The organism is Flavobacterium sp. YO12 (genome assembly GCF_004119495.1).
Classification (GTDB): domain Bacteria; phylum Bacteroidota; class Bacteroidia; order Flavobacteriales; family Flavobacteriaceae; genus Flavobacterium.
In genome coordinates, this window is sequence record NZ_NRQU01000038.1 from 1 (window position 1) to 47,281 (window position 47,281).

Annotated in this window: 40 protein-coding genes and 1 pseudogene; 10 read left to right on the forward strand and 31 right to left on the reverse strand. The window is 33.1% G+C overall.

Going from position 1 to position 47,281, the window contains the following annotated elements; all coding sequences use genetic code 11:
* Nucleotides 1-76: 76 nt before the first annotated feature.
* Nucleotides 77-2,468: pseudogene (locus BOW55_RS13150) on the reverse strand (penicillin acylase family protein).
* Between the two features lie 118 nt (nt 2,469-2,586).
* Between BOW55_RS13150 and BOW55_RS13155 the strand changes: the two are divergent.
* Together BOW55_RS13155 and BOW55_RS13160 are read left to right on the forward strand one after the other, a co-directional pair.
* On the forward strand, nt 2,587-4,143 hold the full coding sequence (locus BOW55_RS13155) for a hypothetical protein (RefSeq protein ID WP_129024487.1): 1,557 nt from the start codon (nt 2,587-2,589) through the stop codon (nt 4,141-4,143).
* Between the two features lie 244 nt (nt 4,144-4,387).
* A complete protein-coding gene (locus tag BOW55_RS13160) occupies nt 4,388-6,199 on the forward strand; it encodes a hypothetical protein (protein WP_129024488.1) in 1,812 nt (603 codons plus the stop codon).
* A 58-nt stretch (nt 6,200-6,257) separates the two neighbouring features.
* On the opposite strand, the gene BOW55_RS13165 is transcribed toward BOW55_RS13160, so the two are convergent.
* The 11 genes from BOW55_RS13165 to BOW55_RS13210 form a co-directional block, all read right to left on the reverse strand.
* Nucleotides 6,258-6,701: a YMGG-like glycine zipper-containing protein gene (locus tag BOW55_RS13165; RefSeq protein ID WP_129024489.1), complete on the reverse strand. Its 444-nt coding sequence runs from the start codon at nt 6,699-6,701 to the stop codon at nt 6,258-6,260.
* A gap of 415 nt (nt 6,702-7,116) precedes the next feature.
* Entirely contained in the window at nt 7,117-8,394 is a 1,278-nt protein-coding gene (kynU, locus tag BOW55_RS13170; RefSeq protein ID WP_129024490.1) for a kynureninase, read from the reverse strand.
* A 283-nt stretch (nt 8,395-8,677) separates the two neighbouring features.
* Nucleotides 8,678-9,727 carry a tRNA preQ1(34) S-adenosylmethionine ribosyltransferase-isomerase QueA gene (queA, locus tag BOW55_RS13175; protein WP_089054258.1) on the reverse strand — a complete coding sequence of 350 codons (1,050 nt, stop codon included), beginning with the start codon at nt 9,725-9,727 and terminating at the stop codon, nt 8,678-8,680.
* A 408-nt stretch (nt 9,728-10,135) separates the two neighbouring features.
* Nucleotides 10,136-11,365 (reverse strand): 3-phosphoshikimate 1-carboxyvinyltransferase, encoded by a 1,230-nt coding sequence (locus BOW55_RS13180; protein WP_129024491.1) that lies wholly within the window; start codon nt 11,363-11,365, stop codon nt 10,136-10,138.
* Nucleotides 11,366-11,463: 98 nt separating this feature from the next.
* Complete coding sequence (locus BOW55_RS13185; protein ID WP_012022600.1) at nt 11,464-11,790, reverse strand: nucleotide pyrophosphohydrolase; 327 nt, start codon at nt 11,788-11,790, stop codon at nt 11,464-11,466.
* Between the two features lie 43 nt (nt 11,791-11,833).
* Nucleotides 11,834-13,855: a DUF3857 domain-containing protein gene (locus tag BOW55_RS13190; protein WP_129024492.1), complete on the reverse strand. Its 2,022-nt coding sequence runs from the start codon at nt 13,853-13,855 to the stop codon at nt 11,834-11,836.
* 21 nt (nt 13,856-13,876) lie between these two features.
* The gene (locus BOW55_RS21375; protein WP_241686558.1) at nt 13,877-15,106 is read right to left on the reverse strand and encodes a DUF3858 domain-containing protein; all 1,230 of its coding nucleotides are present in this window, start codon (nt 15,104-15,106) and stop codon (nt 13,877-13,879) included.
* A 92-nt stretch (nt 15,107-15,198) separates the two neighbouring features.
* The gene (locus BOW55_RS21380) at nt 15,199-15,783 is read right to left on the reverse strand and encodes a DUF3857 domain-containing protein (protein ID WP_241686559.1); all 585 of its coding nucleotides are present in this window, start codon (nt 15,781-15,783) and stop codon (nt 15,199-15,201) included.
* A gap of 64 nt (nt 15,784-15,847) precedes the next feature.
* On the reverse strand, nt 15,848-16,300 hold the full coding sequence (gene dtd, locus BOW55_RS13200; protein WP_129024493.1) for a D-aminoacyl-tRNA deacylase: 453 nt from the start codon (nt 16,298-16,300) through the stop codon (nt 15,848-15,850).
* Nucleotides 16,301-16,490: 190 nt separating this feature from the next.
* Entirely contained in the window at nt 16,491-17,468 is a 978-nt protein-coding gene (rsgA, locus tag BOW55_RS13205) for a ribosome small subunit-dependent GTPase A (protein WP_129024494.1), read from the reverse strand.
* 137 nt (nt 17,469-17,605) lie between these two features.
* Nucleotides 17,606-21,007 carry a VIT domain-containing protein gene (locus tag BOW55_RS13210; protein WP_129024495.1) on the reverse strand — a complete coding sequence of 1,134 codons (3,402 nt, stop codon included), beginning with the start codon at nt 21,005-21,007 and terminating at the stop codon, nt 17,606-17,608.
* Nucleotides 21,008-21,238: 231 nt separating this feature from the next.
* Here BOW55_RS13210 and BOW55_RS13215 point away from each other — a divergent pair, with 231 nt between their 5' ends.
* The gene (locus BOW55_RS13215; RefSeq protein WP_129024496.1) at nt 21,239-22,288 is read left to right on the forward strand and encodes an exo-alpha-sialidase; all 1,050 of its coding nucleotides are present in this window, start codon (nt 21,239-21,241) and stop codon (nt 22,286-22,288) included.
* A 202-nt stretch (nt 22,289-22,490) separates the two neighbouring features.
* Here the strand turns inward: BOW55_RS13215 and BOW55_RS13220 are convergent, their stop codons facing one another.
* The 11 genes from BOW55_RS13220 to BOW55_RS13270 all read right to left on the reverse strand — a co-directional run bounded on the left by BOW55_RS13220 (nt 22,491) and on the right by BOW55_RS13270 (nt 36,457).
* The gene (locus BOW55_RS13220; RefSeq protein WP_129024497.1) at nt 22,491-23,573 is read right to left on the reverse strand and encodes a bifunctional 3-deoxy-7-phosphoheptulonate synthase/chorismate mutase type II; all 1,083 of its coding nucleotides are present in this window, start codon (nt 23,571-23,573) and stop codon (nt 22,491-22,493) included.
* Between the two features lie 13 nt (nt 23,574-23,586).
* Nucleotides 23,587-24,447, reverse strand: a complete 861-nt coding sequence (locus BOW55_RS13225; protein ID WP_129024498.1) for a prephenate dehydrogenase — start codon at nt 24,445-24,447, stop codon at nt 23,587-23,589.
* 44 nt (nt 24,448-24,491) lie between these two features.
* The gene (locus tag BOW55_RS13230) at nt 24,492-25,637 is read right to left on the reverse strand and encodes a pyridoxal phosphate-dependent aminotransferase (RefSeq protein ID WP_129024499.1); all 1,146 of its coding nucleotides are present in this window, start codon (nt 25,635-25,637) and stop codon (nt 24,492-24,494) included.
* An 88-nt stretch (nt 25,638-25,725) separates the two neighbouring features.
* On the reverse strand, nt 25,726-26,565 hold the full coding sequence (locus BOW55_RS13235; protein ID WP_129024500.1) for a prephenate dehydratase: 840 nt from the start codon (nt 26,563-26,565) through the stop codon (nt 25,726-25,728).
* 546 nt (nt 26,566-27,111) lie between these two features.
* Nucleotides 27,112-28,281 (reverse strand): DUF1501 domain-containing protein, encoded by a 1,170-nt coding sequence (locus BOW55_RS13240; protein WP_129024501.1) that lies wholly within the window; start codon nt 28,279-28,281, stop codon nt 27,112-27,114.
* 12 nt (nt 28,282-28,293) lie between these two features.
* Entirely contained in the window at nt 28,294-29,691 is a 1,398-nt protein-coding gene (locus BOW55_RS13245) for a DUF1800 domain-containing protein (RefSeq protein WP_129024502.1), read from the reverse strand.
* A gap of 372 nt (nt 29,692-30,063) precedes the next feature.
* On the reverse strand, nt 30,064-30,906 hold the full coding sequence (gene dinD, locus BOW55_RS13250) for a DNA damage-inducible protein D (protein ID WP_129024503.1): 843 nt from the start codon (nt 30,904-30,906) through the stop codon (nt 30,064-30,066).
* Between the two features lie 117 nt (nt 30,907-31,023).
* A complete protein-coding gene (locus BOW55_RS13255; protein ID WP_129024504.1) occupies nt 31,024-33,417 on the reverse strand; it encodes a ribonucleoside-diphosphate reductase subunit alpha in 2,394 nt (797 codons plus the stop codon).
* Nucleotides 33,418-33,682: 265 nt separating this feature from the next.
* Nucleotides 33,683-34,660, reverse strand: coding sequence for a ribonucleotide-diphosphate reductase subunit beta (locus tag BOW55_RS13260; protein WP_089054274.1), 978 nt, complete (start codon nt 34,658-34,660; stop codon nt 33,683-33,685).
* A 336-nt stretch (nt 34,661-34,996) separates the two neighbouring features.
* Nucleotides 34,997-35,566, reverse strand: coding sequence for a DUF3109 family protein (locus BOW55_RS13265; RefSeq protein ID WP_089054275.1), 570 nt, complete (start codon nt 35,564-35,566; stop codon nt 34,997-34,999).
* 90 nt (nt 35,567-35,656) lie between these two features.
* Nucleotides 35,657-36,457 (reverse strand): DUF4412 domain-containing protein, encoded by an 801-nt coding sequence (locus tag BOW55_RS13270; RefSeq protein ID WP_129024505.1) that lies wholly within the window; start codon nt 36,455-36,457, stop codon nt 35,657-35,659.
* Nucleotides 36,458-36,749: 292 nt separating this feature from the next.
* On the opposite strand from BOW55_RS13270, the gene BOW55_RS13275 reads away from it, so the two are divergent.
* The 3 genes from BOW55_RS13275 to BOW55_RS13285 all read left to right on the forward strand — a co-directional run bounded on the left by BOW55_RS13275 (nt 36,750) and on the right by BOW55_RS13285 (nt 38,243).
* Nucleotides 36,750-37,328 (forward strand): MarC family protein, encoded by a 579-nt coding sequence (locus tag BOW55_RS13275; RefSeq protein WP_129024506.1) that lies wholly within the window; start codon nt 36,750-36,752, stop codon nt 37,326-37,328.
* Between the two features lie 105 nt (nt 37,329-37,433).
* A complete protein-coding gene (locus BOW55_RS13280) occupies nt 37,434-37,634 on the forward strand; it encodes a hypothetical protein (RefSeq protein WP_026728410.1) in 201 nt (66 codons plus the stop codon).
* A 3-nt stretch (nt 37,635-37,637) separates the two neighbouring features.
* Nucleotides 37,638-38,243 (forward strand): FAD-dependent oxidoreductase, encoded by a 606-nt coding sequence (locus tag BOW55_RS13285; RefSeq protein WP_129024507.1) that lies wholly within the window; start codon nt 37,638-37,640, stop codon nt 38,241-38,243.
* 48 nt (nt 38,244-38,291) lie between these two features.
* Here the strand turns inward: BOW55_RS13285 and BOW55_RS13290 are convergent, their stop codons facing one another.
* The 5 genes from BOW55_RS13290 to BOW55_RS13310 all read right to left on the reverse strand — a co-directional run bounded on the left by BOW55_RS13290 (nt 38,292) and on the right by BOW55_RS13310 (nt 41,664).
* Nucleotides 38,292-38,603: a hypothetical protein gene (locus tag BOW55_RS13290; protein WP_129024508.1), complete on the reverse strand. Its 312-nt coding sequence runs from the start codon at nt 38,601-38,603 to the stop codon at nt 38,292-38,294.
* 70 nt (nt 38,604-38,673) lie between these two features.
* Entirely contained in the window at nt 38,674-39,039 is a 366-nt protein-coding gene (locus BOW55_RS13295) for a nuclear transport factor 2 family protein (RefSeq protein ID WP_129024509.1), read from the reverse strand.
* Nucleotides 39,040-39,056: 17 nt separating this feature from the next.
* Complete coding sequence (locus tag BOW55_RS13300; RefSeq protein ID WP_129024510.1) at nt 39,057-40,634, reverse strand: S41 family peptidase; 1,578 nt, start codon at nt 40,632-40,634, stop codon at nt 39,057-39,059.
* A complete protein-coding gene (locus BOW55_RS13305) occupies nt 40,634-41,065 on the reverse strand; it encodes a dCMP deaminase family protein (protein WP_089054282.1) in 432 nt (143 codons plus the stop codon). The genes BOW55_RS13300 and BOW55_RS13305 overlap by 1 nt, the downstream gene beginning before the upstream one ends.
* 5 nt (nt 41,066-41,070) lie before the next feature.
* A complete protein-coding gene (locus tag BOW55_RS13310) occupies nt 41,071-41,664 on the reverse strand; it encodes a HupE/UreJ family protein (protein WP_129024511.1) in 594 nt (197 codons plus the stop codon).
* A gap of 171 nt (nt 41,665-41,835) precedes the next feature.
* Here BOW55_RS13310 and BOW55_RS13315 point away from each other — a divergent pair, with 171 nt between their 5' ends.
* Complete coding sequence (locus BOW55_RS13315) at nt 41,836-42,267, forward strand: TerB family tellurite resistance protein (RefSeq protein WP_089054284.1); 432 nt, start codon at nt 41,836-41,838, stop codon at nt 42,265-42,267.
* Nucleotides 42,268-42,460: 193 nt separating this feature from the next.
* Here BOW55_RS13315 and BOW55_RS13320 read toward each other — a convergent pair whose 3' ends face one another.
* Both BOW55_RS13320 and fbp read right to left on the reverse strand, forming a co-directional pair.
* Nucleotides 42,461-42,838 (reverse strand): hypothetical protein, encoded by a 378-nt coding sequence (locus BOW55_RS13320; protein ID WP_129024512.1) that lies wholly within the window; start codon nt 42,836-42,838, stop codon nt 42,461-42,463.
* A 60-nt stretch (nt 42,839-42,898) separates the two neighbouring features.
* Nucleotides 42,899-43,906 carry a class 1 fructose-bisphosphatase gene (gene fbp, locus BOW55_RS13325; RefSeq protein ID WP_129024513.1) on the reverse strand — a complete coding sequence of 336 codons (1,008 nt, stop codon included), beginning with the start codon at nt 43,904-43,906 and terminating at the stop codon, nt 42,899-42,901.
* 239 nt (nt 43,907-44,145) lie between these two features.
* Here fbp and BOW55_RS13330 point away from each other — a divergent pair, with 239 nt between their 5' ends.
* On the forward strand, nt 44,146-44,634 hold the full coding sequence (locus tag BOW55_RS13330) for a GNAT family N-acetyltransferase (protein WP_129024514.1): 489 nt from the start codon (nt 44,146-44,148) through the stop codon (nt 44,632-44,634).
* Nucleotides 44,635-44,818: 184 nt separating this feature from the next.
* Nucleotides 44,819-46,078, forward strand: a complete 1,260-nt coding sequence (locus BOW55_RS13335; protein WP_129024515.1) for an aspartate kinase — start codon at nt 44,819-44,821, stop codon at nt 46,076-46,078.
* 70 nt (nt 46,079-46,148) lie between these two features.
* Here the strand turns inward: BOW55_RS13335 and BOW55_RS13340 are convergent, their stop codons facing one another.
* The gene (locus BOW55_RS13340) at nt 46,149-46,502 is read right to left on the reverse strand and encodes a helix-turn-helix domain-containing protein (protein ID WP_129024516.1); all 354 of its coding nucleotides are present in this window, start codon (nt 46,500-46,502) and stop codon (nt 46,149-46,151) included.
* Between the two features lie 154 nt (nt 46,503-46,656).
* Between BOW55_RS13340 and BOW55_RS13345 the strand changes: the two genes are divergently transcribed.
* On the forward strand, nt 46,657-46,923 hold the full coding sequence (locus BOW55_RS13345) for a hypothetical protein (protein WP_164975034.1): 267 nt from the start codon (nt 46,657-46,659) through the stop codon (nt 46,921-46,923).
* The last annotated feature ends 358 nt before the right edge of the window (nt 46,924-47,281 follow it).

Below are 47,281 nucleotides of genomic sequence, written 5' to 3' on the forward strand. Positions count from 1 at the left end.
TTTTATGGGAAGATTTTTTAGGTTCAAAGAGGCATAGAGGTAAAGGAACAAAGTCTTTAGAGCTTATAACCTGAAACTATTTTTCTTTTGGTTTCAAGACTAATTTTGTTGACGTTTTTATGATTTCGTCTTTGTTCAGCTTCATTTTTCTAAACTTTCCTTCATTGTACATTTCTGCCTGATCGCTGTAATGTTTACTAAATGGATTTCCAGATTGCCCTGTTGGCAAAATACTCCAGCTATTTTCAATATCCGAAAAATCAACAATTCGTCTGGTTGATGGACCGCCTTTTACATAATATTTCCCTTCATTGTTTAAACCAAAAAATAAATTATTAATTACTTCATTTGATCCTGGAGATCCAAAAGGCCCCACATTAAATAAACCTCGAAGTGCAGCAATTTTGCCAAGCGGATGTTCGTGTTCAACCGTATGCACTTTCTCCCATTTCCAATCGGCAACAGTATTTCCTAATTGTTTTTGAAGCGCGGCAACAGTCTCATGAAATGATTTGGCAACAATATCCTTTCTGGTTTCTTTTACATCTTTAGTTTTGACATTATCCCACCAAACTGAATTTTCATTTTTAATTTGATTGGCAATAACTTGTTTTCCTATCGAAATTCCTAAAAACAAATTAAAATTGTCCTCTCCCATTTCATCCTCAAAAGTATTCTTCAAATACAAATACACCCATTTATTATAAATCGTTGGTGCAACATCTTCAAGATTTGTTGTTCCATTCCACGACTTTAAAACATTTACAGCTTCTTTTTCTTCTGCTGAAATAGTATTAAGATCAATATTTGAAATCAGATTTTTAACCGTTTCAACCGCAACATCAGAAGTGTTGTCGTAAATCATTTTACTGATTGTTTCTTTATCCCAATCTGATTTTGCATCCATTAACCCAGAAATTCTTTTAGCACGATCTTCGGGAAGATAATATCCTGGATACAAATAACCATCAATTGCTTCGGGCTGGTTATTGGCCGAATAAACATATCCCCATTTTGGATTTTCGGCAGATGGATTCTTTGAAAAATCTAAATATTCTACAATATCCTCTTTTCCTGTTGAGCCGTCTAAAATTAAATGTGTATTCACACCTTTATTATGCTTATACAATTTTCCTGTTGCCCACCAAGCCACATTTCCTTTAGCATCGCCGTACATCACATTTAATCCCGGCGCAGCAACCAATTGAGTCGCTTTTCTAAACTCTTCTTTATTTTTTGCGTGCGAAAGTCCATAAACAGCATCAAGAATCTGAATAGGCTGATGCGTATACGTCCACAACATTGCAATTGGATTTTTCTTATCCAAATGATCCAGTAAATCATTCATAATTGGTCCATGTCGGCTTGATTTAATCGTTAGAACAACATCCGACGTATCTTTTACTTTTATAGTCTTTTTTCTAACTTCATAAGTTGCAAAACCAGTTGGCGTTTGATATTGATTTAAATCTCCCGTTTTGTTTTTTTCTTGATAAAAATCGATGTCATCATTTTCAAACATAGTTAAACCATACGCATAATCACGATTGTGTGCCAATAACGGAAACGGAGTTCCTGCCAAATAACAACCATACAATTCATGCTCAGGCGTAACTATATGCGCTTCGTACCAAGTTGCAGGCTGCGAAAACCCAATATGCGGATCATTAGCAAAAATTACTTTTCCGCTCTTCGTTTTATTTGGACCAGCAACCCAGCTGTTACTTCCTATAAATGGCGGAATTGGCGATTTGTCTAATAAAGCTGTTATCGATTTTGAAATCGCTGTATATTCTTCAATATTCTCTTTTGAACTTTTAATCTGTGTAGTATTAAATTCGCCTTCAATTCCTAAATCCTTCAAATAAGCGGCACCGTATCTATTGCGAATATCTGTTAATAATGGATCTGTTTTTTGAGCCATTGCAAAACTAAAAGACATATATCCAAAAATATTATAGACATCATTTATAGTGAATTTTTGCTTTTTAACACCAACAAGAGTAAATTCAATTGGTGTCGTTCCCTCATCCAAATATTGATTAATTCCATCTAAATAAGCCTGCGTTAATTTATAACTCACACTATTCTTGTCTAATTTTGAAATGGCTTTCGCCGAAGCTTCTTCAATACCAATTCCAGAGAAAAAGGTATCATTTTTTAAGCGCAACAGATCCAAAAATTTCTGATAATCTGCCCGGAGCAATTCTGCGAAGTAATTCCATCTGCCATAATCTTTCCTGTGCATGAACATATCCAAGAGCAGTCATAGCATCTTTTTCAGAATCAGCATAAATATGAGGAACGCCGTATTCATCAAAATAAACAGTCGTTTCTTTTTGAAGATTTTTCAATTGCAATTCCCCTTCATATTTGGGTTTTAAATGAAAAATATAGGCACATAAACCTATTCCAATTACAACAACAAGTACTAATAAAACCAGCAGAAATTTTTTAAATCTTCTCATATTTTGCAAAAAGTATAAATAAATAGGGTTTGTAAAATAATGTAACCAAAAAACCGAATAATGTAAAATACATTCTCTTTTAAAGTCTAAATTTATGTATTTAAAATCAATACTATAAATGTCTGTCTATAAAAAAATAGCTATTGGAGTAATTTCTCTTTTTATTCTTGTAATTCTGATCAACATTGGTCTGAATTACTGGATCAAAAAACAGCTTCCAATAATTATTCACGAAAAGAACAAAACGGCTTACAACATCAATTACGAAAAAATTGAAGTTTCTCTTTTTTCTCGAAATATCTATGCTCAAACATTATTAGTAAGTCCAAAAAACGAACCAAAAGACAGTAAAAATGGGCTTTTTTCTAAAATCGAATCAGTTACAATTAAACATTTTAATATTTGGGATTTGGCTTTTAGAGATATTATTCAGGCAAAAAGTATCATTATCAATAAACCTCGAGTTATTTTATACAAAAAAGGCGAAAAACTACTGAACAACAACAAAAGCATCAAAACCGAAATCATTGAACCTTTTCGAAAAATAATTGCTGTTTCAAATATCTATCTTAATGACGGAACGGTAGATGTTGTTTCTTTAGATACTGAAAAACCTATTTTCAGCATCAAAAAAATTATTCTAAAATTAGAAGGAATACTACTGACAGATGCTACTTTAAAACAAAAAATTCCACTGCAGTATAAAACCTATGCACTGGTTATTGACAGCTTATTTTATAGACCAAGCGCCTTTTATCATATCAATATTGGTAAAATAAGTACCGAGAAAAACTTTTTAAAAATCAACAACTTCTCTCACCTTCCGCAATTTAATCGACGAGAATTTATTAAACGATTAGATAAAGAAAAAGATATTTATACCTTAAAATTCGATTCGGCACAAGTGCAAAAAATGAATTGGGGTTTTAAAAACGATCGCTTTTTCTTTAAGGCAAATTCAATTGTAATCAATCATTTTGATGCCAATATCTATCGCGGAAAAATGCCAAAAGATGATCTGAGCAAGAAATATCTCTACAATCATTTATTGCGAAATATTAAATTCCCCCTTCAAATTGATACTTTACAGATTCTGAAATCAAAATTGGTTTACGAAGAAGAAATAGATTTTGCCAAAGGTCCTGGAGTTTTAAATTTCGACAAATTCAATTTACAGGCAGTCAATTTAAAAAGTGGTTTTGGATTGAAAAAAACCGATGATGTCAAAATTAAAGTGAAATGCATTTTCATGAAAAACTCTCCGCTGGATGTTGATTGGAGTTTTAATGTTTTAGATAAAAAAGATAGTTTTCATATTCAAGGTGTTATTTCAAACTTTAATGTTGGCGCCATGGGGCAATTCAGCAAACCTTATATGAACGCTTCCTTTACAGGAAATTTTAATAAATATCGCTTTGATTTCTATGGAAATGACAATATCTCAAAAGGAAATGCATCTCTAGATTATAATGACTTAAAAGTGAAATTATACAAAAAGGAAAAACCTGAAAAAGAAGCCAGACTCAAATCTGCCATTGTCAATTTATTGGTTAAAAACGACTCAAAAGATAAAGCAAAAACCGCTGATGTTGAAATTGAACGAATTCAGGAAAAATCATTTTATAATTTTCTATGGCGAAGTATTGCAGAGTCTTTGAAGAAGATTTTGATTTAATGCATTTATTTTTAACATAACCAACGGTTTCAACCGTTGGAACACAATGCATGTACGCAATCCTTTCCTCAAAATTTATCCGCCGCGAATTACACAAATTTTCACGAATTAATTATGAAACTTGGTTGAAAAAGAATTGGTGCAAATTCATGTAATTCGCGGCAAACAATCTACAAACCTGATAATTATCAGGTTTTTAAAAATTATTTTTTTTTCATTTGCTTTTATTTTAACCTGAAAACAAATGACAAAAACACCATTGCATACTTTCCATATTCCGGTAATGGGACTTGCCTATACGATAGACAGCCCAATAAGAGTGGCTCAATACGGGATTTCGTCTGTGGTTTCAATCGCTGATGACGATCTAATTGAAAAGATGCGTAATTTCTACAGCACTAAATTCAACATTCCATACGAAGAAATAAGTCAGAAATTTCACGATTATCGCGCTGAAAGAATTACTTCTTACTTAAATTTAGTTGACAAAATTGTAAAAGAAAAATTTGAAACTTTTAAAACTGAATTAGCAGAAAGCAAAACGGCTCTTGAAAATTTCATGTCGATGCTGCCTAATACTTCTGATATCAAAAAAGGTTTCCAGAATTTATTGGATGACGGTATTTCTTTTAAAGAAAACATTCAAAGTTATATTGAATCACATCTTTTTCCAGGAGAAATTGATGTTAACATTATGACAAAACTGGACAAAGATAATTTTATTAAAAACGAACAGCTTCCAATTGAATTTAATGACGCTCACGCTGCTTTAAGAGGTTTCGCAAATAGTAATTTAGAATCGTCTGTTGTACTTTCTGCGGGAATGAATCCGAGATTGTACAGCTACTTTGAAAACTTCAAAGATTTTTTCCCAAATGAAAAGAACGAACTGAAAAAGAAAATCATTCTAAAAGTGAGTGATTTTAGATCGGCTATGATTCAAGGTAATTTCCTTGCTAAAAAAGGTCTTTGGGTTTCTGAATATCGAATTGAATCTGGATTAAACTGCGGCGGTCACGCTTTTGCAACTGATGGACTGCTATTAGGGACGATTTTAGAAGAATTCAAGCAGAAAAAAGAACAATTGGTACAATCTGCTCACGACTTAATGATTAAAGCTCTACAGCTAAAAAATCAAGTTTTTCCAGAAAATCCTTTAGAACTAAAAATTACAGTTCAAGGCGGTGTTGGAACTGCTGAGGAGCATGAATTTTTATTAGACCAATATAAGGTTGATTCTGTGGGATGGGGAACTCCGTTTTTATTAGTTCCAGAAGCCACTTCTGTCGATCAGGAAACCCGAAATTTATTAATGAAAGCCAAAGAAGATGATTTGTATTTAAGTCATATTTCGCCTTTGGGAGTTCCGTTTAATACTTTGCGAGGCACTTCAAACGAAATCTTAAAACAAAAACGTATTCACGAAAATAAGGCAGGAAGTTCGTGCCCGAAGAAATTCTTAGCCTTAAGCAAAGAATATGATCCTCACGGAATTTGTACGGCTTCAAAAAAATATCAGGATATAAAACTAGCAGAACTAGAAAGCGCAAAAGATACTTTATCTGCTGATGCATTTGAAAAAAGTAAAATCAAAATCACAGAAAAATCATGTTTATGTGTTGGTCTAGCAAATGCTTCTTATCTGGAAAATGACATTAAAATAAAAGGTCAAGCACAAGGCGTTGTAATTTGTCCGGGACCAAATATGGCTTATTTTGATCATGAAGTTTCATTAAAAGAAATGTTACAGCATATTTATCAAGGCAAAACAATTTTAAGAACAAATGACCGCCCTAATTTATTTGTGAAAGAATTGAAAATGTATGTTGATTATTTTAGAAATGAAATTGAAACAATTTCTGGTGAAGTAAGCACAAATCAGCTTAAAAAATGGAATTCTTTTAAAACAAATATTTTAGATGGAATTGAATATTATCAAAATCTATTTTCATCTACTTTTTACTTTAAGGCTGAAGAAGAAGAAATCAAAAAACAATTCGATTTTTATAAATCTGAATTAAACGCAATTTCAATACCAACTTTGCAATTAGCTTAAAACAAAACCCCGATCAAGATTTCTTAATCGGGGTTATTTATTTAAACAGAAAAGGCAGTTACTCCTTTTTCTTTTTGCTGTCAATAATAGCACCTGTTCCGGCCCCAACTCCTGCGCCCGCTAATCCGCCTATAATTGCACCTTGTCCTTTTTTCTTACTGACAATTGCTCCAGTGGCTGCTCCAACTCCTGCTCCAATTACTGCTCCTTTAGCTGCAGAGCTCCAACCTTTCTTTTTAGCCGGTGCTGCTGCTGTTGTCGTTGCAGCAGTTCCATTTGCTTGTTGATGCACAACAACAACTTTTTCTTTTTCAGATTCAATTTTTTGTTCTTCTTTAATCTTAGCCATTTCAGTCTTCATTGAATCGATAACTCGCTGCTTGTTAATCTCAACTTTCATTGAATCAATACTGGCTTGTTTGGCTTTATTTATATCTTCTTTAGTTTGATTCTGACAAGAAGTTAAAAGTATTACCGCTAATAATATATATAAGCCTTTCATGATTGTAGTTTTTAATAATTATACACTACAAAATAAAGAATATCTGCTATAATGCTTATTACAGAATTTTTTGGAAAGTTTATATGATTTGAAGATTATGGGTTTTTCTATCAGATTATTTTGGATCTGAGTTGATGTTTTAATCTTGCGAAGACATGAAGTTATTTTACCACAGATTAAAAAGATTTCTAAAAATGGGGCTAAATTTCTCCCGCAGATTTTGCAGATTGAGCGGATTATTCTTTTATAAACTTTTGAAAAAAAGTATTTAATCTGCGGGAAACTAAAAATGTATCTTTTTTGTCATTTCGAGGAACGAGAAATCGCACCAGAAATTCGACAAAGATTAGTGACCTACTTTGCGGAGCAACTAGTGCGATTTCTCGTTCCTCGAAATGATAAACGATAACGAATATTACTTTCCTAAAATTCCTTTTTTCAAAATTTGTCCAAAGTCATACATATCCTCATAAGAGCAATACAAAGGAACTGGCGCCAGGCGAATTACGTTTGGTTCACGCCAATCTGTAATAACTCCATTTTTCATTAAATAATCGAATAGGCTTCTTCCTTCTCCATGCAGAAAAACAGATAACTGCGAAGCTCTTTCTTCTGGATTTACAGGTGTAATAATTTCAAAAGTACTTTCAACTTCCTTATCAATTTCGTGCAGAATAAATTCTAAATAAGATGTTATATGATCACGTTTTGCAATTAGAGCATCCATTCCAACCTCAGCAAACATTTCTACAGAAGCCAAATAAGGTGCTAAAGACAGAACTGGAAGATTACTAATCTGCCATCCTCCTGCTCCTTGAACAGGATCAAAGTTTGGCTCCATTTTAAAACGTCGTTCTTTATTGTGTCCCCACCAACCCGCAAATCGTGGTAAATCTGGATCACTGTGATGTCTTTCGTGAACAAAAAGTCCAGAAGCATTTCCAGGTCCTGAATTCATATATTTATAACTGCACCAAGCAGCAAAATCTACATTCCAATCGTGAAGTTCTAATTTGATATTTCCAGCAGCGTGCGCCAAATCCCAACCAACTTTTGCTCCGGCTTTTTGTCCAGCAGCAGTTATGGTTTTAATATCGAAAACTTGTCCCGTATAATAATTTACGCCTCCAATTAAAACCAAAGCCAATTCGTCGCCAACTTTTTCAATTTTTGCTAAAACATCTTCAAGACGAATATTATGCTCTCCTTCGCGGCGCTTGATTTCTACAATGGCATCTTCTGGTTTATATCCATGAAAATGAACTTGACTCTGAAACATATATTGATCTGATGGAAATGCTTTTTCTTCGCAGATAATTTTATAACGCTTTCCTTTTGGCTGATAAAAAGAAACCATCAATAAATGAAGATTTACGGTTAAAGTATTCATAACGGTAACTTCTGACGGAAGTGCTCCCACAATTTTACTCAATGGTTCAGCAAATCTTTCCTGATAATCCCACCAAGGTTTCTCTGCATAAAAATGACCTTCAACAGCTAATTCTGCCCAGTCATTCATTACCTCATCTATATAAGCTTTTGTTCGTTTTGGCTGTAATCCTAAAGAATTTCCTGTGAAATAAATTACTCGTTTATCATTTACTTTTGGAAAAATAAATTGGTCTTGATAGTGATTCAATGAATCTTGAGCATCTAATTGTTTCGCGAATTCGCGTGTATTTTGAAAAGTCATTGTGTTTTTGTTTTGGATGCTAAAATAACAAAAATTGTTTATTTTGTTTCAAGTTTAAGGTTTCAAGTTGATATGCTCCGTGGTATTTAACCGCAAAGTTCGCGAGGTTTTTTATTCCGTTTGTGTTTGCCAAATGCATAAGAACGCAAAGCTTTGCGAACTTTGCGGTTAAATCGCATAACGAACATCAAACTTGAAACCTGAAACTTGAAACCATTAAAAACAGAAAACCCGACAGATTCTAAAAAAACTGTCGGGTTCTTATTTTGAAAATAAATTCTAATTAAAGAATTAACATTGCATCTCCGTAAGAATAGAATTTGTACCCTTCTTTGATTGCTTCGTCGTAAGCTTTTTTCATTAAGTCATGACCACAGAAAGCAGAAATCATCATTAACAATGTTGATTTTGGTGTGTGGAAATTAGTAATCATACAGTTTGCAATACTAAAATCATGAGGAGGGAAAATAAATTTATTTGTCCATCCTTCATAAGGATTTAAAGTATTTGCAGAAGAAACAGAACTTTCGATTGCACGCATAGAAGTTGTTCCTACAGCACAAATACGTTTTTTCTTTGCTTTTGCTTCATTTACGATGTCGCAAGCTTCTTGTCTGATGATTAATTCTTCTGAATCCATTTTGTGTTTAGATAAATCTTCAACCTCAACTGGATTAAAAGTTCCTAAACCTACGTGAAGTGTAACCTCAGCGAAGTTTACTCCTTTGATTTCTAATTTTTTCAAAAGGTGTTTTGAGAAGTGTAAACCAGCAGTTGGTGCCGCTACAGCTCCTTCTTCTTTTGCATAAATTGTTTGGTATCTTTCGGCATCTTCGGCAGTAACCTCTCTGCTGATATATTTAGGAATTGGAGTTTCTCCAAGTTCTGTCAATTTGTTTCTAAACTCTTCGTAAGAACCATCATATAAAAAACGTAATGTTCTACCACGAGAAGTTGTATTATCAATTACTTCGGCAACTAATGAATCGTCATCGCCAAAATAAAGTTTATTACCGATACGGATTTTTCTAGCTGGATCAACTAAAACATCCCATAAACGCTGCTCAGAATTTAATTCTCTTAATAAGAAAACCTCAATTCTTGCACCTGTTTTTTCTTTGTTTCCGTACAAACGCGCAGGAAAAACTTTTGTATTGTTAAGAATTAAAACGTCTCCGTCATCAAAGTAATTGATAACATCTTTAAACATTTTGTGCTCTATTGTTTGTTTTTGACGGTCAATTACCATTAAACGAGATTCATCTCTATTTTCTGCCGGAAATTCAGCCAAAAGTTCTTTCGGTAAATTGAAATTGAAGTGTGATAATTTCATATTTGAAGTTAGATTTTAAAATATCAATCTTAGACTTTTTTATCTAAAATTTTAAATCGCTTGCAAATATACGATTGTGAGATAGGCGTTGTCAAGTGTTTTGACGTTTATTTTCAAAAGTCCTTGATTTAGTGGAGTTTTCAGAACCATTAAAAATGTTTTTACCTACAAAAAACATCTCCAACATATTATTGTCATTTCGACGAAGGAGAAATCTCCGTTGCAGAATCGACAAAGATTGACTTTTCTTCACGGAGCTTCTTGCTAAGATTTCTCCTTCGTCGAAATGACAAACTATGCGATTATAGCCAAACTCAAGCATAAAAAAACCTCTGGCTGCAACCAGAGGTTATATAATTTAAGCTATTTTATTTAAATGAACTTATATTTCTTACATGGTTCAAAAAACTACAATTCTGAAACTTGAAAGTTTAAAGTTTTTAAATCATTCCAAAAATCTGGATATGATTTTGAAACCACTTCGGCGTCGTCTATAATAATTGGCACTTTTATAGCAAGCGGCGCAAATGCCATTGCCATACGGTGATCATTGTAAGTAGCAATATGAACATCATGATTAATATCGCCTGAACGCTCTAAAGTCAAACTGTCATTAGTTACAGAAATATTGGCTCCTAACTTTGTAAGCTCGATTCTTAAAGCTTCAAGTCTATCTGTTTCTTTAATTTTTAAAGTATGAAGACCAGTTAAATGACATCCGATTCCTAAACCTAAACAAGTTACTACGATTGTTTGGGCAATATCTGGTGTATTATTCAATTCAAAATTCACATCTTCATATGTAAAACCTACCTGTTTTTCCAACGTCATTTGATTATTTTGGAAGGTAGTTTTTACACCCATTTTTTCATAAAGAGATACTAATTCTGAATCTCCTTGCAAGCTGTTTTCTTTATAACTGCTTAAAGTTATTTTTGCAGCATCGGCCAAAGCCACAAGGCTGAAGAAATACGACGCAGAACTCCAATCAGATTCTACAACCATTTCTTTTGATTCAACAGATTCTTTAGGATAAACTTTTATTACATTTCCTTCAAAACTAGTTTGTATATCTAAATCTTTTAACAAAGCCAAAGTCATTTTGATATACGGAATCGAAGTAATTTCACCTTCTAAAGTCAATTCTAAACCATTCTCTAATTTTGCTGCTACTAACAATAACGCCGAAATATATTGGCTGCTAACATTTGCTGCTAAAGTAACTTTTGAAGCGGTTACTTTTTTTCCTTTGATTCGAATTGGCGGATAACCAACTTCTTTTTCATATGAAATTTCAACTCCTAATTGTGCCAAAGCTTCAACTAAAATTTTAATCGGACGCTCTTGCATTCTGCTTGAACCTGTCATTACCACTTCTCTACCTTCGTTAACTGCAAAATATGCTGTTAAGAAACGCATTGCCGTTCCAGCGTGATGAATGTCAACAATTTCGTCATTTCCAGCTAGAGCTTTCTGCATTACTTCGCTGTCATCAGAGTTTGAAGTATTGGCTAATGTGATATTTGGGAATAAAGCTTTTAGTAATAATAAGCGATTTGTTTCGCTTTTAGAACCCGTGATATTTAGTTGCGAATCATCAATCGTAAATTGTGAATTCGTGCTTAATTTTAAATTCATGATTTTAGTTATGTGTTGCGAATTGTGAGTGACATAATTCGAGTGCGCAATTTACCACTCCTCGCCCGTAAATCAAAATCTGAGTTAAAATTTCACAATTATTTCAATTTATCGTTGTTTTTGTGACGATCTTTATCTCTAACCGATTTTAAGTCCATTTTTTTATCAAAAGCGGCTTGTAAATCGATTCCTGTTTGATTCGCCAAACATAAAACAACAAAAACAACATCGGCTAATTCTTCGCCTAAATCTTTATTTTTATCACTTTCTTTTTCTGATTGTTCTCCATAACGACGAGCAATAATTCTAGCCACTTCGCCTACTTCTTCGGTAAGCTGGGCCATATTGGTTAATTCGTTAAAATAACGTACTCCGTGTTCTTTTATCCAAGTATCAACATCTAGTTGTGCATTTTTCAAATCCATGATTGTATTTTTAAGCAAAAATAATCCTAATCTTTCAATACAACTAAATTCTTTTTAAAACTATTTTCTCTGTTTCTTTAGCAATCATTCCTTTATAATATTCTTTCAGCATATCGTATTGATCCGTTGAAACAATTGCTTCATTTATCTGATGCTGAATATTTAATTGCAATGTACTGCCATCTGAAGCAATATTAAATTTAAAGCTTCCTAAATTATCCTCCATATTAATAATGGCAGGTTTTGGAAGAGTCTCAACTGCAAAACCTTCCGGAATCCTAATAATAATATTATATTTATCTAAAAACGGATACCCAAAATCTACCGGATATTCTCTTACTTCTTGTTTAAATGGATTTTTTTCGTTTGTAAAAAACAACATTGGGCTAACGTATATTTTACCCCCTATAACTTCGCATAAATTATTCCCTGCAAACGAATATGATTCTGTAATTGGCATCAAGAGATCTTTTTCGTTTGTTTTTGAGTAATCAGAAACTTCTATTTTATTATTCTCATTCTCTAGTTTTTCTAAATATTCCTCTTCTTTTAAACTAAAAATATTTTCTCTAGTAATCATCGCATTATAATCTGTAAATTGTCTTCTGGTTTTTCCTGTAACTTTACCTTCTGGATCAATACTATAATTTATAAAAACAATATCATTTGAAGCCTTTTTAGGCATTAAATCTACCTCTTCAGAACTTCCGTCTTTTCTAATTAGTCTTCCTAACCAGTTTAGAGTTCTAAGAGGTAAAACATTTGGGGTTGAAAATTTATCAGATGCATCTAACAGAACATTTCCGCTTGGAGTTTCGACCGCCGCAATTACATAATCAAAAGCATTTCTATTAGGAAAAAATGAAATCCCATTAGAACGTGTGCTCACCAATACTGGATTTGCAGTTAAACCAGCATAACGCAGCATTGCGGTTAATATCAAGTTGATATCGGCAATATTTCCTGTTTTTTCTTTGTATGCTTTTCTTACTCCATTATCACAGGTATAACCCGTATAATTATTCCATTTTACATTCGATTTCACATGATTTAAAATGGCTATTATTTTTTCATCTGCATTTTTTTTATCCCCCAAAAGTGTTTTTAAATCCTCCTCAAAATAACCAGTTTTATTTAATTCAGGACCAAAATCATCATAGTTATAAATCGTTGTTACAACTGAATTCCAATCTGTAGAATATGTTTTCATTGGTGAATTTGGAAAGTTAGTCATAGATAATTCATGTTGAATACTAGAAACATAGTTATCAATATTATTCACATAAGCTTCCTCTTTTATAGCTGGAAAATCAACCGCTAAATAGGTCGTTTGAATTTCTGAATAATCTAATTTGGATGTTGAAAATGATGTACTTGCAACACCAGTACCTCCACTCAAGCTTCTCTCCTTATTTCTAAAAACAATTGATTTTGAATTTTTAATAGACGTAATTTTAGGAAAAACATATCCCTTTTGCCTAGAATTAAAAACATAATATTGTGGAATATAAGTTATAAACTCAGAATAATTAATTGGAATAGTAGCTTGAAAATCCCATTCTCGAATCGTATTATCTCTAGGACTTCTAATAGTATATCTAAACTCAACAACTGACCCTTCTTTAACATTAGGCATTGTTATCTTTTTTCTCCCTCTGAATTTATCTACAACTTCATCAAAAATCCCTTCACTTTTCAGTTTTACTTTTTCGACCTTGCCATCTATCAAATTATAGGTATAGGCATCTGTAAAAGAAACCTTCTCTGGCAAATTACTAGTATTATAGTACCAAACCCCTTTATTCGCCCAATTATATCCTTCCTTTTTATAAATTTTAATTCTGGTCTCAACATCAGTTAAATTTATAAAACCATCATTTTCATCATATTCAATTCTCGTTTTTCCTCTTGTATACAATACAGCTGCCGCTGCCGATGAGTCTTTAGGATGAACTTTTTGTTCCAGTTCTGCAATTGAAACTTTTCCTAATTTAAATTCCTGCGCGTTTATTTTTGAAACAAACAACAACAGAATCGATAAACATAATGGTTTACTAAATTTCATTTTGGTTATGGTTTATTTGGGTTAGTTTTTGGTTAATATAATTTTAGCGTTATCGTTTCGCGAAACTTGCTCCATAAATAGTCTATACTCATCATATTCTTTACTAGAGTACTTTCCGTTGTTTAGGAGCATAGATCTTTTATAGATTAGCTTGTTATTATCTTTTTTAATTATCTCTGTTTTATATTCTCCGAATTTTCCTTTAAGCTCATAGTTTTGAGGAAGAAATTCGATACTAAAACCTGCAGGAAGATTTATTTCAATTTCATCTGTATCTAAATAGCCGCGTTGAATTTGAAATGGATTTTTACGATTTCTAATTCTGTTTACATTTCCTGTATATTGGTTAAAGGCATCTAAAACAAAAATTATTTTGTTCCCTGAAATCTGACCATAATTTGACGCACTTATTTGAACATCTTCTATAAAACGAATATTCTCTTTATCATTAGTAAAAGTTATTTTACCCAATTTCAAATTGTTGATATTATCCCAATACTCTTTGTAGTGTTTTTCTTTTTCATTTGGCTGTAAGGTTTCGACTCTGGATTTCGCATCATATTGACTTCCTTGCGAATCTATTTTTAAAACCCCTGAGAAATCACCATTTTCATTAACAGTATACGTCCCTTTTCCTATTTGAGTATTTCCTTTATCATGATAAATTTTAGTTCTAACAATTTCTCCGCCTTCAGGTTTAACTACCAAAACATCTCTATCATCTGTGAAAGTACCTTGGTAACCAAACGGTGCATCTTGACTTGTACATTCCAGCCAAGTATAAGTATCTCCATTTGGAATTGCTAATATCATATGATTTCCCTGCATCGAAACAAAATCAGATTGGATATTTGCCTTATCAGCATCACCATATAAAATTGTATTATAAGACGACACATCAACTGCCTGCAAAAGTGCTTTGGTATAATTTGACAAAGCCTTGCAGTCGCCATAACCTAAACGATCAACGTCGCTGGCAAGCATTGGTTTCCAACCACCAATTCCAACCGCAATATTTACATATCTTGATTTCTTCTGTACGTAATCGTAAATAATTTTTGCTTTCTTGATTGGGTCTTTTTCATCACCAACAAGCACTTTCATTTTCGTTTTGGTTTCTTCTGGCAAAATGGTTGTTCCTGTTAAAACCTTCTCTCCGTACCATTTCCCAAATGCTTCCCAAGTTGTTGCTGTACCATCAACGCCTTCTAAATGAAATTTTTCAAGACCCATCATGACTCTTGGAAACAAAACTTCTGAAGATGGACTTAAATCTTCTAATTTCTGTGCTAATATATTCTGTGCTATGTAACCGAGTTTTGTAGTTGACTCTTCTGATTTTTTTATATTATATCCAGAAAACTGAAATTCCTTTTTTTGAATCCCAAATCACTTGGGTAAGAAACATTCAGCACACATTTTTCGACGCTTACATTGTAACCGCCTAAGAAATACCATCGTGGTATAAAAGCCGTATTTGAAGTTTCTGTTTCACAGCTGTACGCAATTGTAAATGGATATGAAATTGGAGTGTAACTTAAATAAACAACACGGCTGTCCGAGAAAAGCGTACTCCCACTTACAGCGCTCTGATCTTTAAAATCTTTTCGTTTGATTTTTTTAATTTCGTTTCCCGCCGCATCATAGACAATTGCCTCGATATTGCTTATTGAAGTGGTTTTATCGTAATGCTGATAAGCGTCAATATGCCTAAGTCCTTTTTCATTTAAAACCGTTACAACTCTTTGTGTTTTAATATTCATGCTTCGTTGCGAAGCAATCGTAATATCCATTTGATCTAATCGAACAACTGCATTCGCATTTTGTTTTAGACTATCTGGAATTAAGGCAACATTGTAATTAGCCTTTTGTGCAAATGAAATAAGGGTAAATAAGAAAAAAACTAACGATAATCTAGGGCTTCTCATTGGTAAGTAATTTCTTCAAATATATATTTTTTTTAGAAATTCTTAACACTTGTCTAATGATTTTTTAATCTCTGTTTTTACTGTCTATTAAAATAGTTACAGGACCATCATTTATCAGGCTTACTTTCATATCAGCACCAAAAATTCCAGTTTGAACTCTTTTATTGAACTCTTTTTCTAAAGATTTTACAAAGTTCTCATACATAGGAATCGCAAACTCAGGTTTTGCAGCTTTTATGTAAGATGGTCGGTTTCCTTTTTTTGTAGAGGCGTGAAGTGTAAATTGACTAACGACAATTATATCGCCGTCGATGTCTTGAACCGAGCAGTTCATAACATCATTTTCGTCTCCAAAAATTCTCATTTTAATTATTTTTCCAGCAAGCCAGTCAATATCTTCCTGAATATCGGCATCTTCAATTCCAACTAAAATCAATAACCCTTTTTTAATATCTGCTGTTTTTTGACCATCAACTGTGACAGATGCCTCAGAAACTCTTTGAAGTACAATTTTCATTTTTATTTTGATCTTATTGCAGCGTAGTTTATTGGCCACAGATTACACGGATTAAACAGATTTTAAATTCTGGCGTTAGATGCACTGCAGCGCATCTCTACAAATTGGATTGGAATTTTACAAAATTTGATCTCGGAATTTGAAAATTTTGTTTCTCTTCGAACTATAATTAACAATTCACAATTAATAATTATTTACGTGTTTCATCACTCGCTGCACGATCATCACCATAAATATCAGTTCGGTAATGTTCTTCATCACCTTCTAATATCTTAAGATAACTGTTGTAACGCGACCAAGCAATTTCGTCTTTTTCTAAAGCTGCTTTTATAGCGCAATGCGGTTCTTCTTTATGCAAACAGTTATTGAATTTACATTGATCTTTAAGCTTAAAAAATTCTGGGAAATAACCGCTGATTTCTGTTGGCTCCATATCAACAATTCCGAAACCTTTAATTCCTGGAGTATCAATAATTCGGGCATCAAAAGACAAATCATACATTTCAGCAAAAGTTGTTGTATGCTGTCCCTGTTTACTTTGTTCTGAAATTACGGTAGTTTTTAAATGAAGGCTTGGTTCCATCGCATTCACCAAAGTTGATTTTCCAACTCCAGAATGTCCTGAGAACATACTTACTTTACCTATCATCATTTCTTTCAATTTATCAACTCCTTTATTTTCTGTTGAAGAAATTCTTAGACATTTATATCCTATTTCGGTGTAAATATGTTGTAAATAAAGCTGATCGTCTAATGTCTGTTCATTGAGCGTATCAATTTTATTAAAAATTAGAACAGCTTCAATTCCGTATGCTTCGGCAGTAACCAAAAAACGATCGATAAAACTTGTAGTTGTTGGCGGATTATCAATTGTAACCAACAAAAACACCTGATCGATATTCGAAGCTATAATATGAATCTGCTTTGACAAGTTAACCGATTTACGAACGATGTAGTTTTTTCTTTCGTGAATATTATGAATTGTTCCCGTTAAAGCATCCGAAGTTTCTTCTAATTCATAATCGACAATATCGCCTACAGCAATAGGATTGGTACTTTTAATTCCTTTCATCCTAAACTTCCCTTTCATACGGCATTCGATAAAATCGCCTTTTTCAGATTTTACGGTATACCAACTTCCTGTAGACTTATAAACGGTTCCTGTCATTCAAATTTTAGATTTCTGATTTTAGATTTCTGATTACTCTTTAATCTAAAAAATTAAAAGGCAAAATTACGTTTTTAGAATGGAACAACGTAATTTCGCCTTTTATTTTTGAAAGACATCCTCTTAATTGGTAGACTTTACCAAATAATTTCGGCTAAAATATCATTCTCTTTAATTTTTCCTAACTGAATTGTTTTCAAAGTTCTGGACGTTTTTCCTGCTTTTGTTGTATAAATTTCAACCATAATTGTTGCAGGACCATTTTCTGTCAATGTCGTTTCTCCAAAGAAATTAGTTTTAATTTGATATTTTCCTTTTACAGCATTTCTGATTATATATTGTTCTGGACCATAACCTTCTGTAAAATCTTTAGAGAACCTTCCTCCAATTTGTGTAGAAGTGTGACTGTAATAACATTCTTCATTTGTTGGTTCAATTACATGCAAATCCAAATCAACATCCATTTGATTCCAATTCATAATGATTCTGATATCAACAGGCATTTTTGCAAGGTACTTTTTATCAAGCTTAGCCGTTTTTATACCAGAATGTGCTGTTATCATACGATTAATATCCATTAAAATAATATCTTCTACACCTTCATACTGACCACTCATTTCTCCATAATAATTTACTTCAAGGGCTTTAATTAATTCATCAAAAGCTTCTTGATATTTTCCCTCATCTTCTAGTGTTAAAGCATAATCTCTAAAACTCTGTGGTTCATGCTCTCTCCATTTTACGACTTGTTTTGCGGTAAAAACGGCATCATTATAATCTTTCCATTGACGCAAAGTATAAGTCAACGTTTTATAAAGCTGATGACTCTCTAAACCTAAATCAGCAATATTACTGATGATCAGCAGCGCTTTTTTAAGATCGCCCTGATTGTAGAAAAAATGAGCTACATCAAAATAAAAACTCGGATTTCTTTCTTGTGCTTTTCTTAAATCCAAATACAAATCATATTGTTTTTCTTTTGGAGCCGAGGTCAACGCTTTTAAATACAATCTGTCTGGATTCCAACTTTTTGTTTGCACAACTCCGCTATTTGAAGATTGCTTTTTCGTTGTTATAATAATAACTCCATTTGCCCCTTTGCTGCCATAAGCAGAAATTCTCGACGCATCTTTCAAAACATCAACTGTATCAATATCATCTGACTTTAAATCAGTCAATTCACCCTCATAAAACTGACCATCAACTATAATTAAAGGCCTTTTTGAATCTCCAGCTAAATAACCTCTACTGAAATTTAAATCTTGTGAAAGGTCTTTATTTTTTGAAGCATTTTCTGGAAGATAACCCACTAAATCTGATTTTTTTTGAGTACCGTATCCCACTACAACTGTTTCTTGTAATTTAGTAGAATTTGAATCTTCCTTAATTACTTCACTTCCAACTTTCTTATCTTTTAATTCCACAATTACTGGTATATCTTCAGTAACCTCTTGTGCTTTTGCAACTACTGGTGCAACAAATTTTACCTGATCAACTTTTGGCGGAGTAGATGTATTATACACAGCATTATCTTCCACAATAACAGTTGAAACTGATCCTGCTCCAACAGGTTCGTCTATTGTTACAGCAGCATCAGGATCTCCTTTTATAGTCTCAGTTCCAATTATAGTCTCAGTTCCAATTCTTAAATCCCCATTTCTGCTTTCAGCACTTGACGGCGGCGGTGGCCCTGGAACTTGTCTTTTGTGTTTATACTTAGATGCTATTTTTTGTCCATTATACTTAAGATTCTTTTTCCACCAAACATCTAATCCCTTAAAATAACTTTCTATATTATCCCAATTACTTTTTTGCTGAGCCAGAGTAGTATCATGTTCCTGTTTTTTAATTCTGTCAAATTCAGCACGTAATTCTGCTGGCGGAATAATATCGTACATAATATAATCTCTCACATTTTCCAGAACAATCAATGACGTATTTTTGGTTACAATGCCGAATTTCTTTCCAAGAAACTCTATTTCATCTGCGTTTTTAGCGTATTGCAATTCAAGGTTGGCAATTTTTTTCTGCGCCCAAAGTTTTTCAATATTTACATCAATAGAACTTTGAACAGATGCATCAAGCGTAATTTTCTTTTCTAAAACAGCTTCATTATTATAGCCGAATAATAAAGTGATTTCGTTTTTTGGATTTAAAGAAATTCCTGAAAAACTAAAATTTCCCGAAACAGAAGTTCCTTCCATCGGAAATAAATCAGTCACAGTCAAATTCTCTTTTATGCCAAGAAACTTCAAACTTGAATTTGTCATTTTATCCAAAGCCGTTTCTGAATTTATCTGATTTAAATTGATGAAATTCCCTCCGGTTTTTGTTGAAGAAAAATTCAGAAAAGCAAAATCTGAAGAAACTGAAGAGGTAATCGCGTAAATAGGTTTTTTAGTTTTTGGCATAAGATTTTCGCTCAAAGAAGATAATCCGTCAGAGAAAAATAAAAATTCATCCTGATTTTCAAAACTAATCTGAGAATAACGCGTTCCTCCATCGTATTTTGTGTTTTCTAAAATGGTCTTTAATTCACTCCAATTTCCATTAGAAATCACAAATTCTTTTTGCTTTTCAAAAGTGTAATTTAAAAAGTACAAAGTCACTTTAGTGTTTTTTATCTTTTGGAAATAAGCATCCAGCAAATCCAATTCTTTCTTTAAATCTCGGTTTTTACAACTCAATGAATTATCCCAAATCAAACCAATTGAAACAGGAGTTTTTTTAGCGATTTTGTTTCCCTCTATAAAAGTATTTCCATAAAAATAATATTGACCGCCAGCATCCTGCATCACAACACTTGGGATATTTTGCTGAATTGGAATTTTTAAAACTATTTTTTCTTGTGGCTGATAATTTTCTTTTTTTAGCGAAGCCTGAAAAGCCTGATTCCATTTTGAAAAAGTAATTTCGTTTCCTGAATTCTCAGTAACAATTGGTGCCATTTCAGCTCCCAAAACCGAAACATTAATTTCGAACTGATCTAATTTCTTTGGAAATCGGCTTACCAATTGATACGCTAAATTATCTTTATCAAAAGCCGAAAGTTCTTCTTCATAACCAATAACAACAGTTCGTTCGCCATTTGGCAGCAACGGATAAATTCTTGTTTTAAAATTATTCCCATCGACTTTTTCTAATAATCCTGGATCAACACGACGATGTTCGATTGCCTCAAAAACTTGTTTTCCTTTATTTTTATTCACCGGAACAGCTTCTCGCAATTTCCCGTTTATATCAATCGCATACCTTGAAACCGAAACATTTTCTGGCAGCGGAAAAATAAGTTCTGCTTCCATTTGACGAGTTCCTGAATTAAAAAAATGCATTTCGGCAGTCGTATAAGCAATATTGCCCACCACTTTTACATTGACGAAAAGCTTATTCATTCTCACTTTTTCGGCTTCTTCACCTTTAACTGTAAGTTCAGGACTTTGCGCGAAAGTTTTTGTTCCAACAAAAACAAGAAAGAAAAGAAATACATTCAAATTCATTTGAAAAATGCCCGGAGCAGACAAAAACAATTTTAATTTCATGATATAAAAATTAAGGTTCATATTGTTATAGAGAACAAAAAATAACAAAAGGTTGGGAAGATAATTATTTTATTTTTTATCTGTTTAATATGAATTCAATATAGCAATAAGTTTATCTTTAGTGACCATGTAAATCATATCAAAAATCAAATTATTTAATTATATTGAACGAGTAAATGATGGATTTAAAAATCTGCATCATTTTTCTATTACATCTCAAAAAAGAATAAAATGATATCGAAAACAAAATGTGCTGTAACAGCTTTATTAGCCATCTTTCATGTTTCTAACGGAATGAAAGCACAGGCAAAAGCAATTAATATAGAAAGCAATTATATTGCAGATCCTCCCGTGACGACAAACAGCCACGCATCAACTTTAGTGGAATACAAGCCAAATGAAATTTTAGCAGCTTGGTTTGGAGGAAAATATGAAGGATCAAAAGATGTCGGAATTTATATTTCAGCTTATAAAGATAAAAAATGGTCGGCAACAAAAGAATTGATTCAGCCTTTAATAAAAGGTGCAGACACATTGCCTTGCTGGAATCCGGTTCTTTTTAAAGCTAAAAGCCAGAGTTTGTATTTGTTTTACAAAGTAGGAAAAAATCCAAGAGAATGGTTTGGCGCTATGATTGTTTCCAAAGATAACGGAACAACTTGGGGAGAACCTAAATACCTTCCAAACGGAATTTACGGACCAATTCGTAATAAACCTATTGAAACTATTCCAGGAATAATTTTATGTGGGAGCAGTACCGAAAGTGTTACTACTGACGAATGGAGAATCCATGTTGAAGAATATACAGAAGCAACTGATTCTTGGAAAAAAATAGCGGTAGAAAACAGTCAAAATTTTAATGTCATTCAGCCGACATTTTTAATTCATAGCGCTACAGATATTCAGATGTTATCCCGAAGCAAACACAATAAAATAGTTTCAAGCTGGTCTGGAGATAACGGGAAAAGCTGGATAAGAACCAATACAATCAATGTAATCAATTCCAATTCAGGAATAGATGCTTTAACCATAAATAAAAACCTTTTTTTATTGGTAAACAATCCATTACCGCAAGGAAAAGACTGGTTTAACGGAAGAAATATTTTGGACGTAGAATATTCAAAAGATGGTCTGAACTGGAAAAAATTATTTGATCTGGAAAAACAGGAACAAGGCGAATTCAGCTACCCGGCAATCATCCAGACTACTGATAAAAAAGTACATGTTTTATATACTTATGATAGAAAGTACATCAAACATACCGCATTCGATTTGAATTAATTGGTACAATATGAGAACTCTTAAATCGTATCATCTTAATGATCCGATTTTCTCGCAAATTTATTTTCCATTTAAAGAAGCACAAAAAAATCCCCAAAGCTCGAAAGCAATGGGGATTTAATATAAAAAAACAATCTATTTTTAAAATTGTGATATAAGAAAACTTAAATTAACTTATATCACTTATATGTTTTAAAGAAAATTATGCGTTGAAAATTTTCTCTTGGTGACCAATACTTTCTTGGTGAATTGCTTTGAACATTCTTAAAACGAACTCTTCAGTAAGACCTTTTTTCTCACCTTCCAAAATCATTTTTCCTAAGATTTCGTTCCAACGGTTGTTTTGAAGAATCGCAACGTTTGCATCTTTTTTCACCTGACCAATTTCGTCAGCCACTTTCATACGTTTTCCTAACAATTCTAATAAGTTAGCATCCAAAACATCGATGTTAGCTCTTAGTTTTTTCATTTTTTGGCTGTACTCATCTGTAGTATCATCTGTTTTTCTGATCGTCAAATCTTTAATGATTTGTTTCAAAACATCTGGAGTAACTTGCTGCGCAGCATCAGACCAAGCGTTGTCTGGATCGATGTGCGTTTCGATGATCATACCGTCATAATTCAAATCTAAAGCCTCTTGAGTTACTTCAAAAATCATTTTACGATCTCCTGTAATGTGAGATGGATCGATGATTAATGGTAAATCAGGGAATTTATTTTGCAATTCGATAGCAATTTGCCATTCTGGAATGTTTCTGTATTTTGTTTTTTCGTAAGTAGAGAAACCTCTGTGAATAACTCCTAATTTCTCGATTCCAGCCATGTGTAAACGCTCAACACCACCTAACCATAAAGCTAAATCTGGGTTTACAGGGTTTTTAACCAAAACGATTTTATCAGTTCCTTTCAAAGTATCAGCAATTTCCTGAACCGCGAAAGGGTTTGCTGTTGTACGAGCACCAACCCATAAAACGTCGATATCATGTTCTAAAGCTAGTTTACAGTGAGCTGCAGTTGCAACTTCAGTTCCCATTAACAAACCAGTTTCAGCTTTAGCTTTTTGCAACCATTTTAATCCAATTTCTCCAACACCTTCAAATCCTCCTGGACGTGTTCTTGGTTTCCAGATTCCTGCTCTGAAAACACTTACTTTTGAATCTTTCAATTCGTGAGCAATTTTCAATACTTGATCTTCAGTTTCTGCACTACATGGTCCAGCTATCACAAGTGGGTGATTTAAATTGAAATCTTCTAACCACTTTCTCATTTCTTTCTTATTTTCCATCTTAATTCTAATTTTACTTTTTAGTTGTTGTTAATCCGTTTAGTATTTCTTTTATTTTATTTGTGCTTTCCATTTCTTCAAAAATGGCTTTGTAATTCTCCTCTTTCAGCAAATCCCTAAACCGACTGAGATTTGAAATATATTCTTCTAATGTTTCCAGAACGTGTTCTTTATTCTGCTTAAAAATCGGCGTCCACATTGCTGGTGAGCTTTTTGCTAAACGAACGGTGCTTTCAAATCCACTTCCCGCCATATCAAAAATATCCTGTTCGTCTTTTTCTTTATTCATTACCGTTTTCCCCAACATAAACGAACTAATGTGCGACAAATGCGAAACGTAAGCAATATGTTTGTCGTGTGAAGTCGGGTCCATATATCGAATCCTCATTCCTATTTCGCTAAAAAGCTTTAACGCCTTTTCCTGCAATTTAAAAGTGGTTTTTTCCACTTCGCAAATAATGTTCGTCTTTCCTTTAAACAATCCTTTTATTGCCGCCGAAGGTCCTGAAAACTCTGTTCCTGCTATCGGATGTGTGGCAATAAAATTTCTTCTTTTCGGATGATTGGCAACCACTTCACAAATTGGTTTTTTAGTCGACCCAACTTCAAAAACAATTGTTTTATCTCCAACCGAATCCAAAACTTTAGGCAAAACAACCAACGCCACATCTACCGGAACCGAAACGATTACAAAATCGGCTTCAGCCAAATCTTCAAAACTTCCCGCTTCGTCGATAACTCCTAAATCAATGGCTTCCTGCAAATGCTTTTCGTTGCTGTCAATCCCAAAAATCGTCGAATCAGGATGTTGATCTTTGATGTCCAGCACCATCGAACCGCCTATTAATCCTATTCCTATTACGTATACTTTCATATCTTTTTAATTCCAAGTTTTAAAAAAAGTCTTGGCTCTTGCTTCTAAAATCTATCAATCGCTTCCTGTACTTTTTCCTCTTTCACACACAATGAGAATCTGATATAACCTTCGCCGTTACTTCCAAAAATGGTTCCCGGTGTAATGAAAATATGTTTCTCATATAATATTTCGTCAATGAACTTTTCTGCTGATTCGATTCCTTCCGGCAATTTTGCCCAGACAAAAAGTCCGACTCCTTCTTTATATACTTTACAGCTTAATTTTTCTGCTAACTTTTCAGTTAATTCTCTACGGCGTCTGTAAATTTTGTTTTGGTCTTCGAACCATGATTTATCACATTTTAACGCTGCGATAGCACCTTTCTGAATTCCGTAATACATCCCGCTGTCCATGTTGCTTTTTACTTTTAGAACTGCATCGATAATTTCAGCATTTCCTAAAACCATTCCGACTCTCCAGCCCGCCATGTTGAATGTTTTACTTAAAGAATTCAATTCTAAAGTCACATCTTTCGCTCCTTCAACCTGCAATAAACTCATCGGATTATCATTCAAAACAAAACTATACGGATTGTCGTTGATCAATAATATATTGTGTTTTTTAGCAAAGGCAACCAATTTTTCAAATAACGCTAAACTTCCTCTAGCTCCAGTCGGCATGTGCGGATATCCCAGCCACATAATTTTTACTTTCGAAAGATCCAATTTTTCTAAAGCTTCAAAATCCGGTTCCCATCCATTTTCTTCTTTCAAATCATAATAAACTGGAACTGCCTGAACCAAATTGGTTACCGAAGTATACGTTGGATAACCCGGATTCGGAATCAAAACGTAATCGCCTTCATTTAAAAATGCTAACGAAATGTGCATTATTCCTTCTTTTGAACCCATCAATGGTAAAATCTCATTATTCGGATTCACTTCAACACCAAACTGATCTTTATAAAAATCTGCCATCGCCTGCCTCATTTCCGGTAATCCCTGATAGCTTTGATAACCATGCCCGTTTTCGTCTTGAATTGCCGCAGCGACTGCTTCAATTACTGCTTTTGACGGACTTAAATCAGGACTTCCAATTCCCATATTGATGATCGATTTTCCTTCAGACATCAACTGACGAACTTCTCTTAATTTTGATGAGAAGTAGTATTCTTCAACTGTGTCTAATCGTTTTGCTGTTGTAATCATTTTTGTTTTTATTAAAAAATGCTTTAGGCTTTAGGCCGTAAGCTATATGCTTTCTTTTCTTGACTTTAATACTTTGGACTTTCCAACTTTATGACTCAGTCAAAGGTTTTGTGTTTTTATATTCTCCCAACACTTTAAAATATTCTGCCATTATATTTAATAACGCTTTTGCTTTTGCAAAATCTTCGTATTTCTCGAATGTCACGTCTACGAAGAATGAATATTTCCAAGGCGTTTCAATTTTTGGAAGCGACTGGATTTTTGTCAAATTCAGTTTGCAATCGCTCATTACATTTAAAACCGCTGCAAGACTCCCTCTTTTGTGATCTAATTCAAATTTTACAGATGCTCTGTTGATTTCGCTTTCTGGCAAAAATGAATTTTGCTTTTTGATGATTACGAAACGTGTCATATTATTTTTGATCGTTTGAATCGATGATGCAATAATATCCAGATCATACATTTCAGAAGCTGTTACACTTGCAATTGCTGCAATTCCAGTTAATTGCTTTTCCTGAATTCTTCTTGCTGTTTCGGCTGTATCTTTATCCTCAACCAATTTGATATTTGGATATTGTTTCAGGAAATCCATGCATTGCAAAAGTGCCATTGGGTGCGAATGAACTTCTTTTATATCTTCAATTTTCTGACCTTTTAAAGCCATTAAATTTTGCTGAATGTTTAAATAATGCTCTCCAATAATGTGCAAATTATTCTTATCAATCAAAGCATAATTCGGAATAATTGGTCCCGCAATCGAATTTTCAATTGCCATAACTGCCTGATTCGATTTTCCTGAAAGCAAGCTGTCAATCAATTCTTCAAAAGACAAACACTCATCAATTTCCACATTTTCAGAGAAATACTCCTTTACAACCTGATGATGAAAAGAACCTTTGATACCTTGTATTGCAATTTTCGTTGTCATATATTCAAAAAAAAATCCTGATTTGCATCAGGATTGTATATTAGTTTTATTTGTCTTAAAATTTTCTCAAATAACCATAGCACAATCCTCACTTCTACTAAAGAAGAAATAAAAAGAGTTGCTAAAATAAAAACGGTTACTTGCCATTTTGTTTGTGTTTTTAAATAAATTCTCTGCGAATGTATAAATTATTTTTACTGCACCAAAAAAAAGATTGCATTTTATGAAACAAAAAGGGATTTCTTAACAAATTTATGATGTTTTGTATGATAATATAAAAATATCGGCTTAAAATGAGATATATACAATGGGGTTTTGGAAGATTCTAAGATGCTGAGATACTCAGTTTCTGAGTTATTTTCGCCACGAATTCACAAATTAGCATAAATATTTGTGGTTGTAAAATCTAATTTCACAGATTACTTAGTGTTTTTGTCATTTCGACTGAAAGGAGAAATCACACTAGTTTGTCGACAAAGATTGGCGAATTTCTATACGGAGTTCCGAGTGTGATTTCTCCTTTCAGTCGAAATGACAAGATTGCGATTACGTAAACAATCCCGAAACTGGTTTATTCGAAATCCCGATTTTAGCATAATCAAAATTCAACTTCTCTTTTAATAAAGATGCGTAGACACTTCTAAAATCGATTTGATATTTTAAATCCCCATTATCCAAGTCGGCTAAATTTGGATTATTCCCTAAAAGCGTTCCTTTATTATTACCTCCAATTATAAACATTGGTGCTGCGGTTCCGTGATCTGTTCCGTTTCCGTTGTCTTTTACTCGTCTTCCAAATTCTGAGAAAACCACGATAGTAACATTTTGTAATAATTGTGCTTGTTTTAAATCTTGATAAAAACTATACAAAGCGTCATTCAAATCGGTTAATTTTTTCTCGTGAATGGCGAGTTGATTATCATGTGTGTCAAATCCGCCAAGCGAAGTGTAATATACTTTTGAATTCAGATTTCCTTTTATCAATCGCCCAATCCATTCCAGATTTTTGGATAATTCTGTTTTTGGATAACTGATTTCTGATTTAGATTTTGCCAATGCTTTCTGAATTTCATCTGAACCTTCGGTAACGGAATTGGCGATTTTTCGAACAAAATCCAATTGCGGATTATCTGACAAGGTTACATTTTCTTCTTTATCTGATTTTACTTTAAATCGGTTTGGATCTTTTACCGTTATCGAATTAGGCTCCATTCCTTTTAAAGCCAGATTATCGATCGAATCCAAATTTATTCCTGCCGTTGCTTGATGTCCATTACACTGTAAATCTAAATAACGTCCTAACCAGCCTTCATTAATATATTTATCTGAGTCTGCAGCGGTTTGCCAAATTTCCTGACTGCGAAAATGAGATCGAATAGGTTCTGGATAACCAACATTCTGAATTACGGTTAAATCTCCGTTTTGCTGCATTTGAGCAAAATCTTTTAAGGATGGATGAAACGCCATTCCTTTATTTTTACCAATAACAGCATCTTTACTCAAAGCTATTTTTGTTCTCAAATCATAATACAACGGATTATCGTAAGGAACAAAGGTATTCAATCCGTCGTTCCCGCCATTTAATTGCACAAACACAATACACTGCTCGCCGATTACCAAATTATTCTGCGAACCAAAAGCGTGTAAAAAATCAGGAAGCACCAGCATTCCGCCAGTAAAAGTTCCTGTAAGCGTTAGAAAATTTCTTCTGTTCATAGCTGCAGTTTTCTAAATTAATTGATATTCGGGCTGTTTTGTAATGTAATCGAAGAGTCTTATTACGGCGAAATTGGCGTACGTTTCTTTTGGGTCAAAATCATATTTCAGCAAACTCTCCATGTCCTTTTGCATGGCATCGCTTACCTTAAACAACAATCTGTTTGACAATTCAGCAATAATCGTTTTGTTATTTCCATCAGAATCAAAATCAATTTTTATGTTGAGCTTTTCAAATTCTAATTTTGGTTTTTCACCATCACCAGTCATTGTGTTTAATACTTTTCTGGTAATACTTCTTCCACTGCAAAGCAAATCTGATGTATTGTTACGTTGTAAATAAATTTGCGAAGTCAGCCAGGAATTTCCACCGTCCCATCCTTTTACATTTACCTGATTGTACAAATCCATTCCTTGCTGCTTAATAAAAAATAGAATCATAGCATCGTCCAGATCATCGATATGTAATTCATCCAAAAGCTGCAAAATATAAACCAGAGGATCTTTGATTTTTGTTCCTGAATTTTCCTTTTTGTATTCTTCAGTAAAAATTTTAGTTAATAAAGGTTGAATTTCAAACTTTACTTTTCTAAAATAATCGCCATAATACGTCACCAAATCTTCTGACGGATTATCATAAATAAACCATTCTAGTATTTTCCGAGTGATGAGATACGGTATATTTTTCTGCTCAAAAATAATATCAACCAGATCATCTGCTTTCCAGTTTCCGGTTTTTCCAAAGTAAGTTTTATCACTATTATCTTCAGCAAAACGCCTGTAAACAGCACCATCGTCTCCGTAATTTAATCCTGCTAAAGCTCTTGCTCCATTTTTAATGTCGCTTTCGGTATAATTTCCAATTCCGATCGTGAATAATTCAAGCAATTCACGACTTAGATTTTCATTGTATTTTCCTTTTTTATTATCGACATTATCAAGGTATTTCACCATTGCATTCGACTTTATGATTTGCTTGGTCAGCTCCTTGAAATTCCCGAACGCATGTTCACGCAAAATCATATTATGCTGGTAAATCCAGTAATTGACTTTTACTTTTTGAGAAGTGGAAACGAAATGATTGTGCCAAAAACAAACCATATTTTCCCGTAATGGAAATTCGTCGTTGCGCATTTTACCAATCCACCATTTTTTTAGTTCAACTGCAGAGTAGATTTCTTTTTTAAGAGCTTTCTTTTTTTCTTCTGAATCAGCGGTTTTTATGGATTCCCGAAGTTCTTTGAGTTCTAGTAGTGTTTTGGGATCATCGTTTAAAAAAGCGGGAAGCTGCGTGTCGAATTTTGAACTATAGGAATGTTTTAGAAATTTTTCTAATCCTAATTTTTCTATTGCATCGGATTCTTTTCCGGAAAAACCCAACCGTAACGACCAAAGATTGCTTTTTTTCATAACACAGGAATTTTACATTAAGACTCAGCTTTCTCCTAAAGGTTTAATTTCGAAGAAGGTTCTGAGGTTCTTAGATGTTAAGGTGCTAAGTTTTGAAAAAGTTTTTGGTAATAATTAAAACGGGGAATTATTGGGGATATTGTCATATTATGATAAAAACAATATAGCCCGTGGTTTCAACCACGGGAAACGGATTGAGGTAATGCATTGTGTTCCCGTGGTTGAAACCACGGGCTAAAATCACACAACGTATCTCTAAAAACAATAACAAAAAAAACAGCTATCATTACAATAACTGCTATCTCTTTTTAATTGATTTTACTTAAAAATCTTAATCTATTTAGATTTAGGCCTGAATTAATCCAATATCAATTATGTCAATTTATCAGGGTTCTTCTCAATACTTTTAGTTTCTGAATTAACACGTCTCTCTAATTTCTTTATATCTTCTTCTGCTGGTAAATTTTCAGGAACGATTTTTCTATCAAGCAGTAATTTTCTAACTCCTTTATTATTTTTAATATGTTCAGAGGAAATACTCCTTTCATTTGACAAACCTTTATCTTTTGTATTAAAAACAGTTATTTCAGTTGCAAAATCTTTTGCTTTTATAACAATTGTAGGTAAGAAATCTGCTAAAGGTCTCGTTTCTGGAACACCAAGTTTTTTTTTCATTTGAGTTGTGTTTTTTCCTCCAAATAGAGCTTGATCACCTTTACTTCTGATTATTCCAAAATTTTTATCATTTCCTGTTTTTTCAAAAATAAGCTCTGACAATTCCTTTTCAGATAATGTAAGTTTCTGTCTTGCATTTAACCTTTCCCAATCATCAATTCTTTTAGCAATTTCTTCAAACTTTCTTGTTTGTACAGCAAAATAATTTTGGGCAAAAGCAATTGGCTCTTTTTTAGGATCACCATTTTGAGCAATAAGATAACAAGCATATCTGGTCAACATCATATCATCAATCTCACGTTCGCTTCCAGAACCAATGACAACCATTTTGTTGACATCAACAAAATGGTCTAACACTAAGTGATCAGTGATTTCACAAGATGTTTTTGCTTTTAAAATAACTTTGTTAAAATTTCTCCATTCTGAATAGCCAAGTAAATGCTGAATATCTCTAGCAAACCAAAATTCTATACCACTTTCAGTTTTTTGCGAATGATCTTCGAAATCATTAGTAAGACTTTTAATTAATTCATTTTTCATTTAATCCCATATTTAAAGTAAAAAAGGAAGTCAAAATATACTTTAACTTCCTTTATTTTTTAGTAAATGTAAAACTTTTCCTTCAATTCTTGCTAATTATAATTTAGCAACTAAAAATTAAGACCCACACATTTCACAATCTTCAGGATCTCCAGCTTGTGCTTTTAGTAACATTGCTTTATAATCCTCAACACTGATAGATTCAGTTTCTACAGCTGCTGCAGTTGGAGTTTCTTCTTTTTTATCGTTGTTTAGGGTAAACTTAATCGCATCAACTGCCGATTTTGTTCTTAAGTAATACATTCCTGTTTTTAAACCTGACTGCCAAGCGTAGAAGTGCATTGACGTAAGTTTAGAATAGTTTGCATCTTGCATAAACAAGTTCAACGATTGAGATTGGTCAATAAAATATCCTCTTTGACGTGACATATCGATAATATCTTTCATCGACATTTCCCAAACTGTTTTATAAAGATCTTTTAAGTCTTGCGGGATAACATCAATATTTTGAACTGATCCGTTATGACGCATAATTTCTTGTTTCAAGTCTTCGTTCCATAAACCTAGTTTTACTAAGTCTTCTAGTAAATGTTTGTTTACTACGATAAATTCTCCAGACAATACACGACGTGTGTAAATGTTTGATGTATATGGTTCGAAAGCTTCGTTGTTTCCTAGAATTTGAGAAGTTGAAGCTGTTGGCATTGGCGCAACCAATAATGAGTTACGAACTCCGTGTTCCACTACTTCTTTTCTTAATGAAGCCCAGTCCCAACGACCTGATAATTCTTCATCTTTCATTCCCCACATATTGTGTTGAAATTCTCCTTGTGACATTGGTGAACCTTCAAAAGTTGAATATGGACCTTCTTCTTTTGCCATTTCCATAGAAGCGGTTACAGCTGCGAAGTATAATGTTTCGAAAATTTCTTGATTTAGAACTTTTGCTTCATCACTTGTAAACGGCAAACGAAGCATAATAAAAGCATCTGCTAAACCTTGCACTCCTAATCCTACTGGACGGTGACGCATGTTTGAGTTTTCAGCCTCTTTTACAGGATAGTAATTTCTGTCAATTACTTTATTTAAGTTACGAGTTACACGTTTTGTAACATTATAAAGTGCTTCGTGATCGAATTTTCCGTTCTCGATAAACATTGGCAACGAAATAGAAGCCAAGTTACAAACTGCGATTTCATCTTTAGAAGTGTACTCCATAATCTCTGTACACAAGTTTGAAGAACGAATTGTTCCTAAATTCTTGTGATTTGATTTACGGTTTGCTGCATCTTTGTACAACATATATGGCGTTCCAGTCTCAATTTGAGATTCTAGAATTTTCTCCCATAATTCACGAGCACGGATTGTTTTTCTTCCTTTGTTTTGAAATTCGTAATCTGTATAAAGTTTTTCGAATTCTTCTCCGTAAACATCGTATAATCCTGGACATTCGTTAGGACACATTAAAGTCCAAGTTGTATCTTCCTGAACGCGTTTCATAAACAAATCTGAAGTCCACATTGCGAAGAATAAATCTCTTGCACGCATTTCTTCTTTTCCAGTATTTTTCTTTAAATCTAGGAATTCGAAAATATCAGCATGCCAAGTTTCGATGTAAATAGCAAAACTTCCTTTACGTTTTCCACCTCCTTGATCTACGTAACGAGCGGTGTCATTGAAAACCCTCAACATTGGAACAATTCCGTTTGAAGTTCCGTTTGTACCACGGATGTAAGATCCTGTTGCACGAACGTTATGAATAGAAAGTCCAATTCCTCCTGCTGATTGCGAGATTTTTGCTGTTTGTTTTAATGTATCGTAAATTCCGTCAATACTATCATCTTGCATTGCCAAAAGGAAACAAGAAGACATTTGCGGTTTTGGAGTTCCTGCATTGAACAACGTTGGTGTTGCATGCGTAAAGAACTTTTTAGACATTAAATCGTAAGTTTCAATTACCGATTTTAAATCGTCTAAGTGAATACCAACAGAAACACGCATTAACATATGCTGTGGACGCTCTACGATTTTTCCGTTTATTTTAAGAAGATAAGAACGCTCTAAAGTTTTGAAACCAAAGTAATCGTAATTAAAATCTCTAGTGTAAATGATATGCGAATCAAGGAAAGCAGAGTTTTCCTGAATTACTTTAAATACTTCATCCGAAAGCAATGGCGCATCTTGACCATTTCTTGGATTTACGTAATTGTACATATCTTTCATCGTTTCTGAGAACGATTTTTTTGTATTTGAATGCAGGTTTGAAATTGCCACACGAGCTGCTAATTGTGCATAATCTGGGTGTGCAATAGTCATAGACGCAGCAGTTTCTGCTGCAAGATTATCCAATTCTGAAGTCGAAACTCCATCATACAATCCTTCGATAACTCTCATCGCTACCTTAACGGGATCTACAAGCTCATTTAAGCCGTAGCACAATTTTTTGATTCTTTCTGTAATCTTATCAAACATTACCGGCTCTCTGTGACCATCTCTTTTTACTACATACATAAGCTTACTATTTTAGTTATTGAAAAAATGAAAGACACTGGAAAATAAATTCCAGCGCTTAAACATTGTGTGTTTTAAAATTATCTTTTTTTGAGAATTGTAGGATTCTCAATAGTTATCTGTTTCCAGTCTGAAAAACAAACCGAAAAGGCATTAAAAAATGTCATTGAATCTTCGATTGGGGAAAGAGATTCAATCTAAAAAAATACTTGTAAAAGTTTTATTCTTTTCAGGGTTTAAATAACACTGAAATTATTTTTGTTGTCTAAAAATCTGCATCAAATGAAATTTTCTGAGCATCGCTGTCTGTGTTCATCACACCCGATTTTTGATACTCTGCAACACGTTTTTCAAAGAAATTGGTTTTTCCTTGAAGAGAGATCATGTCCATGAAGTCAAACGGATTCGCTGATCCATAAACACGCTCGCAGCCTAATTCTACTAATAATCTGTCAGCAACAAATTCTAGATATTGCGTCATTAAAGTCGCGTTCATTCCAATTAAACTTACCGGAAGAGATTCTGTTACAAATTCTCTTTCAATATTTAAAGCATCAACAATGATTTCTTTAATTCTGTCTTTTGGAACTTTATTCACTAAGTGATGATTGTGCAGGTGAACTGCAAAATCACAATGTACGCCTTCGTCACGAGAAATCAATTCATTAGAGAAAGTTAAACCTGGCATTAAACCACGTTTTTTCAACCAATAAATAGAACAGAAAGCACCAGAGAAGAAAATACCTTCAACAGCAGCAAAAGCAATAAGTCTTTCAGCAAATGAATCAGATTCGATCCATTTTAAAGCCCATTCTGCTTTTTTACCAATTGCAGGAAAAACCTCCAAAGCATTAAACAATTCTGCTTTTTCTGCTTCGTCTTTTACGTAAGTGTCAATTAATAAAGAATACGTTTCACTATGAATATTTTCCATCATGATTTGAAAACCATAGAAAAACTTAGCCTCAGCATATTGAACTTCGTTTACAAAATTCTCAGCAAGATTCTCATTTACGATTCCGTCAGAAGCCGCAAAGAATGCCAAAATATGTTTGATGAAATATCTTTCATCATCACTTAATTTATTATTCCAATCTGTCAAGTCTTGGTGCAAATCAATTTCTTCTGCAGTCCAGAAACTAGCCTCCATTTTTTTATACCATTCCCAAATATCATGATGTTTGATAGGAAAAATAACGAAACGATTTTTATTTTCTTGTAGTATTGGTTCGACTTGTGACATGACAATTTTTTTAATAATTTTTACTGAATTTTTTCTAATTCAATACACTACAAAGATTGTTAATTGCTGCCAAAAATAAAAGCCAAACTTATTCACAATCGGGCGTAGTTTTTAACAACGATGAAAAATTGAAATGTTTTTCATACAACAATCAATTCTCTGTAAATGAATGATTTAAATACTGAATATACATCTTGAAGCCCTGTAAAATATAGACTTTTTGAAATAAAAAGCAAGGAATTCTAAAATGTTTTTAAAGTTTTTTTTGAGGCTCGGCTTTCCTTTTTCTGAGTAAAAGCGAATCACTTTTCAACAACGATAAGCCTTCCCGAATTTTTACGAATTTTTAAGTTCTTCGGCTACTTTTTCAAGCTCTAAATACCAGTCTTCTCCAAAGCGGCGAATCAAAGCTTCTTTGACAAATTTATACACAGGAACTTCTAATTCTTTACCCAAAGAACAAGCATCATCACAAATATCCCACTTATCATAATTAACAGCAGCAAACTCTGTGAAGTCTTTTACACGAATTGGATACAAATGACAAGAAACTGGTTTTTTCCAATCTACGATTCCTTGATTATAAGCTTGCTCAATTCCGCAAAGCGCTGTTTTACCGTCAAAAATAACATAAGCACAATCCTTATTATCAATCAAAGTCGTTTCTAGATCTCCGTCAGTTCCTTTTACCCAAGTTCCTTGCGCTTCGATGGCGTCAATTCCCTCTTTTCTTAAAAAAGGTTTTACTTTAGGATAAATCTCTTCTAAAATCTTAGTTTCAGCTTCACTTAAAGGCGCACCTGCATCTCCGTCGACGCAGCAAGCCCCTTTGCATGCTGATAAATTACAAACAAATTCTTTTTCGAGTATATCCTCTGATACGATGGTTTTTCCTAGTTGAAACATTTTGCAAAGGTAACTAAAGATTCAGGAAATAAAAATCACTCCCACACTTATGTTCTTAAACCAAACTAATTTAGAATGTTACTATTTTATCTACATAAATTTGTAGTCAGCCTTATTAAATACGTAAGCACTTTTTTCTAAACTTACGCATTTCATTGTCGTCACTTTTCCTTTATTCTTCAAATCCTTCATCGTCATGTCCATTAATAACGTTTTATCTTCTGGTTTAAAATAATTTGTAAAAGCCTCGGGCATTTTCCAGCCTTTTTGATTTTTAAACATATCACCAAAACTCACTTTAGCTTCGCTTGTGTAATAACAAATAATATCATGCTCATCATTTGTCATTTGAATTCCTTTGCAATTGTATCCTAAAAAAGTCTTATTAGGCAATGTCTTAATGGTAAATTTAGTCTTCTCACTTTCTTTTTTTGCCATTTCTGAATAATCCGGCATTTTTGAAGCCGAAGCCATTTTTTCTTTACCATTACCAAAACCAGTCACCGTTATATTATTCTTAGAATCCATAATCATCAACATATTCTGCCCTTTTCCTTGATCAATATTCATTGCAAAATAAGCAGCATTAGGTTCCAAAAAATAATCGGCATTCATTGCCTTTCCTTCACCGGTTTTAATTTCCATAACATATTTCCAGCTAAAATTATAGGAATTTGGCACAACTGACGGATCTACTTTATTTTTTCCATAATTCAAGATCGCATCATTCATATTTACATTTTGATCAGCAGCTTTACCACTGTCACTTTGGCCTTTTTTACCAGCCTTATCTTCTGCAGCTTTTTTAATTTGCTGCCAAATTTGAGCTTGCGAACTATTGAATGAAAACAACAGAACCAAGAGTACTACAACCAACCGCATTCTTTCCATGATCAAAAAACTTAAAATTACAAACAAATTTACTAATTGATTTTCAGTAAGTTATAATTTTTAGCTTTTAATTTTATCCGATTTTTTAAAAACAATCAAGAAAAAAATTAAGTTCAAAAATTATCCGTCTCTTTTTCTCTAAATCAACAATTGAAACATTATATTGTTATAAATATCACATTTTACACGTATAATATATGTTTTTATAACAAAAATACAATGTAACAAAAAATCACCTAACTTTATTACCTACTTTTGCAGCAAATTATTAATCGCTTAAAATCAGAACTATATGCTAGAAATCGACTTTAGAGAAATTATTACTGTTGGAATGGTCCTTTTTGCCGTAATCGATATTGTAGGTTCTATCCCAATCATTGTCAATTTAAGAGCAAAAGTTGGTCACATTGAATCTGAAAAAGCTTCTATTGTTGCTGGTGCCATCATGATCGTTTTTCTATTTGTCGGCGAAGGTTTTTTGAGCCTGATTGGTATTGATGTACACTCGTTTGCTGTTGCAGGTTCGTTTGTATTATTTTTTCTTGCTTTAGAAATGATCTTAGGAATTAGAATTTACCGTGACGAAGAACCTGGATCAGCCTCAATTGTTCCGCTTGCTTTTCCATTGATAGCCGGAGCAGGTACAATGACTACTTTACTCTCGCTTCGATCTCAATTTCATACGGTTAATATTATCATTGCAATCATCCTAAACATTGTCTTAGTTTATATTGTTTTGAAATCGTCTAAAAAAATCGAAAATTTATTAGGAGAAAACGGACTTGGCGTGGTTCGCAAGACATTTGGAGTCATACTTTTAGCAATTGCTGTTAAATTATTTGCTGCTAATGTTAAAGGTTTGTTTGTCTAAGATTTATTTTTATACTTTTACCTCATAAAATTTCTAAAACAGAACTTTAAGACTTTTTTTTAACTTAAAGTTCCTTTTTACTATTTTAGACAAATAAATAAGCATATGAAAATCTTTACTTCAATCTTAGTGCTTCTAGCATTAGCTCTAATTGTTTTTAATATTACGTTATTAGACTTTAAAAATCCTTTTCAAGGTGATAGTATGGTAGCTTTTATTGGAATCGCAGCTTCTTTCTGCGCAGTATTGATTCTTTTGATTTTTAGAATTTCAAAAAGAATTGAAGAAAAAACAAACGGTCGATAATATATGTTTGACGTTTTAATTGTCGGTGGAGGAGTCTCAGGGATTTCTTGTGCCCTTGTTTTAGGTTCTGCCAAAAACAAAGCTTTTGTTACCGATAAAAAAATTGGAATCTTTACACATCAAAAAAATTCTTCTTTACAAGAAGCTATTTTTTATAATGCTTATGGCATTTCGCCTGGAAAATTAGGTTCTGAATTACTAACGGAAAGCACACAAGATTTAGCAGCTTCTTATCCACATATTACTCAAATCGCAAATGAAAAAGTAATTAAAGTAGAGGGAACTTATCCTGAATTTACCGTAATTACCAATAAAAATTCATACCAAACAAAAAACATTGTTGTTGGAATTGGTTCTGCAAATACTTTTGATATCGAAGGTTTGATGCAGTATATTGAACCTCATAAAAAAGCACTTCCCGAAAAACAACGTATTCAGCTTAAAAACGACGATCATAAAGTTGCCGACGGTATTTATGTAATTGGAACTTTGGCAGGCTGGAGAAGTCAATTAGCCATTGCTGCAGGAAGCGGTGCGGCTGTTGCAACAGATATTCTTACTTTATGGAATAACGGCCTGCAGACTCATGCACACGATAGTATTCGATAAAATCTTATATCACTTATATGGTGGTTTATTTGTTTTAATCCGTTTCCGTTATTTTACCGAAACGATTTCTTTTACTTTGATATGTTTCTCGGTATCCGTTTTCCAGATTTCTCCTTTTAACAAGATCTCATCGCCTTCTTTTAATTTCTTATAATTTTCTGGCCCGCCAACATTTACAATACTGATTGTCGCAAAATAAACTTCGTTTTTAGCCGTATTGATTTTAGCTGTATAACCATCCTTTCCAAATTCAATAGACTGAACTTTTCCTGAAATTGTATTTTTATCTTTCATACTTGCACAAGAAATTGCAAAAGCCATTAGAAGTAAAAGAAAACTTATCTTTTTTAGATTTTTCATATTTTGTGATTTAACCGCAATCTCTAGAACTAAGAATTACGAAAAACAAGCAAAGTCTTGTTTTAAAAATTTACGCTAATTGTGTGCAGCCTCCAGCGATCACTTTTAGATCTTCACCAAACTGTTTCCAAACTCGAATGTATCTCAAAACACCATCAATTGGATTGTTATCAAATTTTCCTTTTAATGAAACTGTAACAACAACGACAGCTGAATCGCCTATTATATTAATAATTTGATCGGAAGCCTCAATCATATCAATTTTCATTTTACCCGAACGATAAGAATCGAGATCAAACTGTTTTGTAATTGTATTACCATCAGGCAAATTGAACAACAAATCGTCATGAAGCATTCTTTCTAATACTAAAACATCAGCATTTTTAACAGCAGTCAGAAGTTCGATTTCGGCATTTACAACAGTTACTACTTCCATACTAAAAAGGTTTATGGTTACTTTTTCGGGTTTAAGATTGTTTTTATCATGGCGTCATCTTTCAAAATAACATCATAATAATACATTTCTCCATACAATTGTCGCGCAAATTCTGCAGTGATATATCTGTTTACCAAAGCTTTTGTTTTATCTAGCTTTAAATCTAAACCAGTCAACGAAATGTATTTTTTAAACTTCTTAAAGTAGTCGTCAGAATTTTTCATCTGTACCAGAAACTCATTAAAATGAGCGTCTTTAAAAGCGTTTCGGTTTTTGTCTAATTCTTCAAAAACAAAATGCCCTACTATTCCTGTTTGAAGCAAATAAGCAACATTTTCATTTCCGTGTTCTGCTTCCATCGGCACAAAAACATCCGGGACAATTCCGCCGCCGCCGTACACGATTTTACCTTTTGGCGTTTTAAACTTTAAAGAATCTGCTACTTTTATACTGTCTTTTGCATACAATTCGCCTGTTGTAACACGCGACTCTGATTCTTTAAAATACGCTTCATTTCCTTTTTTATACGGTTTTTGAATTGATCTTCCGGTTGGCGTATAATATCTTGCCACGGTAAGACGAACTGCCGACCCATCGTTGAAATCCATTTCACGCTGTACCAAACCTTTTCCAAAAGAACGACGCCCAACGATAGTTCCGCGATCATTATCCTGAATTGCTCCTGCTAGAATTTCGCTTGCCGAAGCACTGTTTTCATTGATTAACACATATACTTTCCCAGCTTCAAAACTTCCTGCTTTCGTAGCATACGTTTTTTCTGTTGTTCCGTTTTTATTTTTGGTGAAAACAATCAATTGCTTGTCTTTTAAGAACTCATCGGCAATTGCAATCGCTTCTTCCATATAGCCGCCACCATTATCACGAAGATCGATTACGAGCGACTGAATTCCTTTTTCTTTCAATCGTGTTAAACCCGTTTTAAACTCATTAAAAGTAGTTTCGGCAAAACGATTTATTTTGATGTAACCAACATTATTCCCAATCAACAAAGAAGCATCGACACTTTTAATTGGAATAATATCTCTTTTGATTTTAAATTTCAGCTTCTTTTGCTCAGATTTTCTAAAAACAGTCAATTCAATTTCTGAACCTTTAGCTCCTTTTAGTTTAGAGAATAAACTGTCTGAAGGTAGTTTTCGTCCGTATAACTTAGTTTTTCCTGCAAATAGAATTCGGTCGCCAGATTTTAATCCTGCTTTTGCAGAAGGTCCGTTTTCGACAGGTTTTATAATGGCAACTGAATCTTTATACATATAAAAATTGATGCCGATTCCAACAAAATCGCCTTTCATACTTTCGGCTACTTCTGCCTGTTCGCTTGGCGGAATATAAACGGAATGCGGATCTAATTTTGAGAGTATATTGTCGACGGTAAGATTAACAATTGAATCGGTGTTGATGCTGTCAACATATTCATTATTGATAAAGTCGATAAGTTTGTTGAGTTTAGTTTTGGAGTAATTTTTAGCCAAAAATTGGTCATCTGCAGAAGTGTGCATTAAACTTCCGAGTACTGTTCCTAGAGCAAAAGTGGCTCCAATAACAATGGGCAGATATTTGGGATTAAATTTCATTATTCTTCTAAAACAGGAATATGTTCTACTTCGACACCCGCTTTTATTAAAAATTGAATTCCAGAGTCATCACGATATCCGTTATGATAAACTACTCTTTTTATGCCTGATTGATGTATTAATTTACTGCATTCTTTACATGGCGAAAGCGTGATATACAAAGTTGCGCCTTCACATGATTGTGTTGATCGCGCTACTTTTAAGATCGCATTTGCTTCGGCATGTAAAACATCCCAGCGTGTTAAACCATCTTCGTCTTCACAGCAATTTTCAAATCCCGAAGGCGTTCCATTATAGCCGTCAGAAATAATCATTCTGTCTTTTACGATGATAGCACCCACTTGTTTACGCTTGCAATAAGAGAGTAAACTCCATTCTTTAGCGATTCTCAAATAGGCTTTATCGTATTTATTAAGCTTTTTTACTTCCATTTATTTTATCTGTTCCAAATTGGGCTTTCGATAATCATCGGAATTACTACTCCAATAATAAAAGCCGACATCACAAGTGCCCAGTCGCGTTTTGAAAAACGAAATACCGTCTGTACAATATATGAGATTACCAAAACTACAAAAACCACTACTAACTGCGCTGCTTCAATACCTAAAGCAAATTCTCCTAAAGGTAATAATTTTGAACTTGGCGAACCTCCTAAAATAGTTTTAAAATAATTCGAAAATCCAAGTCCGTGTATAATTCCAAAAAACAGCGTTACAAAAAATATTAAATTTATGCCGTCATTTTTAGTTGCTTTTCCTGCGGTAAAAAGATGATATAAGGCTGTGATCAAAATCGTTATCGGAATTAAAAACTCCACAAGGTTTACTTTTACTGCAATTATTCCAAAAACAGAAAGTATTAATGCTATGGTATGACCGATTGTAAATACGGAAACCAAAAGCAAAATGCGTTTCCAGTCTTTAAAAGTATATGGAACTGTTAATGCGATTAAAAAAAGAACATGATCGTAAGCGTTGATATCTAAAACATGCTTTAAACCTATTTGAAAGTAAATCCAAAATTCTGACATAAGAACTAATAATATTTTAATGATTAGGGGTTGTAAACATACGATTTATTTTGAAGATTCAGTAAATACAGTTCTTAAAACAATGAATAAAAATAAGTTAAATTTATGAGGAATTTAAAATTGTTAAATTAAAATAAGATTTATCTTTGCGAAATAAAACACTTTTTAATTATGCCATTTTCAGAATTATTTGATAACGAATTCAAACAAAGAAACAGAGGTCATTTCTCTGCAATTGTGCGTGTAGCATTTGCTGACGGTAAAGTAAGTCCTGAGGAGAAAGACTTTTTGGACAAATTAGCTTCAAGATTAGAAATCTCAGAAGAAGAATACAGTGAAATCTTAGTTGATCCTTGGAAACACCCAATAAACCCGCCGTATTTATATGCTCAACGTTTAGAGCGTTTGTTTGATTTGGCGAGAATGGTTCATGTTGATCATCATTTAGGAGATCAACAAGAAGTTATGTTGACTCGTATGGGATTAGCTTTAGGATTTACTCCAGGAAACGTAAATTACATTATTTCAAAAGCATTATCTTTAGTAGACAAAAAAGTAGATTTAGATACTTTTGTTTTTGAAATGGAAAATATGAATAAATAATATTCAGGGCTTAGATTTTAATGTTCAGTTTATATACTGACTTAAAATTGAAACCTAAATAAAACTCAAAAATAAACCCGACTAGATTTTAAATCTTGTCGGGTTTATTTTGTTTGTACTATATTCAGATTTATGAATTATAAAATATCAATTATTGTTTAAACAATTCTATTTCATAAAACAGAATGGCGCATTAATCCTTAATTAATCTCAACCCCAATTTCCCTTGTCGTTCTTGACTTTCATTTGCAGTAATCTCATATGTATAATTCCCTTTTTCAAGAGTTGTTTCTCCAACATAATCAATAGGCTGCAATGTATATGTTTGACCATCAATTTGTAACTCAACAAATGCATAACTATATGCATACTCAAATACTTTGTAACTTGTTTTCTGTCCTGAATTTAAATCCTCGAAATTCACATTTCCAGTCGAAGTATTTACTGTAATATTTTTAAAATTAAATTTACTCGCATTCGACAATCTAATTTTTACTCCCGAGGAATCATTATCATTAGAACAGCTAAATAAAGTTACGGTCAAGATTAGCAAAATGGATAGTTTTTTCATAAGTCTTTTATTTAAAAGATGTTGAAAATGTAAAAAGGTTGCGTCGACAAAAAAAGTTTGCTATTGCGCTTCCTTCATAAACTCCTCTGCCTTCTCTACCATTTTATAGCTTCCGCAGAAAAATGGCACTCTTTGATGCAGTTCTGTTGGCTGGATTTCCATAATTCTTCCAAAACCGTCAGTTGCTTTTCCTCCGGCTTGTTCTGCAATAAACGCCATCGGGTTACATTCGTATAATAATCGCAATTTCCCTTTTGGTGCTTTTGAACTTGTTGGATAAATATAAATTCCGCCTTTAATCATATTTCGATGAAAATCTGAAACCAAACTTCCAATATATCTTGACGTATACGGTCTGTCTTCTTCTTCACGCTGACAATATTTGATGTAATTTTTTACACCTTGCGGAAAATGAACATAATTCCCTTCGTTTACAGAATAGATATTTCCGTTTTCTGGAAATCTCATATTTGGATGTGAAAGGTAAAATGTACCAATTGCTGGGTTTAATGTAAATCCGTTTACCCCATGTCCAGTTGTATACACTAACATAGTCGAAGTTCCATAAATTACATATCCTGCTGCAACTTGATTGATTCCCGGTTGTAAAAAATCCTCACTTGTAACCGGAGTTCCTATTGGAGTAACTCTTCTAAAAACAGAAAAGATAGTTCCTAAAGAAACATTTACATCAATGTTCGATGATCCGTCAAGCGGATCCATCAAGATCACGTACTTATTATTATGACTGTTGTCGCTCCCCTGAACAGTTATAAAATCGTCGTTTTCTTCTGAAGCAATACCACAGACAATCTCACGGTTTATTAACGTCTGGATAAATACTTCGTTTGCATAGACATCTAATTTTTGCTGGTCTTCGCCTTGGATATTTTGCTCGCCTGCTGCGCCAATAATATCTACTAAACCTGCTTTGTTTACTTTATAGTTTACGACTTTCGCCGCCAAACGTATAGAGTTGATAATTCGGGAAAGCTCCCCCGACGAATACTGAAATGCTTTTTGGTTCTCAATAATAAACTCTCCCAGTGTTTTATTGCGTTCTTCCATTGCTATATCGTTATAGTTTTTAATTTTAAGTCACAAATATCGCTTATTTTGTGAGAATGATTTAAAAATTATTTTGTTAGTTTACTACTATTGTATATTTGCTAATTAATAGCAGAAAGCAGCCTATAAAAAAATGCTTTTTTAGCTAATAAACGGTTAATAATAAGAATATATGAAATTGATCTTGACAAAGACACAATATTATATAGGAGCAGTAAAAGAATAAAATTAGGATAGTTATGAATATTAGAAAAGGGAATCCTGAGGACATGAAATATGTTTTGGGATTAATACAAGAACTGGCAATATTCGAAAATGAACCTGATGCAGTTGTTATAACTGAAGAGGATTTAATACGTGACGGATTTGGAGAAAAACCGCTTTTTCATGTATTTGTAGCTGAGATTACAAATGAGTTAAAGGAAAAGGAAATTGTTGGAATTGCATTGTACTATTACCGTTATTCGACTTGGAAAGGAAAAACAATCCACTTGGAAGATTTAGTTGTAAAAGAGAAAATGCGCGGTACTGGTCTCGGTTCTGCATTGTATGCCGAAATAATGAGACAAGGCAAAAGAGACAATGTGAGAAGAGTTGAATGGAATGTTTTGGATTGGAATACTCCTGCTGTAAAATTTTACGAGAACTCGGGTGCAAAAATTCTTGACGGCTGGCAGGTTGTTCAAATGGATGAGTTAGGAATTAATACGTTCTTAGATAAATTATAAAAATATTAGTTTGCCACGAATTTCACGAATTAGCACGAATTAAATTAGTGGAAATTTGTGTAATTCGTGGCAAACTGACACAGATTGTAAAATCATTTTAATCCTATAATCTGTGGCAGAAGAATATAAAAAAATACCAGATTTCGTAATCTGAAATCTAAAATTAAAAAATCTAAAATTAAAAATGAGAGTATTTAAATTTGGTGGTGCATCTGTAAAAGATGCTGAAGGAATAAAAAACGTATACGACGTTTTACAAAAAGTAGGTTATGAAGATGTGATTTTAGTTGTTTCGGCAATGGGAAAAACCACAAATGCTCTTGAGGTTGTTATCAAGAACTATTTTGATAAATCGGCAGAGCTGAATTCATCTGTACAGGAAATAAAAAAATACCACAACCAAATCTTATTGGATTTGTTTGAAGATGAAAAACATGAGGTTTTTACGGCTGTGAATGCGCAATTCTCAGAATTAGAATATTTCTTAGCGCATAATAAATCTCCAAATTATAATTTTGTTTACGATCAAATTGTAAGTTTTGGAGAATTAATCTCGACTACTATTTTAAGTCATTTCATGAACTTCATGGGTATTCAAACGCAATGGCTTGATGTTCGTAATTTCATTAAAACAAACGCAAACTACAGAGATGCCGAAGTAGATTGGGAAACAACGCAGCAGCTTATCAGTAAAAATGTACCTAGAAAAATCTTAAACATCACGCAAGGATTTTTAGGTGCCGATGAAAACAATTTCACTACGACTCTAGGTCGTGAGGGTTCTGATTATACTGCAGGAATTTTTGCTTATTGCTTAAACGCCGAAAGTGTAACGATCTGGAAAGATGTACCGGGAGTTATGAATGCTGACCCACGTTATTTTGAAAATGCAAGTTTGTTGAACCAAATTTCGTATCGCGAGGCAATCGAATTGGCGTTTTACGGTGCAACGGTTATTCACCCAAAAACGTTGCAGCCGTTACAGAAAAAAGAAATTCCGTTGTACGTAAAATCATTTATCAATCCGTTATTAAAAGGAACTTGTGTTTCTAAAGGTGTTGATCTTGAACCGCAGTATCCTTGTTTTATCGTAAAAAGAGAACAGCTTTTAATTTCTCTTTCTTCTATTGATTTCTCTTTTATTATGGAAGAAAACATCAGTGAGATTTTTGGGTTATTCCATGAATTTAAAATCAAAGTAAACTTAATTCAGAATTCTGCGATTAGTTTCTCTGTTTGTGTAGAAGATAAATTTGGAAATTTCAGTGATTTGAACGCTATACTTTCGAAAAAATTCAAAGTAGATTACAGCGAAAATGTAACTTTATACACGATCCGTCACTTTACAGAAGATGCTGCACAGACTGTTGAAACAAACAAAGAAGTTTTACTAAAACAAGTCAGCCGCGAAACCATGCAAATTGTAACTAAGGAACTTAATTAATACTTTGTAAAAGGTAATTATTTCAATTCAAATATATTTTAGAAAGGCTTCACTTAATTGTGAAGCCTTTTTAGTTTTTACCTTTATTTAAATGTTTAATTATCATTTTCAAATCTTCTATTTGTAATTCATATTGTCTTATTATTTTTCTATACACATTTAACACTCCAATTTCAGTTTGCTGTTCTGTATTTACCAAACTTTCATAGACAGAATCTCCAATTCCTTTTTTAACCAACTCTTCCGGTGTTATCTCAAAAATTTCGCAGATTTTATTAAAATGAATAGCCCAAGAAGTACTTTCTCCGCGCTCCATTCTAGCATATGCAGATTGCGAAATGTTTAAAAAATCAGCAACTTGTTCCTGTGACATATTTTTAGCTTTACGCAGGTTTTTAAGCTTATTTCCTATAATTATATTCATATTTAACGAATTTACAAATATAAAAATAAGAAATATTTTATATTTATTCGTATTTAGGTTTTAAATAACCGATTATCGACTAAGACTATTTCAAAACAGTCTATACTTTTGTGTGTATATCAATCTAAATATTAACCAATAAATCTTTATCATTATGAAAAAATTAGAATTACAAAAAATGGAAAAGTTATTAGCAGGAGGCCCTTACACCAACACTTATGATCAAGAAGCACCAGACCCATATGACGAGGGCGGCGGCGGTTGTACTAAAATTATGAATAGAGGGGATTTTAGTCGTTCAGACGCTTGTATTGTATGTTCAGGAATTGGAGGAATAGCTGTAGGAGCAATGTTTGGAGGCGGTGCTGGAGCACTCCAAGGATGGATAGGAGGAGTTGTACAAGGTCTTTTTACCTGCTAAAGCTTTTTTTAACCCGTTGAATAAAGTTCTCAATATTAAATTATTTTGAATATTCAACGGGTAAAATTATTTGTACATCAATATTTCTAACAAAATACATCATCAAAAATTATAAATGATTTACGAAATTTTATTAATAAAACTAAAATTATACACACGCTTTGAGTATGATTACAAATTTAAGTATATGATTAAGATTAATTATATGCTTATCCTTCTTCCTTCTTATCTATTTCTTCTGCATAATATCTACATATTTAATAATCTATTTTACGCACTTTCTGTATATTTTTTAACAATAATAGGTTTAGATTTTCATACTATTTCAAACAAATCAAATCTAAATACAATTATTTTA

Excerpts from the sequence above, each read along its gene's own strand:
- BOW55_RS13300 (WP_129024510.1), bottom strand. The coding sequence starts at position 40,634 with ATGAAATTTAATCCCAAATATCTGCCCATTGTTATTGGAGCCACTTTT.
- BOW55_RS13210 (WP_129024495.1), bottom strand. The coding sequence starts at position 21,007 with ATGAAATTAAAATTGTTTTTGTCTGCTCCGGGCATTTTTCAAATGAAT.
- BOW55_RS13280 (WP_026728410.1), top strand. The coding sequence starts at position 37,434 with ATGAAAATCTTTACTTCAATCTTAGTGCTTCTAGCATTAGCTCTAATT.
- BOW55_RS13265 (WP_089054275.1), bottom strand. The coding sequence starts at position 35,566 with ATGTTTCAACTAGGAAAAACCATCGTATCAGAGGATATACTCGAAAAA.
- BOW55_RS13320 (WP_129024512.1), bottom strand. The coding sequence starts at position 42,838 with ATGAAAAAACTATCCATTTTGCTAATCTTGACCGTAACTTTATTTAGC.
- BOW55_RS13270 (WP_129024505.1), bottom strand. The coding sequence starts at position 36,457 with ATGGAAAGAATGCGGTTGGTTGTAGTACTCTTGGTTCTGTTGTTTTCA.
- BOW55_RS13235 (WP_129024500.1), bottom strand. The coding sequence starts at position 26,565 with ATGACAACGAAAATTGCAATACAAGGTATCAAAGGTTCTTTTCATCAT.
- kynU (WP_129024490.1), bottom strand. The coding sequence starts at position 8,394 with ATGACTTTTCAAAATACACGCGAATTCGCGAAACAATTAGATGCTCAA.
- BOW55_RS13260 (WP_089054274.1), bottom strand. The coding sequence starts at position 34,660 with ATGTCACAAGTCGAACCAATACTACAAGAAAATAAAAATCGTTTCGTT.
- BOW55_RS13215 (WP_129024496.1), top strand. The coding sequence starts at position 21,239 with ATGATATCGAAAACAAAATGTGCTGTAACAGCTTTATTAGCCATCTTT.
- BOW55_RS13305 (WP_089054282.1), bottom strand. The coding sequence starts at position 41,065 with ATGGAAGTAAAAAAGCTTAATAAATACGATAAAGCCTATTTGAGAATC.
- BOW55_RS13345 (WP_164975034.1), top strand. The coding sequence starts at position 46,657 with ATGAAAAAATTAGAATTACAAAAAATGGAAAAGTTATTAGCAGGAGGC.
- BOW55_RS13335 (WP_129024515.1), top strand. The coding sequence starts at position 44,819 with ATGAGAGTATTTAAATTTGGTGGTGCATCTGTAAAAGATGCTGAAGGA.
- dtd (WP_129024493.1), bottom strand. The coding sequence starts at position 16,300 with ATGAAAATTGTACTTCAAAGAGTTTCTGAGGCATCTGTCACAGTTGAT.
- BOW55_RS13180 (WP_129024491.1), bottom strand. The coding sequence starts at position 11,365 with ATGAATTTAAAATTAAGCACGAATTCACAATTTACGATTGATGATTCG.
- BOW55_RS13285 (WP_129024507.1), top strand. The coding sequence starts at position 37,638 with ATGTTTGACGTTTTAATTGTCGGTGGAGGAGTCTCAGGGATTTCTTGT.
- BOW55_RS13255 (WP_129024504.1), bottom strand. The coding sequence starts at position 33,417 with ATGTATGTAGTAAAAAGAGATGGTCACAGAGAGCCGGTAATGTTTGAT.
- dinD (WP_129024503.1), bottom strand. The coding sequence starts at position 30,906 with ATGAAAAATGAATTAATTAAAAGTCTTACTAATGATTTCGAAGATCAT.
- BOW55_RS21380 (WP_241686559.1), bottom strand. The coding sequence starts at position 15,783 with ATGAGAAGCCCTAGATTATCGTTAGTTTTTTTCTTATTTACCCTTATT.
- BOW55_RS13155 (WP_129024487.1), top strand. The coding sequence starts at position 2,587 with ATGTCTGTCTATAAAAAAATAGCTATTGGAGTAATTTCTCTTTTTATT.
- BOW55_RS13290 (WP_129024508.1), bottom strand. The coding sequence starts at position 38,603 with ATGAAAAATCTAAAAAAGATAAGTTTTCTTTTACTTCTAATGGCTTTT.
- BOW55_RS13245 (WP_129024502.1), bottom strand. The coding sequence starts at position 29,691 with ATGAAAAAAAGCAATCTTTGGTCGTTACGGTTGGGTTTTTCCGGAAAA.
- BOW55_RS13295 (WP_129024509.1), bottom strand. The coding sequence starts at position 39,039 with ATGGAAGTAGTAACTGTTGTAAATGCCGAAATCGAACTTCTGACTGCT.
- BOW55_RS13185 (WP_012022600.1), bottom strand. The coding sequence starts at position 11,790 with ATGGATTTGAAAAATGCACAACTAGATGTTGATACTTGGATAAAAGAA.
- BOW55_RS13315 (WP_089054284.1), top strand. The coding sequence starts at position 41,836 with ATGCCATTTTCAGAATTATTTGATAACGAATTCAAACAAAGAAACAGA.
- BOW55_RS13310 (WP_129024511.1), bottom strand. The coding sequence starts at position 41,664 with ATGTCAGAATTTTGGATTTACTTTCAAATAGGTTTAAAGCATGTTTTA.
- BOW55_RS13165 (WP_129024489.1), bottom strand. The coding sequence starts at position 6,701 with ATGAAAGGCTTATATATATTATTAGCGGTAATACTTTTAACTTCTTGT.
- BOW55_RS13230 (WP_129024499.1), bottom strand. The coding sequence starts at position 25,637 with ATGATTACAACAGCAAAACGATTAGACACAGTTGAAGAATACTACTTC.
- queA (WP_089054258.1), bottom strand. The coding sequence starts at position 9,727 with ATGAAATTATCACACTTCAATTTCAATTTACCGAAAGAACTTTTGGCT.
- BOW55_RS13240 (WP_129024501.1), bottom strand. The coding sequence starts at position 28,281 with ATGAACAGAAGAAATTTTCTAACGCTTACAGGAACTTTTACTGGCGGA.
- BOW55_RS13275 (WP_129024506.1), top strand. The coding sequence starts at position 36,750 with ATGCTAGAAATCGACTTTAGAGAAATTATTACTGTTGGAATGGTCCTT.
- BOW55_RS13160 (WP_129024488.1), top strand. The coding sequence starts at position 4,388 with ATGACAAAAACACCATTGCATACTTTCCATATTCCGGTAATGGGACTT.
- fbp (WP_129024513.1), bottom strand. The coding sequence starts at position 43,906 with ATGGAAGAACGCAATAAAACACTGGGAGAGTTTATTATTGAGAACCAA.
- BOW55_RS13330 (WP_129024514.1), top strand. The coding sequence starts at position 44,146 with ATGAATATTAGAAAAGGGAATCCTGAGGACATGAAATATGTTTTGGGA.
- rsgA (WP_129024494.1), bottom strand. The coding sequence starts at position 17,468 with ATGACAGGAACCGTTTATAAGTCTACAGGAAGTTGGTATACCGTAAAA.
- BOW55_RS13225 (WP_129024498.1), bottom strand. The coding sequence starts at position 24,447 with ATGAAAGTATACGTAATAGGAATAGGATTAATAGGCGGTTCGATGGTG.
- BOW55_RS13340 (WP_129024516.1), bottom strand. The coding sequence starts at position 46,502 with ATGAATATAATTATAGGAAATAAGCTTAAAAACCTGCGTAAAGCTAAA.
- BOW55_RS13190 (WP_129024492.1), bottom strand. The coding sequence starts at position 13,855 with ATGAAATTTAGTAAACCATTATGTTTATCGATTCTGTTGTTGTTTGTT.
- BOW55_RS13220 (WP_129024497.1), bottom strand. The coding sequence starts at position 23,573 with ATGGAAAATAAGAAAGAAATGAGAAAGTGGTTAGAAGATTTCAATTTA.